This window comes from Croceivirga sp. JEA036, from assembly GCF_011882165.1.
Lineage (GTDB): Bacteria > Bacteroidota > Bacteroidia > Flavobacteriales > Flavobacteriaceae > Croceivirga.
The window spans coordinates 1-51,554 of record NZ_JAATON010000009.1 but is presented as its reverse complement, the minus strand read 5'-3'; the positions used below and the strand labels follow the sequence as shown (position 1 = coordinate 51,554).

59 protein-coding genes are annotated in these 51,554 nt (G+C 37.2%); 13 read left to right on the top strand and 46 right to left on the bottom strand.

The window, feature by feature from the left end; all coding sequences use genetic code 11:
* Together HCO57_RS16210 and HCO57_RS16205 are read left to right on the top strand one after the other, a co-directional pair.
* Positions 1-997: TraM recognition domain-containing protein (locus tag HCO57_RS16210; protein ID WP_167989891.1), on the top strand; the 997-nt coding region annotated here is incomplete at its 5' end.
* Positions 998-1,010: 13 nt separating this feature from the next.
* Positions 1,011-1,457: a helix-turn-helix domain-containing protein gene (locus tag HCO57_RS16205; RefSeq protein WP_136951919.1), complete on the top strand. Its 447-nt coding sequence runs from the start codon at positions 1,011-1,013 to the stop codon at positions 1,455-1,457.
* Positions 1,458-1,466: 9 nt separating this feature from the next.
* On the opposite strand, the gene HCO57_RS16200 is transcribed toward HCO57_RS16205, so the two are convergent.
* From HCO57_RS16200 to mobC, 3 genes are read right to left on the bottom strand one after another with little or no spacing between them, the layout of a single operon-like run.
* Entirely contained in the window at positions 1,467-1,607 is a 141-nt protein-coding gene (locus tag HCO57_RS16200) for a hypothetical protein (protein WP_167989890.1), read from the bottom strand.
* 54 nt (positions 1,608-1,661) lie between these two features.
* Positions 1,662-4,700: a relaxase/mobilization nuclease domain-containing protein gene (locus HCO57_RS16195; protein ID WP_167989889.1), complete on the bottom strand. Its 3,039-nt coding sequence runs from the start codon at positions 4,698-4,700 to the stop codon at positions 1,662-1,664.
* Positions 4,697-5,089 (bottom strand): plasmid mobilization relaxosome protein MobC, encoded by a 393-nt coding sequence (gene mobC / locus HCO57_RS16190; RefSeq protein ID WP_209066186.1) that lies wholly within the window; start codon positions 5,087-5,089, stop codon positions 4,697-4,699. The genes HCO57_RS16195 and mobC overlap by 4 nt, the downstream gene beginning before the upstream one ends.
* Positions 5,090-5,392: 303 nt before the next feature.
* Between mobC and HCO57_RS16185 the strand changes: the two genes are divergently transcribed.
* The 5 genes from HCO57_RS16185 to HCO57_RS16165 are packed head-to-tail and all read left to right on the top strand — an operon-like array spanning position 5,393 to position 7,847.
* On the top strand, positions 5,393-6,082 hold the full coding sequence (locus HCO57_RS16185; protein WP_167989887.1) for a ParA family protein: 690 nt from the start codon (positions 5,393-5,395) through the stop codon (positions 6,080-6,082).
* A 3-nt stretch (positions 6,083-6,085) separates the two neighbouring features.
* Positions 6,086-6,412 (top strand): hypothetical protein, encoded by a 327-nt coding sequence (locus HCO57_RS16180; RefSeq protein ID WP_167989886.1) that lies wholly within the window; start codon positions 6,086-6,088, stop codon positions 6,410-6,412.
* Between the two features lie 9 nt (positions 6,413-6,421).
* Complete coding sequence (locus HCO57_RS16175) at positions 6,422-6,757, top strand: hypothetical protein (protein ID WP_167989885.1); 336 nt, start codon at positions 6,422-6,424, stop codon at positions 6,755-6,757.
* Positions 6,663-7,604 carry a lytic transglycosylase domain-containing protein gene (locus HCO57_RS16170; protein ID WP_167989884.1) on the top strand — a complete coding sequence of 314 codons (942 nt, stop codon included), beginning with the start codon at positions 6,663-6,665 and terminating at the stop codon, positions 7,602-7,604. Before HCO57_RS16175 ends, HCO57_RS16170 begins: the two co-directional genes overlap by 95 nt.
* Positions 7,605-7,634: 30 nt before the next feature.
* Entirely contained in the window at positions 7,635-7,847 is a 213-nt protein-coding gene (locus HCO57_RS16165; RefSeq protein WP_136951912.1) for a helix-turn-helix domain-containing protein, read from the top strand.
* A 760-nt stretch (positions 7,848-8,607) separates the two neighbouring features.
* On the opposite strand, the gene HCO57_RS16160 is transcribed toward HCO57_RS16165, so the two are convergent.
* The 6 genes from HCO57_RS16160 to HCO57_RS16135 all read right to left on the bottom strand — a co-directional run bounded on the left by HCO57_RS16160 (position 8,608) and on the right by HCO57_RS16135 (position 12,664).
* Positions 8,608-9,933 carry a hypothetical protein gene (locus HCO57_RS16160; RefSeq protein WP_167989883.1) on the bottom strand — a complete coding sequence of 442 codons (1,326 nt, stop codon included), beginning with the start codon at positions 9,931-9,933 and terminating at the stop codon, positions 8,608-8,610.
* A 414-nt stretch (positions 9,934-10,347) separates the two neighbouring features.
* A complete protein-coding gene (locus HCO57_RS16155; RefSeq protein WP_167989882.1) occupies positions 10,348-10,587 on the bottom strand; it encodes a hypothetical protein in 240 nt (79 codons plus the stop codon).
* Positions 10,588-10,591: 4 nt separating this feature from the next.
* Positions 10,592-11,350: a ParA family protein gene (locus tag HCO57_RS16150; RefSeq protein ID WP_136951909.1), complete on the bottom strand. Its 759-nt coding sequence runs from the start codon at positions 11,348-11,350 to the stop codon at positions 10,592-10,594.
* A 239-nt stretch (positions 11,351-11,589) separates the two neighbouring features.
* Entirely contained in the window at positions 11,590-11,925 is a 336-nt protein-coding gene (locus tag HCO57_RS16145) for a single-stranded DNA-binding protein (RefSeq protein ID WP_136951908.1), read from the bottom strand.
* Positions 11,926-12,105: 180 nt separating this feature from the next.
* Entirely contained in the window at positions 12,106-12,384 is a 279-nt protein-coding gene (locus HCO57_RS16140) for a hypothetical protein (protein WP_167989881.1), read from the bottom strand.
* A gap of 10 nt (positions 12,385-12,394) precedes the next feature.
* Positions 12,395-12,664: a demethylase gene (locus HCO57_RS16135; RefSeq protein WP_167989880.1), complete on the bottom strand. Its 270-nt coding sequence runs from the start codon at positions 12,662-12,664 to the stop codon at positions 12,395-12,397.
* Between the two features lie 324 nt (positions 12,665-12,988).
* Here HCO57_RS16135 and HCO57_RS16130 point away from each other — a divergent pair, with 324 nt between their 5' ends.
* A complete protein-coding gene (locus tag HCO57_RS16130; protein ID WP_167989879.1) occupies positions 12,989-13,270 on the top strand; it encodes a PH domain-containing protein in 282 nt (93 codons plus the stop codon).
* Positions 13,271-13,382: 112 nt separating this feature from the next.
* Here HCO57_RS16130 and HCO57_RS16125 read toward each other — a convergent pair whose 3' ends face one another.
* From HCO57_RS16125 to HCO57_RS16110, 4 genes are all read right to left on the bottom strand, one after another.
* Positions 13,383-14,486: an HNH endonuclease family protein gene (locus tag HCO57_RS16125; RefSeq protein ID WP_167989878.1), complete on the bottom strand. Its 1,104-nt coding sequence runs from the start codon at positions 14,484-14,486 to the stop codon at positions 13,383-13,385.
* 3 nt (positions 14,487-14,489) lie between these two features.
* Entirely contained in the window at positions 14,490-15,473 is a 984-nt protein-coding gene (locus HCO57_RS16120) for an adenine-specific methyltransferase EcoRI family protein (protein ID WP_167989877.1), read from the bottom strand.
* A 222-nt stretch (positions 15,474-15,695) separates the two neighbouring features.
* The gene (locus tag HCO57_RS16115; RefSeq protein ID WP_167989876.1) at positions 15,696-16,064 is read right to left on the bottom strand and encodes a hypothetical protein; all 369 of its coding nucleotides are present in this window, start codon (positions 16,062-16,064) and stop codon (positions 15,696-15,698) included.
* 177 nt (positions 16,065-16,241) lie between these two features.
* Positions 16,242-16,832 carry a tyrosine-type recombinase/integrase gene (locus HCO57_RS16110; RefSeq protein ID WP_209066185.1) on the bottom strand — a complete coding sequence of 197 codons (591 nt, stop codon included), beginning with the start codon at positions 16,830-16,832 and terminating at the stop codon, positions 16,242-16,244.
* A 574-nt stretch (positions 16,833-17,406) separates the two neighbouring features.
* On the opposite strand from HCO57_RS16110, the gene HCO57_RS16105 reads away from it, so the two are divergent.
* The 3 genes from HCO57_RS16105 to HCO57_RS16095 are packed head-to-tail and all read left to right on the top strand — an operon-like array spanning position 17,407 to position 18,293.
* Positions 17,407-17,547: a hypothetical protein gene (locus HCO57_RS16105; protein ID WP_167989875.1), complete on the top strand. Its 141-nt coding sequence runs from the start codon at positions 17,407-17,409 to the stop codon at positions 17,545-17,547.
* Positions 17,522-17,989: a hypothetical protein gene (locus HCO57_RS16100; protein ID WP_136951957.1), complete on the top strand. Its 468-nt coding sequence runs from the start codon at positions 17,522-17,524 to the stop codon at positions 17,987-17,989. Before HCO57_RS16105 ends, HCO57_RS16100 begins: the two co-directional genes overlap by 26 nt.
* A 16-nt stretch (positions 17,990-18,005) precedes the next feature.
* Entirely contained in the window at positions 18,006-18,293 is a 288-nt protein-coding gene (locus HCO57_RS16095; RefSeq protein ID WP_167989874.1) for a hypothetical protein, read from the top strand.
* Positions 18,294-19,128: 835 nt separating this feature from the next.
* Here HCO57_RS16095 and HCO57_RS16090 read toward each other — a convergent pair.
* From HCO57_RS16090 to HCO57_RS15990, 21 genes are all read right to left on the bottom strand, one after another.
* Positions 19,129-19,428 carry a hypothetical protein gene (locus tag HCO57_RS16090; RefSeq protein WP_136951954.1) on the bottom strand — a complete coding sequence of 100 codons (300 nt, stop codon included), beginning with the start codon at positions 19,426-19,428 and terminating at the stop codon, positions 19,129-19,131.
* Positions 19,429-19,433: 5 nt separating this feature from the next.
* Positions 19,434-19,877: a hypothetical protein gene (locus tag HCO57_RS16085; protein WP_136951953.1), complete on the bottom strand. Its 444-nt coding sequence runs from the start codon at positions 19,875-19,877 to the stop codon at positions 19,434-19,436.
* 1,020 nt (positions 19,878-20,897) lie between these two features.
* A complete protein-coding gene (locus HCO57_RS16080; protein WP_167989873.1) occupies positions 20,898-21,284 on the bottom strand; it encodes a hypothetical protein in 387 nt (128 codons plus the stop codon).
* A 414-nt stretch (positions 21,285-21,698) separates the two neighbouring features.
* Positions 21,699-22,313 (bottom strand): hypothetical protein, encoded by a 615-nt coding sequence (locus HCO57_RS16075; protein ID WP_167989872.1) that lies wholly within the window; start codon positions 22,311-22,313, stop codon positions 21,699-21,701.
* Positions 22,314-22,490: 177 nt separating this feature from the next.
* A complete protein-coding gene (locus tag HCO57_RS16070) occupies positions 22,491-23,378 on the bottom strand; it encodes a phosphoribosyltransferase (RefSeq protein ID WP_167989871.1) in 888 nt (295 codons plus the stop codon).
* A gap of 15 nt (positions 23,379-23,393) precedes the next feature.
* On the bottom strand, positions 23,394-23,768 hold the full coding sequence (locus HCO57_RS16065; RefSeq protein WP_136951949.1) for a hypothetical protein: 375 nt from the start codon (positions 23,766-23,768) through the stop codon (positions 23,394-23,396).
* Positions 23,765-24,403, bottom strand: coding sequence for a DNA-processing protein DprA (locus HCO57_RS16060; protein ID WP_167989870.1), 639 nt, complete (start codon positions 24,401-24,403; stop codon positions 23,765-23,767). The genes HCO57_RS16065 and HCO57_RS16060 overlap by 4 nt, the downstream gene beginning before the upstream one ends.
* A 143-nt stretch (positions 24,404-24,546) precedes the next feature.
* Positions 24,547-24,783, bottom strand: coding sequence for a hypothetical protein (locus HCO57_RS16055; RefSeq protein ID WP_209066184.1), 237 nt, complete (start codon positions 24,781-24,783; stop codon positions 24,547-24,549).
* 107 nt (positions 24,784-24,890) lie between these two features.
* Positions 24,891-25,181, bottom strand: coding sequence for a hypothetical protein (locus HCO57_RS16050; protein WP_167989868.1), 291 nt, complete (start codon positions 25,179-25,181; stop codon positions 24,891-24,893).
* A gap of 266 nt (positions 25,182-25,447) precedes the next feature.
* On the bottom strand, positions 25,448-27,124 hold the full coding sequence (locus tag HCO57_RS16045; protein ID WP_167989867.1) for a ParB/RepB/Spo0J family partition protein: 1,677 nt from the start codon (positions 27,122-27,124) through the stop codon (positions 25,448-25,450).
* 219 nt (positions 27,125-27,343) lie between these two features.
* Entirely contained in the window at positions 27,344-27,556 is a 213-nt protein-coding gene (locus tag HCO57_RS16040; protein WP_167989866.1) for a hypothetical protein, read from the bottom strand.
* A gap of 51 nt (positions 27,557-27,607) precedes the next feature.
* Positions 27,608-27,811 carry a hypothetical protein gene (locus tag HCO57_RS16035; protein WP_136951943.1) on the bottom strand — a complete coding sequence of 68 codons (204 nt, stop codon included), beginning with the start codon at positions 27,809-27,811 and terminating at the stop codon, positions 27,608-27,610.
* A gap of 486 nt (positions 27,812-28,297) precedes the next feature.
* A complete protein-coding gene (locus HCO57_RS16030) occupies positions 28,298-28,714 on the bottom strand; it encodes an ArdC family protein (RefSeq protein ID WP_167989865.1) in 417 nt (138 codons plus the stop codon).
* Between the two features lie 144 nt (positions 28,715-28,858).
* Positions 28,859-30,574 (bottom strand): DUF4942 domain-containing protein, encoded by a 1,716-nt coding sequence (locus HCO57_RS16025; RefSeq protein WP_167989864.1) that lies wholly within the window; start codon positions 30,572-30,574, stop codon positions 28,859-28,861.
* 3 nt (positions 30,575-30,577) lie between these two features.
* Complete coding sequence (locus HCO57_RS16020) at positions 30,578-30,838, bottom strand: hypothetical protein (RefSeq protein WP_167989863.1); 261 nt, start codon at positions 30,836-30,838, stop codon at positions 30,578-30,580.
* A gap of 388 nt (positions 30,839-31,226) precedes the next feature.
* Positions 31,227-31,628 (bottom strand): DUF6876 family protein, encoded by a 402-nt coding sequence (locus HCO57_RS16015; protein ID WP_167989862.1) that lies wholly within the window; start codon positions 31,626-31,628, stop codon positions 31,227-31,229.
* Between the two features lie 663 nt (positions 31,629-32,291).
* Positions 32,292-32,489 (bottom strand): hypothetical protein, encoded by a 198-nt coding sequence (locus HCO57_RS16010; RefSeq protein ID WP_136951938.1) that lies wholly within the window; start codon positions 32,487-32,489, stop codon positions 32,292-32,294.
* Between the two features lie 94 nt (positions 32,490-32,583).
* Complete coding sequence (locus HCO57_RS16005; RefSeq protein WP_167989861.1) at positions 32,584-32,898, bottom strand: hypothetical protein; 315 nt, start codon at positions 32,896-32,898, stop codon at positions 32,584-32,586.
* Positions 32,899-33,104: 206 nt separating this feature from the next.
* Positions 33,105-33,308, bottom strand: coding sequence for a hypothetical protein (locus HCO57_RS16000; RefSeq protein ID WP_136951936.1), 204 nt, complete (start codon positions 33,306-33,308; stop codon positions 33,105-33,107).
* Positions 33,301-33,507 carry a hypothetical protein gene (locus HCO57_RS15995; RefSeq protein WP_136951935.1) on the bottom strand — a complete coding sequence of 69 codons (207 nt, stop codon included), beginning with the start codon at positions 33,505-33,507 and terminating at the stop codon, positions 33,301-33,303. Before HCO57_RS15995 ends, HCO57_RS16000 begins: the two co-directional genes overlap by 8 nt.
* Positions 33,508-33,561: 54 nt before the next feature.
* Complete coding sequence (locus HCO57_RS15990) at positions 33,562-34,038, bottom strand: RadC family protein (RefSeq protein WP_167989859.1); 477 nt, start codon at positions 34,036-34,038, stop codon at positions 33,562-33,564.
* A 359-nt stretch (positions 34,039-34,397) separates the two neighbouring features.
* Between HCO57_RS15990 and HCO57_RS15985 the strand changes: the two genes are divergently transcribed.
* The gene (locus HCO57_RS15985; protein WP_167989858.1) at positions 34,398-34,868 is read left to right on the top strand and encodes a hypothetical protein; all 471 of its coding nucleotides are present in this window, start codon (positions 34,398-34,400) and stop codon (positions 34,866-34,868) included.
* Between the two features lie 139 nt (positions 34,869-35,007).
* Here the strand turns inward: HCO57_RS15985 and HCO57_RS15980 are convergent, their stop codons facing one another.
* From HCO57_RS15980 to HCO57_RS15925, 12 genes are all read right to left on the bottom strand, one after another.
* Positions 35,008-39,501 (bottom strand): TraQ conjugal transfer family protein, encoded by a 4,494-nt coding sequence (locus tag HCO57_RS15980; protein ID WP_167989857.1) that lies wholly within the window; start codon positions 39,499-39,501, stop codon positions 35,008-35,010.
* A gap of 33 nt (positions 39,502-39,534) precedes the next feature.
* On the bottom strand, positions 39,535-40,074 hold the full coding sequence (locus HCO57_RS15975; RefSeq protein ID WP_167989856.1) for a conjugal transfer protein TraO: 540 nt from the start codon (positions 40,072-40,074) through the stop codon (positions 39,535-39,537).
* A 27-nt stretch (positions 40,075-40,101) separates the two neighbouring features.
* Positions 40,102-41,085: a DUF4138 domain-containing protein gene (locus HCO57_RS15970; RefSeq protein ID WP_167989855.1), complete on the bottom strand. Its 984-nt coding sequence runs from the start codon at positions 41,083-41,085 to the stop codon at positions 40,102-40,104.
* Between the two features lie 5 nt (positions 41,086-41,090).
* Positions 41,091-42,077 (bottom strand): conjugative transposon protein TraM, encoded by a 987-nt coding sequence (gene traM / locus HCO57_RS15965; protein WP_167989854.1) that lies wholly within the window; start codon positions 42,075-42,077, stop codon positions 41,091-41,093.
* On the bottom strand, positions 42,074-42,718 hold the full coding sequence (locus HCO57_RS15960) for a hypothetical protein (protein WP_167989853.1): 645 nt from the start codon (positions 42,716-42,718) through the stop codon (positions 42,074-42,076). The genes traM and HCO57_RS15960 overlap by 4 nt, the downstream gene beginning before the upstream one ends.
* A gap of 24 nt (positions 42,719-42,742) precedes the next feature.
* Entirely contained in the window at positions 42,743-43,621 is an 879-nt protein-coding gene (locus HCO57_RS15955; RefSeq protein WP_136951927.1) for a hypothetical protein, read from the bottom strand.
* An 8-nt stretch (positions 43,622-43,629) separates the two neighbouring features.
* Positions 43,630-44,274, bottom strand: a complete 645-nt coding sequence (locus HCO57_RS15950) for a hypothetical protein (RefSeq protein ID WP_136951926.1) — start codon at positions 44,272-44,274, stop codon at positions 43,630-43,632.
* Positions 44,275-44,293: 19 nt separating this feature from the next.
* Positions 44,294-46,792, bottom strand: coding sequence for a hypothetical protein (locus HCO57_RS15945; protein ID WP_167989852.1), 2,499 nt, complete (start codon positions 46,790-46,792; stop codon positions 44,294-44,296).
* Positions 46,764-47,084, bottom strand: a complete 321-nt coding sequence (locus HCO57_RS15940) for a hypothetical protein (RefSeq protein WP_136951924.1) — start codon at positions 47,082-47,084, stop codon at positions 46,764-46,766. The genes HCO57_RS15945 and HCO57_RS15940 overlap by 29 nt, the downstream gene beginning before the upstream one ends.
* 3 nt (positions 47,085-47,087) lie before the next feature.
* Positions 47,088-47,327, bottom strand: a complete 240-nt coding sequence (locus HCO57_RS15935; protein WP_167989851.1) for a hypothetical protein — start codon at positions 47,325-47,327, stop codon at positions 47,088-47,090.
* A gap of 100 nt (positions 47,328-47,427) precedes the next feature.
* The gene (locus HCO57_RS15930; protein ID WP_167989850.1) at positions 47,428-48,840 is read right to left on the bottom strand and encodes a toprim domain-containing protein; all 1,413 of its coding nucleotides are present in this window, start codon (positions 48,838-48,840) and stop codon (positions 47,428-47,430) included.
* A gap of 10 nt (positions 48,841-48,850) precedes the next feature.
* Positions 48,851-50,017 carry a hypothetical protein gene (locus HCO57_RS15925; protein WP_167989849.1) on the bottom strand — a complete coding sequence of 389 codons (1,167 nt, stop codon included), beginning with the start codon at positions 50,015-50,017 and terminating at the stop codon, positions 48,851-48,853.
* A gap of 74 nt (positions 50,018-50,091) precedes the next feature.
* On the opposite strand from HCO57_RS15925, the gene HCO57_RS15920 reads away from it, so the two are divergent.
* Positions 50,092-51,554, top strand: a 1,463-nt coding sequence (locus tag HCO57_RS15920) for a type IV secretory system conjugative DNA transfer family protein (RefSeq protein ID WP_167989848.1), incomplete at its 3' end; no start/stop codon positions are given.

Genomic DNA, 51,554 nt, shown 5'->3' with positions numbered 1-51,554 from the left:
TTTTGCGGCTATATTGGATGAGCTTAGTTCATTTTATTATGGTGGATTAGTAGATTATCTAGAAAGTGGTCGTGAAAACCTTTGTGCCCTAGTTGCAGGCATTCAAGGTATGGAACAATTAGAAAAAAAATACCCTAGAGCTGAAGCCAATAGTATTATTGGTATTCAAGGTACTATTATCTGCGGGATGAGTGGGGTTAAAACAGCAACCGAAGTAAGTAAACGAATTGGTCGAACCAATCAGAAAAAGACAGGCTTAAATCAAAACCTTGAAGGAGGACAAACTCTAAGCCATAGTTTTTTCATGAACGAATTAATTCCAATAGACCGCATTAGTAATTTCTCACAAGGAGAGTTCTGTGGAGTGGTAGCAGATACCTTAGAAGACCCTATTGAACAAAAACGCTTCTGGGGTAAATTTAAAAAACACCATTGCCACAATACCAAAAAACAAAAAAACATGCCATTGATTCATGATTTTTGGAACAATGAAGCACAGGAGCTCTTTAAAGAGCACTGGAAAGAAATGATGCGTACTGGATTCTTCGTAGATTTTATCGATGCACTAGATAAGGGCGATATGGTCTTTATCTCTAAGAGTGTTAACTTTTACATTCGCTTTCTAAGACTCTCTAAAGAAGACTTAAATTATTTGATTAAAAAGAATAACGCTATTCAACAACAGAATACTAAGATACAAGATAAGGAACAACATGAAAAAGGTATAAAAGGTAAACAAAGTAAAAAAGGTATAAAAGATAATTCCAAATTTGCGCAACAAAAGTTCTTGGCGGAGTATTTTTCAGACCGCTTAGAAACTGTCATTATTGAAAATGAGAAACATCAGTTTCTTTCTGCTCATTTAGAACGCATGTACAATGAGGTAGAAACTTGGATAAAAAAAGAATACAAAGAAGTAACTGGAGAATCCATCGATGGGGATTTATTCAATCTTAATGACTTCCAAGTTGATGATTTAACAGAAGTGCCTTTTTAATATCTTTGCGAGCATGTACGACCAGACAAATGAAGGTAAAGGGGCAATATTCCTAAAGCAAATGGAAAACGAAGATTTCGGATATATTCCGGAAAGGCTCAAAATGATAAGAAGAGAATTACAAAAGGAAACAAAAGAAGACCTTTACGACCAAAAAATGTTTGCGGAAGCTTTAGGCATGTCCGCCGCTGCTTTTAATTCTTTAGAAAATAATAGAGCTGGAACCTCCTTTAGGGTAGTATTTAAAATCATTCATTTTTTTACCCTAATGGGATATAATCCCTTATGGATAATTAGCAAGGACAATCTACTTATACCAAAAAAGAATCACCAATCTGAGTTTATATTAAATCGTTCCAATGTAGATAACGCATTTAATCAACTCAATCAGGATATTAAAGCCATCCAAGAAGAAACGAATACGGCTATTGAACGCTTCAAAAAACAGATAACCTCGTAAGGTTCTGGTCTAATCAAAAAGACTAAAAAACAAGAAGTATCCTAAGAAGTGAGAAAGAAAACCTTTCTTTTTCTTTTTCTGGGTAGTTGGAACCTTAACGGTTCTTAACTCGTTTCTTTTGTCCTTTGGCACTATTTCTACATTTCTCATAATACTAGAATTTAATTGTTGTTTGTTCTCACAAAAGAAAGGGACAAACAACCATTATCCGATTCTTGGGCCATGTTTTGGGCCTTTTCGCTTTCCTTTGCTTTTCTTACCAGAATAATGTCCATCACCACCAATATCATCCTTTAATAATCTAGCGGTGCTCTGGAACACATCATCCATCTTAAAGCCCTTATCACTTAATTTACTTAATTCTTCCTGTAGTTTTTTATTCGCCATAGGCTCTAATTCAGAAACAGAGGCTTTCGCTTTATTGGTCAACAATAACCATGCCGCCTCATTATAATTTCCTTTTTCCATAGCAATGACAAAACGGTATTGTTCGCTACGAGCACTACCTTGTTGAGTAAAACCATGCTCCCTCATAGTTAATACCTGACTTCCTAAGCTAGGATTATCAATTCCGTGATTCGAACTAAGCAAATATAATTTATCAGTTCCCCCTAGCTTAAATTGTACTCCCTCCTTGGTGTCAACAGCCCGGATTCCTTTACTGTTAAGATAATCAATTTTCTGTAAGGGATTCCCTGGTAATGTAGCCAGTTTCTCCACGAAATGCTCGATATAAGGTCTTTCGAAACTGACTTGGTATCGTTCCCTGTGCTTTTCGGGAATATGGTCCTTGAATAATTCGAACGCCATAAGCTTGTCGTAACCGATATCCATAAGTTCCCGTTTGTCTCCATATAAAGAATGGGTAACCTGTTGGAAGCTATTGGAATAGTATTCGAAATAGAGTTGTTTCTGCAGGTTCACCAAAAGTACCTGTTGTCTGCCCGTAAGGGTGGTATCCGCCGTATACTTTCCATGAAGGTCCATTGCCCTTCCGCTCAAATCGAAACGTATCCCTAAAAGTGCTGCCATATTCGGATTTGCAAATCCCTCGGCTAGTTTAAGGGTATTGGCAAAACGCTCCCGTTCCGAGCGTATCGACTCATTGAGTGATTCCTGTGAGGTATACCCTTTTAAAAAATCATCCACGAAGGCTTCCGGCAATACCTGTTCCTTTTCCTTAAGGTAGGCTTTGAAATCTTCCTTATCCCCGATAAGATATTCCTTTAGGTCAGAAGTATATCGATAACCGCCCTCCAACTTATATTCGTACAATAGCTTGCCAATGAGCTCCTTATTAGCCTCTTCTTGTTTAAACGGTTCGAATGCTTTATGGCCCTTGAATTCGGATAGTATCCCAGGGCTTACCATATTATCCCTAATCATGCTATAAGCCCATCCATAGGAACCGGTATCCATCGCATGGTTAAAACGAATATCGTCCATACGCTCTGGTAACTGCTGCTGCTTCAAATGCTGCTTGTCTAGAAAACTCCCCAATCCCTTTACAACATGCTCGCTACCCATATCCATCATTCTTGCTTTAATAATGTTCTTATTACCAGAGGTTTCAAGGGATAACATAAAACCTTTTTTATTGTAAGCCGCTACTAATGATTTTGGGTCTATTACCTCTCGCTTTAACTCATTGGATACTCGGGATAGATATTTACCAACAAGCTCCTTCTCCATATACTCCCGTTGTTCGGGAACAAGATTGGACAAGGATATAAACCGTTGCACATCAAATAAGGTGGTAGCCCCTACCCTGTCGTTCTTCTTTGGATTGTCCTCTCCTGAGATATGATTCAGCGTTCTTTCAATTAGGGATAATACGCTCTGTTCTGCCTTGGTGTGAACATATTGCTTATGAAAGGTATTTAGTCGAAATAAGGATAATAAATCTTGAGGGTTTAATCCATTGGATTTAGCAAAATCATGTAATAAGGCTACTTCCTTATTCTGGTAGAAATCTTCCTTGGAAATAATATCTGGCAGTTCTGATTTCAACACCCCTAAATACTCCTCAACAAAACTACGGAGTCCTTTCAGTTGTGATTCACTAAGTAAAGGTTCAAAAATCTTTAGCGTACTAGATTCCTGCAGGTGTTTTAAAAGTCCCTCCTTTGTGGCTATTTCTGATATAAATTTTGAAGTTTTAAGTGCTCTAGAGGTACTGCTTTTATATACCCGAAAAGTTTCATCCGCTATAACTTTAAACAGACCGCTTTCAACAGGATGCTTTAGTTGAGTAGTACGTTGAATTTTTTTAAAATCAACTTGCTTTAAATCACGCTCAGAAAATACGTTTTTCCCCTTGGTGTCCACTACGATAAACTTTTCCTCTCCCTGCAGCTCTTTTCCCAACGGTTCGAATATATGCTTAAAGTCAAGGCTGCTGATGGAATCGAAATAGGCTAGTTTTTCCACCAGTATGTCCTCGGTCGCCTTAAGGTTGCGGTAACGCTTAGGCGCTTCTTTAAAGTTTTTGGAAAGGGTATCCCTTATGGCCTTTCCAGAATAGGCCTTATCCAAATTGGAACCTGCAACCCCCTTGGTTCCGAACCCGTTTATATAACGCTCATGCTCATTACCTAAAGCAGCAAATCCTATTCCATTCTGCTTTGTACGGTAAATCGCTATACCATAGCGTTCACGTAGTAAAAGCTCTAAATCCTCATAACGTTTCGGCCTGAGGGAAAGCGCCTCTTTGACACTGTTCCTTAGCAGGTTTTTATAGTCCTTTTGCTCATAGACCTCTTGACGCTGAGCCGGACTATTTTTTATACTAGAAACCTGTGTAAGATTGTAATCAAGTTCAATCTTTCTTGATATGTTCTGAGAACGGTACCGCTCTCCCCAGGTAGCTATAGTCTTACCGTTATCAGTAACTTTTGTAGTTACGATATGAATGTGCGGGTGGGCTTGGTCCATATGCTTGACCATTACATAGGGTTGCTCACCATAACCTAACTCCTTAAGATAACGCTCCCCTATTTCCACATACATTTCTTGGCTTAACACACCTCTATCCCCTACAGGAAAATTAATACTAATATGAACGGTAGGACGTTCGGTTTTTGAAAAAACATTGTAGCTATTAATAGAGGCGGTAATATTGGATTTGGTACTGGTATTTACATACCGTTCTGAGATTATTTCAGCAACTCCTTCTTCTATTTTTTTAGTATGATAGGTCACAATGCCATTCGTATTTGATGTATGTGAAATTTGAGCTATCATTTGAAATTGGGATTGTTAAGCTGCAACAATTGGTTAATGGTTGAAACAGTATGGTCCAGTTTTTCTTGGGTAATATCCAGGGCTTCTTTTAAGGCTTGGTCACGCCTAAAACCCAGATTGGTTTTATGTGCAATCTGGTTGATATTGGTTCCAATTTTATTTACTTCTTTAATTAACTTATAGAGTTCTATACGGTCAAATTCAACCGGGTTATTCCGTATTCTAGAAGGACTATTTAAAGCTTGAGAGTTGTGGTCTTGACTTAATTTATGGACAATATACTTTGTGGTTTTACCTCCAAAATAAGTTTCAGAACGCTCTTTTATCTGTTCAAAAAGTTCAGGTGAACAGGTAAAGGATATGCGTTTGCATTTCTTGTTGTCGTCCATTTTTGGACGGCCAACGTTTTTTATGGTCTTGTGTTTCAAAATCGATTATCTGTGATAAATTAATAAAAGTATTACTTTTATCCACCTTGCAAACTACGCCAAGGCGTAGTCACCATTTACGAATATAAGAAAATAGTTACACATAAGAACCCTAAGAGATAAAATAGAACTTCACTACTATACCCTTAAAGAATTAATTGATACCTTAGTAACACAATAACACAACGTCACAATAGCACCATAGAACACTGTCACAAAGACACACTATAACAAAAGCACAAAGTCACAACAAAAAAGCAGGGAATGAAAACGGCAATGATATTCAACAACAAAGGGGGGGTGGGAAAAACCACAAATACCATTTTGCTTTCATCATTTTTAAATGCGTATTATGAAAAAAAAATAGCGCTTATTGATTGCGATAACCATCAATGGAGTACCTATTCTATTTATGTAAAAGAGCAAGAAAAAAATGCAATAAATAACCAGCAAGAACTTTCCCAAAAAGAAAAACCTAAATCCGATATTAAGGTCTTCAAAGCATTTTCTAAAGACGTTCCTACACTAATAGAAAAATTCAAAGCCTCGGGAAAATTTGATATTCTTTTCATTGACATTGGCCAACGTGCCTTAGATGAAGTTGGTCCCATTATAAAACACTTGGACCACATGGTGGTGCCCTACTCCAGAGATGAAGAAGAAATAAGAAAAGCGGTGGAACTTATTAAAACCATAAAAAAACGTTATCCCGAAAAAAACATTAAAACCATAACCTTCCGAGTAGAGAAACAGATACTTCATAAAATGGAAGATATACGAGAGCATCTAAAAGAAAAACACGATATCGAACATTACCAAAGTGTAATATTAAAAAGAGTTAGATATCCAGAACAAAGAAGTTTTATAACTCCATTGGACTATAAAACAGAAGAAAAAGAACACGATAGAGGCTATATAAGCTTCGCTAACGAATTTTTAAAACAATTGGCATAAGATATGGCTAAAAAAGAATTTGACTTCGACACATCAGCCGACCTGACTCAAAACGCTTTGGATAGTGTAATGTTTAACGATGAAAAACAAACCAAAAAGGAGAAACCTGAACAAAAAAGCAAAGGGAATAAAAAAATAGCAAATAAACCTAAAACTAATGCAGCTGCTGTAGAGAAAGTAAGGGAACATTTCTATGTCAGTAAAGAATCTATGGATGTGCTCAAAAGATACGTTCTGGAACAAAAATTGAAAGGAGATACCAAAATAAGCAATAGTTCGCTTGTGGATGAGTTTATAGCTAAAGGTCTTAAAAAAATGGGATTGAAATAATCGTGCATCATGAGCCAGGAAAGGATAATCATCATCATGTTAGCCTATGTAATTATGTGCATAGGGGTATACCTAGTGGTCACCAAGTATTGGATAAAAAAAAAGCCAACACAAAAAAGTGAAAGCAATTTCGATGGTAACGAAAGTAAATCCGTTTTAGAAGAATTAGAAATGGAAACTAATATTTTTGAAATGGCCGCTGCCGACAAAATAGATAATGAAATATCATCTTTCGAGATAGCATCGCCTTATGAAGAAAAAACAGAAAATGATTTTCTTGATTTTGGAGAAAATAACAATGATGATATCATCGATGACAAGATTCGAAAGCTGTTGGAGGATTAGCACTTTTTTTTTGTTGTGCTGCTTTTGTTTAAATGGCCAACAAGATAAAAATGATTTTAAGGGTTTTGATCCTGGGCAAAAAGTTTCTCAATCGGAAAAAGAATTATATTTCCAACGTTTGGAAACTATAAATTCCATAAACACCATTAAAATCCGAAAAAACCTTTCTGTAGCTAAGCAAGTCAAAAGATACCTGGGCTTTTCTTCCCTGCCCTATACTATGGGTAAAGCGGATTTTTACTTTTATTTTTTTGAGAAAAAACTACGTAAATACGGACTTCCAGAAGAGCTTAAATATTTGGCTGTAATTGAATCGGCCATGAATCCTAGGGCTAAAAGTAAGGTTGGAGCTATGGGACTTTGGCAATTCATGCCGAATACTGGCGTACAATATGGATTATACCATGCTGATAATGTTTCACTTTTTTATGACCCTATCGCTTCTACCGATGCCGCTTGTAGGTATCTCTTATATTTATATAAAAAATTCAAAGATTGGGAACTGGTACTTACCGCTTATAATTATGGAGAGGGTAGGCTTTTAAAATTAATAAAGAAAACAGGTAAAAAAACATTTTGGCAGCTGCAGGAATTTCTTCCTAAAGAAACCAAAACCTATGTTCCTTCTTTTTTAGCGGTTCAATACATTTTTAATTTTTATGAATACCACGGTATTCAACCAATGAAGCTCAAGTTAAGCCCGCAAAAAATGAGCATTCATAAAACAACACAAACAGTCCGTAAATCCATACTTCAAGAGGGAGTAAAAAAAGAAGTATTTGCATTTCTTAATCCTCACATTATCGGAGAGCAGGTGCCTTCAGGCACAATCTATTATAGTTTATAATAGTATATTTATCCCCAGCAATCAGCATAAATGGCAAAGAAGGATAATGTTTTTTCGGATGCAAGAAAAAAACTTGGATTACAACAATCCGATGTTGCGAAAAAACTAGGCGTTGATCAAGGCACTATAAGTAAGGTCGAATCGGGCAGGGTTCTGGGCACAACCTTTCTTGCCTATTTAAAGTTTTTAAGTAAAGCCGGTATCGATTTAAACGAAATTATCGATGGCTACGATTTTAAATAAAAAAAGCTGATAATAGATGTTTTCTATAGTAAGCCCCATATTTCGAAAACAAATATTTTATTTCCCTTTGTAAGGCGTGATTTTTTTGTGAAAATCATGACTTTTAAAAGACCATATAAGATGCGAGAAATTACGTAGTAATTTTAAGTTATATAAGTATAAGGTCGACACTTCGGCAGGGCGTTGCATCTAAGTATTTGTTTTTCAACATGTTAAAATGTGTTTATTTTATCCTGTGCGACACTTGAGCAGGGCGTTAACGCGAATTGCGACACTTGGGCAGGGCGTTAACACGAATTGCGACACTTGAGCAGGGCGTTAACACGAATTGCGACACTTGGGCAGGGCGTTAACCATCAAAAGCGACACTTGGGCAGGGCGTTGCGACACTTGGGCAGGGCGTTAACTGTATAATTACGACACTTGGGCAGGGCGTTATTTTGATTTGTGCTTTAAGTAATTTTTAAATTTGAAATAGCTGATTAACATATTGATATTCAATCAATATATAAACATATTTAAATAGGATATTTCATTTTATACTTAGGACTGAGACCTTTTGCGACACTTGGGCAGGGCGTTATTTTGATTTGTGCTTTAAGTAATTTTTGAATTTGAAATAGCTGATTAACATATTGATATTCAATCAATATATAAACATATTTAAATAGGATATTTCATTTTATACTTAGGACCGAGACCTTTTGCGACACTTGGGCAGGGCGTTAATCATCAAAAGCGACACTTGGGCAGGGCGTTCCTATTTCCTAATTTCTTCTATATGCTCCAACAATTGGTATAGGTGTTTAAAAGTGACCCTTTTGTCCTTTAAATACAATATAAGTCGGTCGTTCTCGAATGAGATGCAATTATATTTGGTTTGGATTTTTATAGCATATTCTACCACTTTGAAAAATTCTCTTGAATGAGCATGCATCCCCTTTGAATTTTTATAAATATCAAGATATGTATTCTCATATTTTACTTCCTTGATATCGTTATCCACATCGGAAATAAACCATTCATAGAAAAGTTGTTTTTTCCGGTCTTCGGACAACCCTGCCAATTTACCACTGTACTTGTTGAAATAGGCCTGTATAAAAGCTCGGGTCAATTCGGTATTGAATATGTTCTTAAAATTTTTTGAATCTTTTTTCCTTTTTTGTTCTTCGGAAAGCCTATCCCATGTAATCATGGCCACATTATCGACCTTTACCTTTACTCCGTGCTGTACCATTCCAATATAATCTCCGATATTATCGTTTGGATTTACCCATGTCAGTTGTAAACCTTTTACGTCTTCACCTATAACGGTACATAGCTTATCGAACTTTCTGGAAACGGCTCGTTTTTGGTCCGAAAACTTACTATATTTCTTTAATCCCAAAATAGAGGAAATCGTGTCTAACGAAAAAAGGATTGAATTAATGTTTTTAGCGTTGGCATTACCAATCCTATTGAGTAAATCCAAATAAGCATCTTCCAAATTAGGTTTTTTTAGTTGATTGTATTTTTTAATTTCTCCTAAAAGAAAATACTGCTTGAGGTTTTCCTCGTATTTTTTATTTGGCTTATAGTAATAAATTACCCTATAGGTTTTTCCTGTCTTTTCTAATTTAAAGGTAATTTCATCGAAGAAGTTGAATCGTGAGGTGGTAATAATGGTTTTTGTTTCATCCTTAAACCTGTAATCATCGACAATACTTTGGTTTGTCAATATATAAAGGGCGTTTTCCAAATATGTGCTCCAAGTTCTCCACTCCGACATTCTTCCCTTTGGGGCGTTTCTTTCCCTTTCCAACTTCTCCTGGGCTCTAGGGTCATGGGTTAAGAAATATGGGTTTGGATGTAGTCTATATAAATGAGATTCTTGCAGGAACATTGATTTTGCAAATTTCTTTGGGTCCAGTCTATAAAAACCAAAAAGGTCTTCTTCTTGATGGTTCAGGGCGGTATAAATAAGAAGAGCTTTGATAATTTTGGCATCATCCCCTAATGCCCTAAAAGAAAGAATATTGAAGGCAACATTTTTATCAATCCTTAGGGAAAAATCATCGGAATGATATGGAATCGTCGGTAAATTCATTTAAGTAATATTATATTTTAAAATGATGCTTAGGCATTTTAAATCAAATGTCTTTGGTTTTACCGTGTTGACATAAGCTATAATTGTTCTAGGCCCCATATTTAATTTCCCTTCTGGTCCAACCATCTTTCGGTAAGTTACGATATTCATCAACTTTCATAAGTCGTGCAGAATAACCAGAGGGATAAAGTATACATAAAAAGGTGCAGTGCTCGGTTGCTTGTAGAAAAAAATACTTCATGGTCAATGGCCTGTGATGTGAAAGCTTCATGTTCTCAAGTGCCGTTTCATACCTGTAGTTGCCTATCTCCAATAAGAGTTCCTTTATTTTTTTCCAATCTCTGTTCTCGAACACGATTTCTCTATCTTTCATAAAATGGAATAAATCCTAAATATAGGAATATTTCCATTTTATCAATCAACATCTATTTTATACTTTTTTGCCATCAATGTAATGGCCTCGTTCAGGATATCGTCGCTAGTGGTTTTTTTCTTCCCTTGTATCTTCAAGGTGTAGGTCACTTTTTTGATAAGGCCAGAGGTTTCATCAGAAACAAGGTAGCTCTTATAAGACTTTTCAATTTTTTGTTTCTTGGTCTTATTAGGTTTGCTAGATGGTCGTTTGCTATCTGTAAGCATATCGTTCAATCCCATGATATTATAATTTTTGATAGTTATTAATTCTTTTCATTACTTCTTGGCCAAGTTTGGCATAGTCCATCGCCCCGTGAGATTTACGGTCATATTGGAATATATCCTTACGATAATATTGTCCTTGTCTTATGGCCGTGTTGACACGGACCTTGGTCTTGAAGATATCATCGGCCCATCCCCTGTCTTCCAAGTCCTTTAAAATATGTTTAGATATACTAAGACGTTCATCGTATTGGGTGACAACGATACCTAATATGTTCAGGTCTGGATTGACCTGTTCTTTTAATAAACTACAAACGCTTATCATTCCCTCTATACCTTCCACACTAAAGGCATCAGCTATAATAGGACATATAATGTGGTCACTTGCCGTTAATGCGTTTATGGTCACCAAATTGACGTTTGGCGGACAGTCTATGAAGATATTGTCAAATTCTTCTTGATACTTTTTGAGTGCTTTTTTAAGAAAAAATTCCCTTGATATCTTATCGGCAATTTTATTCTCTATTCCTGTGAGTTCCAAACTGGAGGGTAATAAAAAAAGGTTCTTTTTAATTTCTATAGGTTCAAGATATCTACCATGGAACAATTCTTCAACAGTCTTTTCCGGTTCTTCGGACAAAAACTGTTTGGTAAGATTGGCTTGGTTATCGACATCTACCATCAAGGTTCTGTTTTTAATTGCCGATTGGGCTGCCAAGTTAATGGTAGTTGTGGTTTTTCCCACCCCACCTTTTTGGTTCATCAGGGATATAATTGGCATGATATATAATTAAATAATCCTATTAACTAATAAGTTGTCTACCTTATAAATATTTTAAACATTACACACCTTTTTTACAAGGTATAAAATGTGTAACGAATATACATTTTAATTGTTTCAAAACAAAAAAACGGGTACTAATAAAAGTATGATTAATTGGGTTGGACCGGGGGCGTCCCTACCCGTCTAGAAGCCATTAGAAAGGTATTTACTTAAAAGAAGAGCTTCTTTAATACTTTTTAGGCTTTGCCTAACATTAGTATTTCATTGGCTCGCACCTCGGTTACATACCTTTTTTCACCTTTATCATTCTCATAACTTCGGTGTGTAAGTTTACCTTCGATAGCAACTTCCTTTCCTTTGACTAGATAATTCTCTACTATCTCTGCAGTCTTTCCCCAGGCCACAATATTGTGCCACTGTGTTTCCTCTTGCTTTTCACCGTTGGCGTCTTTCCATTTCTCATTGGTAGCAATGGTAAACTTGGCCAGTTTAGAACCGCCCTCCATGTTAACAATTTCAGGGTCACCACCTAGGTTACCTATTAATTGTACCTTGTTTTTGATACTTGACATAATAAATATAATTAATTGATTACTAATACAATATAATAATAAAAAGACAATAAAACAAGGTAAACAATGTAAAAAATACTAAAAATGTAAAAAATATTAAAAAGGTATTTTACTGGCAGATTTCAATATGCTTATAGTCAAATTATCGTATGGGCGGGCAATAGCTAACAGTGGGGCGTATTATTCATAATGGGAAACAAGAAATATATCTACCCTAGGCTCATCGGAATGGTCCCTTGGGTGGAAGGTTCTTGCCGTTACCTTGAATAAATCAGTCTTGAAGTTTGATATATCATCATAAAATTCCTTGTACTCCTTGGTAGAATCCTTATTAGGTTCCCTCATCTCAAAAAGCACATCATCCCCTATACATGGAATTTCATAGAATTCAAATTCATAGCTTATACCGGAATATTCCGTATGTACATTGGATTCTATAATAACGTTAACTTTTTTCATAAGGTGGGAATCAATTTAAGGAGTGTATGTTCATTATTTGGCACATACCGTTGAAATTTCTTCTTTCAAAAGAAGCATCCTCTGGAAACCTCTCTGCCCTTTGATACCATGAATGGAAATCCTTTTCACAATAAGCATAGTTGAGTACGGCTATATAGTATCCTTCATTCATTGGTGTATTACACCCATCGCAGCGTGAAAGTCCCCCTATGGACAAAAACTCTTCCCGGGTCATTTTGATAATTAAAAAACCTTTATCGTTAGTGTGAATATTGGCCATAAGAAAACTCTCCGTTTCGAATAAAAATAATAATTCTTAGACAGAAACACCTTTTTTACTTACTTCATAGTATCTCATTAAAACTATTATTTAGGATGAAATAAATTATTAAATTGTCTACCAACAATCGTAAGAATATCACCAATGTCTTTTTCAGCACGACCAAGCTTTCTTTATGCTTTTGTAAAATGTATACCCATCTATATAGGGTCCTTCTTTTTAATGGGCTTTTTATTTAGGATAGCATCTGTAGCCAAAATACCGATACTATTTCCCTTTGCATTTGTTTGCCTTTTTAATCTATATTTTATTCTTAAAGTTTATATGGTAAGGTTTGATTTTAACGAAGATTATATCACCATTACTAAAGGCGTATTTTCCAGAGAAAGGAAAACAATCGAATTATTCAGAATAAAAGATATTAGAGAATCTAGACCCTTCTTTTTACGTCTTATTGGAGTAATGAATGTCGAATTGATTACTTCTCAAAAGTTCTCCAGATACACCACACTTAAAGGCGTAAGAAAAAATGATTTCATAGGTATCCTAAGACAAAACATCTTGGATCAACGCTATAGAAATCGGGTTCATGAAATTGATAGCTAATGCATTAAAATGGGATTTTCATTAGTGAGGTTGTGTCCGTAATAAGTGAGAATTGGCGGAAAATCCTTTTTTTGAACTTTTGATTACCTCAGTTCTATGTTGTGTACAGTCTTTATTTTCCACTTTTTCTTCTGTTACAATCTTTACAAAGCATTTGGCAATTTTCTTCGATAGTTTTTCCTCCTTCGTGCCAAGGTGTAATATGGTCGCCTTCCATAAATACAATATCAAATTCTTCTTTACATTCAACGCAAATACCGTCCTGTTTTTCGTAAACTTTTTGTTTCATAGAGTCAGAAAATGCTCTAATACCTAAATGTCTTTCGTCACGAGTCAATACGTAAGGATAAATTCCTTTCTTTTTTTGAACATCATCATCTGCAATTAATTTTGCTATTTCAGATTCTAATTTTTTTGTGTCAAATACTTCATCTTTATATTGATTGTAAAGAGTTCCCCAATCTACACCTTTCATAAACTTTGTGCGCTTTTTTGTGAAAGTCGTACTAACCCAAGATATAACATCTTGAAAGTATCTCCATAAAGCACTCGCGTTTGGGTCGTGTTGATGATTTAACATATAAACCTCTATGTTGCCCTTTGAAATCCATTTAATTGCAGTTTCTAAATAATCTTGCCTTATAGGTGAGCCATTCAAGTAATCACTACCAATTCCATAAGCTGGACAACCGCTTTTACTGAAATATCTTTTAGCATCTGTAACCCAACTGCCTGAATAAACTGCATTTCTCAATTCCTGTTCAGTTAGTTTTTCTCCTGCAATGTTTATGGTTTTAAACCATTCTAATTTTTCACTATCTGTACCACTACATACGTAAATCATTAGTTTATAATTGAGAATATTTTCCTGTTCGTCCGCTTGAAGATTGTGGAAAGCTCTATGGTTTGGTATGTCTCCAACTACCACAGAAAAATCTCCATCAACGTATTGGCAAAGTGAAATAGTTCTTTGCTGGCCATCAATTACTTCAAAATTTCCATCGTCTCTAACAGCCCAATACATAACATTCAAAGGAAAACCTTTTGTAACTGTATTTATAACTGCGTCTCTTTGTTTGTCTTTATAAATAAATTCACGTTGGTATGGTGGTCGAATGTCTAATTTTGCATCATAACCGATTACTCCATCTTCTTCATTGTCTTCATAGCCATTGGTTAATTCACGTACTGTTATTTCTTTTAGTTTTATGTCCATTGCTTATGATTGTACTTTTTTATTGCGAATTAAAATACGTGCATATATTTTTTTTCCGTTAATGTAAGGATAACCGTGATTTAATTCATCAATTTTTGTTGTTACCATCTGACCTATAAGTTCGAATTGGTCTGGGTTATATTTACTCAAAAATGTAATTGGCACACCCATTGTCTCTTCATAGTCCATTGGAATCTCTTTTGCCTTATCTACATTAATTGCATCGTAATTATCATACTTCGGATAGTAATCTTCGTTACCATAATATTTTTTATACAATATAACATCTTCGTGTCTTTTGCGTATTTCCAAATTAGTGTACCAAACGACACCTGAAACTCTAATCATTCCTTCTTTGTGGTCGGTATCTGTTGCGTAATCCTCGTAATGTGGATTTATAAAATGAGCCATATTTCGTTTGAACCCGTAACCTAACCACATTTTATTTTCTTTGATGTATTTAAATATTTCTTTATAGGTTATGGCATTTTGATGTCCTATAATTATAAATTTTTTATCATTATCGATTAACTGTCCAACATATTCTCGAAACAAAGAAAATGGTGGATTGGTGACTACAATGTCAGCCTGATTTAATAATTCAATACTTTCAAGACTTCTAAAGTCTCCATCTCCATTTAATTCTATAATTCCAATTTCTTCAGGGTCTGGAACAAAATTCCCATTTTTATCACCATTATATTCCAAGTAGATAGCTTGTTCTGATTCGTTTTGACTAAACAAGTCCATATCTTGATTCTTGTAGCAAGTAGTTATTAATTTTTTCAGCCCAAGTTTTTCGAAATTGTATGAGAAATAGTGGAAGAAATTACTAATTCTTGGGTCATCACAATTACAGTATACTATTTTACCTTTAAAATGATTTTTGTAATGCTTTAATTCACGCTCAATGTCGGATAATTGAGTATAAAACTCATCCTTTTTTCTTTTTTTGGCTTTATGTAAATCGGTGTTTTTATTTGCCATTTATTTTCTTGGTTATTCTTCTTTTTGTTTGGTTTCTCGGTTTTTTTCAAATGGTACACAACAATTGAATATCCGTCATGTGATGGATATATACTATTATTTGTGGATATCCGTAACAATGAATATCTCTTGTGTATAAAACTAATAATTTCTATATAAGTGTAATATTGTGTCGTTAGAAGTCTTTAAGATTATCTTAATATTTATAATAGATTTTATTAATCAGTAAGAATTCATGTAAATATCCCCACTTAAATCTGTCATTGCTTTTCCAAGCATTTTTGAGGCTACAGGTTTGAAGAAAGTTTGGTAATCTGAATCTGATAGAGTAATATTTTTTTTAGTTAGGTTAACGACATAAAACATTCGTTTTCTTTTGAAGTTTTCCTCGTAAATGTGCCTTACTAAATGATAGTTGTCTTCATTATTGTAAGTTGAATACTCTGCAATAAGGAATCCAGGTATTTTCATATGGAAAATATCATGGGTCTGGTATATGTTTGATTTATTGATAATTGATGAAATCTTATCTTCTTCTGAAGTACAAGAATAAAGTGAAAAAATAAATATGATTAAGAGTTTTTTTGCCATGGCGGAGTAAGATTGTTTGTTATTTAGTATGTTTTAGTTAAATTATTGAATAGAATTTCATCTAGAATATGATGAGCTTTTTTCAATATTGATAGTTTTATTAAGTTAAATCTTTGTCAGTAAAGGTGTCGTTATTTTGTATGTCTACAAGCATTCTTTTAAGTATTTCATTTTCTTTCATTTGGTCCACATTTTTTGCGCCATCAATGCTTCTTCTTTTCCGATGGCATTGGCATATATTTCTGTTGTTGAAATATGGGCATGGCCCATCCATTTTTTGAGCATCGACAGGGATATATCTTTGGTAACTGCGTTTACACCAAAAGCATGCCTCAATCCTTTGGGGCTTCTGTTTTTACCTGGGGGAATTCCTGATTCTACCATTAATCCCTTGATAAGCTCATAGGCATGTTGGCGTGACCAGTCCCATAAAGGTAGGTTTTTTTTGTTCTTTTGTTTTTGTCTTTGTTGTATATCATGTGCTACGACCATAATCTCCATGTATTCCCTTGGAACGGGAAGGATACGATAATGGTCGGTTTTTCGTTTTTTTAAACTGTTGATTACAACTTGGTTGTCATTAAAAAGTATGTTCTCAGGGGTTATGGCAAGGGCCTCTGATAGTCTACAACCGGTATAGGTCAGGGTTTCTGCCAAAGTTCGGATTTTGGCGTTTTTTTGTTTTGCCGTTTTAAGGAACTGTTGGATTTCTTTTTGATTAAGGTATAACCTATTTCCCTCTTGGTCGAATATGCGCATTTTATCCATAATCTTACATTATGTTGGAATATTGTCAGATTTTAGGTCAATTTAACGCTTTATAGCTTATTTTTTGGAAGATTGGGAGCAAAATCTGCTGACACTATTACTAATAGTGTAAACCAAGGCTATTAAAAAACATCTACTTGCCAATAATTTTAAAATGTTGTGCCAAAAAAAAGGTTATAAAAACATCTATAAGGTAAACTACCAAAATGTATGGAAATAGTATACTAAATGTGATTAAGAATCTGGTTCTGCTATCAAAGTTCCAAAAAAGGGTGGTTTATGTGTACTCTAGTTTTTATCTTATTAATAAAATGGGAAACTGTTTATCCTATATAGTTATAAAAATAGCATTTGTTATGATGGATTAACGTTTTTGTATATATTGTAGAGCATATTCGTAGTGTCCCCCGATTTAATCCCGTTACCTAACTGCTTTAGTATTGTAACGGGATTGTCATTTCTGCTTCATTTTAAGGTTTCTTTGTTAATTAAAACTTTACAACTATATAGGATAAGGCCTACAACAGGCTGGTACGATGTATAATTTTAAGGGAAACATTAAAATCCAAGTAAAATGAAAATTCGTATTTTAACAGTTCTCATGTTCCTTGCAGTTGTAAGTGTGGCATGCGAAAAAGAAGACCTAACTGAGTATGACAACCAAACAGAACAGCAATCCATCCGAAAGGATGAATGGAAAGAGAGAGATACCTAAAAAGAAGGATTTCCTAAAATGGGTGGGCATTATTATGATGGCTACCCTTCCTTTTTTACATGATTTGATAACCAGTTCTGGAGAAGGCACGAACAGCTGGGTACCAGATTTAGGTATTGAAAAATTTTTAACCGATGAGGAAGGATATATTGTCGGGTATTCTTCTTATCGGATATTCTTGTACAACCTATTATTACATCTATCGATACATTTAAGTTTTCTAGGGTGGTTTTTGGATGCACATGGTAAATCTTATAGAGCAGCGTTACTTGTTCCAGTAGGGGTGTCGTTTTATCAGCTCATTATGATTTTGACCAATGCTCGTTTCACCGAATATAATTCTCTGACAAGCAAATTTTTAGTAGTTTTGGTCTTGTCTCTATTATTAGGCGTGAATTACTTTTTTTACGGTAGAGACAAAAGACAGAAAGGAATAACTTAAGACCACTACCAAGCATATGAAAAAGCAATTTTTCAATGTGATTACTAAAGTAAGGATAGCTATAGATATAGCTTTACTCTGGATAATTCGATTAACGGACCGAATTAACTATACTAGAGAATACACCTTAAATTGGAAGGAAATTATCAGTGAGCACGAAAAGAGTGACATGAGTGCTTATGACTTTGCTGTTTATTTTACGTTCAATTATCATGACCAAAGAAAGCTGCATCATGATTTCAATAGTAAACTCTTTATGCAAAGAGATATTTATGAAGGGTTAGTGGCTAGAAAGAAGTTCTAGAAACTCCTGGTTATTGTTTTGGTATTTATCGAGTTCAAAACCATTGCTAAATACTTTACGGCCTATGTACAAATGATTATCACTTCGGGTTGCTTCTTCGATAAAGAAGTTATGAAGTGCTCTTAACTCGAAAACAACTCCATTCTTTTCTATTTTAACCAGGCTCTTAGAAAACTTGTACATAATAACATCCTGTCGGAAATTATCCATCAACATGAAATCGAACATATTCATGTTCTTTTTCATTTGTTTCTTTTTCGATTCAGATGTGAGTTTATAAATAATTCTTAGACCCATAATAGAAATAGAGGTGGAATATACCAATAAAATGGATACTCACCATTAATATACTTTACAATAAATTCTTCAAAGCTTATCATCGTCGGATTTTAAATACTCACTAAAGAGGTATGTCAAGCAAAATTACGCTATAAATAATAGCTCAACTTCATCGAAACCCCTGTAAACACTAGGCTTATGGAATTGTCCTTTTAAATGATTATTACGTTTTATTACTTAGAGGTAATAAATTTAGTGAAATGGTATTGTTGATTAAAATAACGGAAAAAGTGATAGTTACGGTAGTACTTTTTTTAGTACTTATACTCTATATTTTTTTCCCTTGGAAAGATGGTTTAAAAAGGTCTAATGGGGAGATGATAAAACTAATAGAATCTCTTAAAGTTTTGATTGGTAGGAATGATTAAGGTAAGGATGATTTTTCTTTGGCGTGTGTTTTTGGTTATTCAAAAACCATGACAAAAAGGATTGGCATATATTTTCTGTTATTTAGAATTACAGTTCTTGACTTCCCAACTGAAAAGCGTTAGTAGTATTATAGAAGTTTTTCTTTTGCATAATCCATATCTACATAGTTTGTGAAACCTTGAATATGGATTTGTAGGGCTGCTTCCTCTAGGGATATTTTCTTATTATCAAAATCGGACTTAATACTTTCCATTGCGTTGGGTATATCGAATACCCTTTGATTAGTATCGACTACGTTAAGAATGACCATTTCTTCGCCCCAGTTGACCTTGAATCTCAAAATTGCCCTTTCCTTATTGAAGGCTTCTACTTGAACCTGTCGAACGCTTTTATCCGTGTGTCTGAATGTTACTTTAAATGCTTTCATAGTATTTAATTAAAGATTAATGAAGTTTGTGGTGTGTGTTTAAAATCGGGATAGGCCTCAGGGAAAGTTTTTCGGAGCTTGTTGCGAATGATTTCCCTAAGCATAAGGGGAACATGGTTCTCGTCGGAAATATAGTTGTATTCAAGGGCAAGTTCCACGTCACCATGATAAGGTTTCTCTTCAATCAGATAGGAATATTTAGTGAACATACGGTTGGTATATAAGGAATCGGTGGATTCGGCATAGGTTTGTTTACGCGTGTGTACCAGGTGCATGCGGCGTTCGATAAAGCGTTGGTTCTGCATGGGGTTATGGTTGGCGTTCTCAAAAAATACGGCTAGCTCAGGTTTGCGCATCACTTTGGGTGTAAGCTTGGACCATCCATAGTAGACTTTAAGCCCCCTTTTAGGCAGGGAAGGTCTACTGTTAAAATCAAAATTTAATTCCATTTTTAAGGTTTAGACATTTTCATAATGCCGGGGCACGGTGCTATATCAGGAACAAAACCATAAGTGAGCGCCATGCTGTGTTCCTGCAGCACCGTTTTTTTGCTATATGAAAATAGCTGTAAAACCGAAAAATGGTTTATCGCATTTTATCTTAGACAAAGGTGTTTAGTTAAAAACCAGGGGGAACATGGTATTATCTAGAATGTATCCTTTTTGTAGTTGAAAACTATTGGAAACGTAACGGTAAAAAACAAATTAATTACTGTAGTATCGAACTAAATTTGTAGGTATAGATTGAGCTGCAGGCTCAGGAGTTATATTGGATATGGTATAATCTAGTTAACATGCAAAATAAAAGTATGACCACAAATATTAAGCCTATAAAAAAACGAAAATCTTTTGTTTAACTTAGGCTTTAAGCAATTGGAAATAAGGTTGTTTGTATTAACTATGTTGTTAATAAGTAATAAGTAGTACAAATGATTAATCTATAAACAATAAATAGTTTTTATAATAACTTTGTATACGAGAAAACTAGTACACTATTGTATGTTCTGTGTTATAGTATAAAAGAAAGATGGATTGTAGATAAATTGGGATGGGGTTAATAATGAAACTTGTCCTAATGAATATAAATTATTGATTTATAAAGCTATCGTAATTGACCTGGTATGCTGGAAGTTTTAAAACTTGGATTGGTCCCCAAAAAAAAAAAACCAGAGGGTTCAGCTCTGGTGTTTTAGTTAAATTAAATATCCTATAAGATGGAAACATTTAATATAACATTAATTCTTTTGATACTACTCCTTAAGGAGTAGTAAGGAGGTAGGTAAGTGGCTACAAGGTAGTGGCTTACCACATTTTAAACTTAGACTTAAGTTTAAAATTTTAAACAAATGTACCTTAATTATATATAATTAGGGTAGCATTTCATCGAATTTTAACCTATTTTTTATAGGTTTTGTGTAAAAAAGGGCGTATCCGAATTGGAACGCCCTTTCTTATTTCTAAAGGTTAGTTTCAACTTACCTTGTCAAGGGTTACGTTGTTCTTGATTACCCTTTTTCGCCATTCCCTGCAGAAATTGCTCTTAGGTTCTGGAAGTAGCTTTAAAAAGGAAACAGGGCATTTGTCCTCTATAGGGCCAAAATCACTTGGAACCTCCTTGAAAAAGATTTCTTGGTCTTTGATATCGACCAGTATCACCATTAGGAAATTATAGCCGTCTGGATGTTGGAATACTACGTAAAGTACGTTATGGTCGTGTTGGGTGTTTGCTTTCTGCAGATGGAACACGGGGATTTTATATCCGTTATTCTCGAATTCATTTTGTAGAAAGGATTTAGCTTGGCTTTCAGACCAATTGGTGTGTGTGGTTTCGTTGTAGTGAAATGATGTCCATCCCATAATAGTAATTGTTTTTAAGATTAAAAATTGCACTCACCGCTGGATGGTGTGATTTTTAATCTTATGCACTATGTAGGGAATTCACCAACAGGGAATCGCGCCTAGAAGAGGGCAAGGGCAAGGGTAACGGCTTGGTTCTTTCAAGGCAGCTTTCGGGCATGATTCAAAATCAAAGGGGGATGAGGAAAGGAAAATTTTGGGCTATACATCGGAATGGGCCTTGGAAGCGTTCAAGCGGTTACGGAGCGAGCGAGGTGTTTGGCAAGTGGTGAGCGGACCGGCTACGCATGTCCGTGAGACAGTTTCCAATTACCGCAGCGGGATAGATAGGATAAGGGGCTATGAAACAAAAAAGTGTACACATGGTAAACATGGTACACCTTTTATATAGGGTATATGTTGTATAGAGCGTTGTTAGCGGCCCCAGGATTTATAATGTTCACTATCGGGTTCTATGATACGTAGGGTCGATAGGGAAGTTTTTATTCCAAAACCGGTAATAATGTGTATTTCCTCTTGGGATATGAATTTATCCTTTACGGGTCTTACCCTGCAGGAATCGAATTGTCTGCTATCGGGGACTTCTTCCTCGGCGATACGGGCGATACCGACCTTGAACTGTGAGAACTTCTTCGTTATTTGGTAGAAGTCCACATTGGTTTGGTCATAGCCCCAAGAGCCTTTTAGAAGGGTTCCGGGAGCCATCCTTTTGGCAAGTTCGGAGCGTTTCTTTTGTTTGCCCTCGCGTTGTTCCTCCTTTAGTTGTTGTTCGTTGGCCAAGTTGTCGAAAAAGCGTTCAATGGCTATTTTTCGGTCCTCTGGGGACTTGTAGAAACAATGCCATTTCGGTTTGATTGCCTTGCCTTTGTATGCGATTGCCAGGAACCGGTTATCCATTTCGTAGGTATAGGCGATTGCCGCTATACCGTCACGGACGTGTTCCCTAACGGTGCATTTAGATTCGATAAGTTGTAGTTTACGGTTCTGTTTTTGTGCCCGTTGTTTTTCGATTGGGTTCTTGATAGCCATGTTTTATCGTTTTGAAATTACGGGCTTAGGATAAAATCCAAGGCACTTTAAGGCGACACCTCATGAGCTTTGCGAGCGTGCCAAAGGTGTGGTGTCGTGCCGCTAAGTGCGGATTTTAGATTTGCCCGCTTATTTCGCTTCAAAACGATATGGCTGCCCTATTGTAAGGTAGGGGTATCAATGGCGGCGGTGTTTATAAGTGGTACTGGTTTCTTTTAATTGATTTATGCCATTTGCCCGTTTATTGGCGACAGGTTCCGATATGGATGTGCCAAGCCCGTTCTGTATCTTGGATATATCTTTTTTGATATCGTAGTACTTCATTATGGCAGTCGCCAGGTCCTTGATGCCTATTTCGAAACGCATGGCTTTCTTCCGGGTAAAGCTACCTAGTGCCAAATGCACGTCCTCCCGTATCCTATTGGGGTCAATTTTTGGCAAATGGGCATTAAGTTTCTCGGTGATGCGCATGATGTCCCTAGGGGTGGGTCCCGAGTTGTTGACAACGGCAAGGGCATGAGCCCCTTGTATTTCTATATTGGGTACGGTCTCTTTTAGGAACGTTGCCATCACAACAGAGGTTTCCCCCGTTGTGATTACATCGTCTACCAATAAGATTTTCTTATTGGAAAGCTTGTCCAAGAGTTCCTGCTTCGTATCGGTATCGTTGAAGGATATCCTGAACGGGTTATCGGCTCGTTCGCCGGCAGAGTAAGAACCTCTGGCGGACCTTTCCTGTATTACCCGAAGGTAATCGCTAAGGTCGATATGCGGTATGTTGTGGATATCGGAAAGCAGTTTGGTATATTTTATTGGAAGTACATTGGGGGCTAGCTTGCCCTCCTTTCTGGGCATGCAGACCAATATCGTATCCTTTGTGAGCGTCCTTTGCACGCGTTCCAATAGTTTGGGTACCATCCTTTCCTTGATGAAATCGGTGGTGTCGGGTTCAGGAAACCTTTTTAGGCGTAGACGGTCCTTTGTTTTGCCGAAGGTTTTGTCATAACTTCCCTGCAGGGAACTTTTATAATCAATATGGGCCAGTTTTATGCGTTGGATAGCCATTATGAAAGCTATGCTTTAAATGGTAATGGTAAGCTCTGTTTTTCGGCAACCTTCTTGTTCAATGACCCTTTGGATATAGGAATACTTTTCCTGAAAACTTTCAAAGGGATTGGGGAGGTAACCCGCATCCTTGGTTAGACTGCCGTTTCCGAATTTGACTTGGGAGCGTAAATAATTTTTCGAACCCCCTGATTTTTTGATGTCTTCCCGTAGTTTTTTATGGAATTGATTTTCAGCCAAAACAGCAAGTTCTTGCTCTTGACCCTCTTCTAGTCGATTGACGGATAAAACCCCTAGTTGTGGGCAGTCAATACAGAGCTCGCCTTCTTCAGCCCAATAAAATAGTATGACCTTAAAACTGTTTTTTGGAGGTTTTTGGGTTATAGTCATGGTTTCAATTTAGATATCATATCAAAGGTTAGTTTTTTTGCACCCTTCTCTAATAGTTTCAAAGCCCAAGGTACTTCCGCATCGATAATATGTTCCATGATGTAAACGGATTTATGATGTTTTAGAGCTTCTAAGGCTTGGTGCCTTGTGCCGCTTTTCGCAGTAGCATCGCAAATAAAGGTAGCAAGGCAAAGATAAGCCAAAGTTTTATTGCGTTGGGGGAAGTTGGATGGTCTAACGGGTGTCCCTAAAGGAAACTGTGAAAGGATAAGTCCTTTATCGGCTATAGTTTGAGATAGTGCTGCATTTTGTTTTGGGTAAACCTTATCTATTGGTGTACCTATAACCGCTATGGTATTGCCTTGATTATCAAGAGTAATCGTATGGGCTATGGTATCAATTCCTTCAGCGAGACCACTAACGATAACACAGTTATTTTGAATCATGGTAAGGGCAATTTCTTTGGCTGCCTTTTCACCCTTAGCAGTAGGTTTTCTTGACCCAATAATGGCAATTTTTTTAGGGTGCTGCAGGAGTTCTTTATTCCCCTTAAAGTCGAGACCTTTTGAGAGGTAGCTTGGAACTTCTCTTTTGGGCTGAATATGTCCTTGTGGTATGTTCATTTGCGGTATCATGAGTAGTTTTTTTCGGGCGAATACAAGCTACGAAAAACTGCAATACGCTTTGCAGTGTCGTAGTACATTTGCCAAGAAAAAAAGTTGATAGGGTCTTATGAATCAGCTGGCAAGATATAAAAAAAGACGGATAAACGTACATCTTATAAATTGGTAAGGTCTGTTGCAAAAGCATCCAATAGCGGTCCTGCTATAAAAGCTGTGATATGCTCAATGGTATTGGTGTTTTGGTTGTAGGAGACTTGTACCCAAAATTGATGTAAAGAATAGATAGCATATCGGTAATGGTTTTCTATGCGCACATCAACGAAAGTACCTTGACTAAAGAGTGTTTGGTACTGGTCATGTTTATTTAGGAGTTGAAATTCGTAAATACCCATATTGATATAGTTAACCTTTGGCGTGTGTTTTTGGTTATTCAAAAACCATGACAAAAATATTGACTGATTAAAGATTAAAAGGGTAATCAAAAAAAATAGCCCAACGGCTATTTTAATTGAGTATAGATATTTACTATTGTAATAGCGGCTAGTAGGAAAGATATCATATACAACAGTACGTTATATTTTTGGTCTGTTGTTTTTTTATTTTCATCAATCTTCACCGCTAACTCGGCAAATTTTGAATCCATTTTAGTCTGCATAATTTCAATTGCATTAAGTACCTTTTCCATATCAGAATCCACCTTTAAGTCTATTAATTCGGCTACTTCTAAGGTAGGAAAATTTTCTTTTTCTTGCAATTTGCTAATAACATTAGCCATTCTTTTTGATTCCATAAAATTGTTATTTGGATTAAAAATTATTTGGCATAATATCAAGTGAAGTAAAATTTTCAGCTCAAAAGGAAACGGAATTAATAAGAGCGTGAGCCTGGTTCATCCGTAGTCTTTTGATGGGAATATTTTGCGAACTTAACTTGCACAAATAATGGATTAATCCCTTGAAGATTCGCCGGTGGCGAATCTAGTACCGTCAACTTAAGCATATAAAAAAAGTCCGTAAGCCTTTTGAGCCTACGGACCATCTTAAAACCAAAAGTGAATCAATCTTTCAGCTGGTCGATTCGTTCCTTAGTACGTTCCAGGCGAAGTTTTTTCCTATCGGCGTATTCGCTTTCTATGGTTTGGAACGTTTCTTTATGGAAGGGCATAACGGCCTTGTAGAAACTATGGTTGGTCATGTTATTGTCGTGGTTGTTCTCACCAAAATGCAGATTGGATTGGATAAGTATTCTTGCCATCTGGTGGAATTTCTTCTTATCGAAGCCTTCTTGAAATTTGGCGGTGAGTTGCTCTGGGCTTGTATTTTTCATCTTCGGATAAAAGTTTTTTAGAAGTTTTTTCTTGTGCCATGATATAAAGTTCTCGTATAGGGTGATGCAAAAGGCGGTCATTTCTTCTTTGGAAAGGGCTTTGGTCTGAGTGGCGTAATCCCCGTCCTTGACAGCATCGTAAAGTTCAACGAACTCTTTGTTGCGCTCAATTTGTTCTTTACGCTCGGCACGCTGCTCTATTTTTAGGATTTTCTCAGCGTCTGTGCACTCGTCCATTTTCTTCTTGGAAACATCCTCTGTATTATCGGTCGTACCGGTTTTCTTTTCACGCAGGGCGACCAGCACGGATTTGTATTTAAAGGTATTGGTATCCATTAAAATTGCGGTCCTGCAGCCTTCCTCGATGGCGGCCTCGTATCTTGCAAGGTCTTCACTATATTGTTCCAGAAGCTTGTTTAGGTCGCTTTCCGCCTCGCCCTCTTCCCATTCGTAGTTAGGATATTCCGCTAAAAGTTTTTCCATGGTGGGTTGCTCTGGTTTACGGATTATCCGTACCGAGTCCATGTGGTAGTATTCGTTTAGGCCTTGGGACTGCAGTAAGGAGCGAAAATGTACGTTATCCTCCCAATCCTTTGCGTAATCGGAGTGTTCAGCCACTACTAAGATGTTTTCCTTCTTGCAATCCTCAAGGATGCGTTTTAAGAACAGTTCCGATTTCGCTCTAAAACAGGGATTCTTGGTACAGATATGTTTGTCATCCCCGAATAGGTTCCCGGTATTGGCACTGTTGAAGGGACAAGTAGTACAAGCTCCAGCGCTGGGATAGAGTTCTTTATCGGACGGGTCGAATGGGGCGTTTGCCAAGTCTTGTGACTGGTTCTTCAAAAAGGATTCCACATGCCACTTGTCGAAGCGTCCCCCCAAGAGTTCGTGGAGTTGTTCCTGTTCGTCCAAAGGCATCGTTGCCAGTTGTACGGCCGTGATAAGTGGCATATCGCCGTTCTTCACGAAGGGTTTGAAGTGTTCTGACAATTGGGCTAGTTTCAATCGGCTGTGTACAAACTTTGGGGTTCTACCAATACGTTTGCCGATTTCTACGGGAGAATATTTGCCAGCTAAAAACAATATCGCCTCAGCCTCTTCCAAGGGTTCAACATCTTCACGTTGTAAATTCTCTACGATTTGCACCTCGCTTTTGGTATCCTTGTCGAACTCGCGAACGATACAAGGAATCGTCTGCAGCTTGGCCATTTTGGATGCTCTGAAACGTCTTTCGCCCATCACGATAACGTGCCCCTTCTCGCTGGGCATGACGGTTATGGGCTGCAGCACACCCATTTCGGCAATGTTCTCACTGAGCAGCTGCAGGCGTTTTTCGCAAAAGCTCTTTCTTGGTTGGGTTGGGTCTAACTGAATTTCGGATAATGGGATTTGTTGTACTTCCATGATTCTTTGGATTTTAAGATTAATACTGGCGGACTTACCAACGGAAGTGAAAATTTTGGAGTGTAAAGGAAACGGAATAAATAGCTTGCGGTTTTATGCCGTCCCTTTTCCGACAAACATTTACCGAGTTGACCTTTGCCAAGTATTGATGCTAAAAAAAAGTAAAAAAAATCCCGAACGGCTTATCGTTCGGGATTGGGTGGGTTTTTAATCAGATAATCAAGAACGTGTGCGCAATTCGCAGCAATCTTTTAATTTATTCAATAGAATTTTGATGCGCTCACCCCTGGAAACGGTGGAATAATATCCTTGACGCTCGAATTTTTTTTTCCACTCTTCGAACTCGTTCCATGCTTGGTTAGGGGTCTCGTGGTCGATTTCTTCATCTATCGGAAATCCTTCAGGGGTCAATATGTAGTATCTTGTTTCCATGTTTTGAGATTTAAAAAGGTAAAGCCCCTTAAAGGGGCCTTACCGGGATTATTATTTTTTGTCGATTGGGTAAAGGTTTATCCAGACTTCACCTTTTTCGTTGGGTAAGGGTAGAGCGGTAAGTTTAATGCTCTCGTAACCTTTCTCGTTTTCGAATACCGTTCCAAGGTCTTGGTATTGTGTTTTTTCCTCGCCTTTTGAGTTTGTGTACTTTCCTACGGTTTGAACTACTCTTTTTGTTGCTGTAAAAGCCATGATGTTTGTATTTAAATTAAACTTATTTACACGCTGTAATTGGAATGCAGAAAGGCAAAAGGATCCAGGAAGAGAAGTTTACGACCACGCAAAAAAAATTATGGGCCAAGGGCATCTAAATTTTTTTTGTCTTCCTGATAAAGATGCTTTTGACAGCATTTAAAATTTGTGTTTAAATAAGTATGGAATGATTTGAATACACCACAGGGCACAGCAACCGAGTAGTTCACATGGAAAGTAGACCAAAAAGGCGATGGCCTATCACCAAGTTTGAACACCTATTCGAATTAAAGGTTGATGTTAAATATTCCCGTTTTTACGCTATCAAAAAAGTGGGGTCGGTATACCCCACCAACACGATTTGGTAATTCCAAGGTGCCTTTAAGGGGCTTTACCTATTGAAATAAGTACTCCCGTGACCCTAAGTATTGTATAAAAAAAGGGATTCCCGAGAGGGAACCCCTGTGATAATTCGTGTCGTATGCTTTATTCGGTGCTTTCATCGATGGGTTCCACCTGGGCATTGGAGAACAGATGTGCGATACCGTACATTTTGTATTGCTTTTCTTGCGACTCGTCTTCTTTGGCATCTTCTTGTTTTTTAGTCACTTTCCTTGGCTGTGACCAGATAAAGAAGGCTTTGGAACCTTTCTTTACCTTAAAGCCTAGTTCCTTCCATCCTTTGAAGGTATGGAACTCGGTATGCTCATCACCTTTGTACATGTGTTCAAGAATCACGTCGTTTACCCGTACTTCGTCCACATGTGGGCTAAACTCCATCAATGCTTTGGCTGTGGCGCTAAGTTCCTTTAGAATGTCACGTTTTTCTTCCATGCCGGAAGCAGAAAAGATTTTTTGATAAAAATCGGATTTGGTAATCTTGTTCGCTGAGATTGTTTCCATGATGTTATTGTTTTAAGGGTGGGATTGGCCCCACAGGCGGTATCTAAGGGGCGGGATTATTGGGGTGAATACGCCAAATCTTGCATTTGGCATTTCACGGTACCGCCCCAATTTTCGCCGTGGGGGTATTCCCTTGAAAGGGCATCAGCAATCCGGAAGGAAGAGTTCCAATAGTTGGTTTTGAAATTCAGAGGGTTGCTTCTTGGTTTGCTTGGCCTTTACGGCTTTCTTTTTGGGTTTTGCAACGCTAGTGTTTTCAACAAGTTGTGCTGTGGTAGTATGGGATTTGGTATTGGTATCGTTTTCTCGAGCTGCCTTTTGTTTGGCTTCCCATTGGGTGCGTTCGTTATCGGGTAACCAGTTCTTATCGTTACAGGCGCGCATATTGAATTCCTGCCATAGGCGTTTGTCGCGAAAAGTCAGGTGTACGGTGCCTTTCTTATGAAACTTGATATCGAAAAAGGTGCTCTTGCAGGTGTTGTCGAATTTTTCCCCGGTACGTACATATCCAAGGATATCGAACTTGTTTTCCAGTGCGCGCTGGATGGTGATGATTTGTTCGTATGGTTTACCGCTGATGTAGCACAGCATCTTATCGATATCGGTGTATTGGTCACGACCACTGTAGGACATGCTAAAACGGGAACCGGTTTCCTTGAGGTAGTGGGCACTGGTATATTCGCCATAGGTCACGTAACAGGGGGCTATGACCTTTCGGTTGACCTTATAGCGGTCGTTGGTCTTCCAGCCTTCCACGTACATACGGTTCTCGCTGTAGTAATTGGCCGTTAGCATATCGAATACCTCGGTGATACATTGTTCCAAGATGGTATTACTGTTAAGCATTAGCATATCGAACAGTGCCTTGACGTTCTCTCGGTCAAAGGCCATGTGGCTCTGCTGTTGTACGAACTTTTGGAAGTTCTGTCGGATACTAGAGGTCATATAGCGTTCTAGCTGTAGTTCGGTAATAACATCTCTCCAAAGGTTCGCCTTGATGCGGTTGTTGAAATTATTGTAGCGTTTGATGGGTGACAGGGATTTTTTGTCCACGTCATCAGGCTTTTGGTGTTGAGATAATAAGGGTTTGGAAACATGGTGCCACTTGGCTTCCGCCTCGATGTATTCCTTGTATGCAGCTTTGGAGCGTTCTAGCTGCAGCATCATGTTCCCGATTAGGTCTTTTCGTGCGATTTCATCCTTGATGAAGCTCTCATCGAATGCTATCGTATGGGGTTCATAGCCTGTAAAGTCAAAATCAAAGCTTTTGGATTCATCCTTGACATGTAGACGGACCAGGGCAACGTTCACATCGGTTTTGCGTTCGGCGGTACTGAACACGGGACCAAGGATTTCATAGCTGCCATATTGCTCAATTTTCTGCAGTAGTAGCTTACGCCTATCGGTATGTGGATTCAACAGCGTCTCGGCGTTTAGTAAGCATACGATATCGGTGTCGTGTGCAATTTCGATGGCTTTAAGTAGATGCGCATCACCATTTTTAAAAGGTGGATTCATTACAATCACATCGAAATAGATATCGTTTTGGTAGGTCAAAAAGTCGCTACCTATAACGCTGATATCGTTGTCCTTTAGGATGCTGGCTAGACTGGGGTCGAGTTCTATGGCATAGATATCTTCATTCTGTTGTCTAGCATGGTCGTACAGATTCTTTTTGATGTAGTTGATGATATCGCCTTTCCCTGCAGATGGGTCCAGAATGGTCTTATCGTGTAGGTCGCCACAGGGGCAATCGGCATAACGTCCGTTGATTCCGCCTTTCCAGTGTTTTCCGGAATAGGGTTCGAGCATGATTTTGATAACGTGCTCTGGTGTTGGGTAGAATTGTTCTCCAAACATAGCTTATAGATTAGGGATTTGTTGGACCATTGCTAGGATATCGGGATTGCCGTTGATAGCTTCCGCTAGGGTATTCTTTTCGATGGTATCCATAAAAAAGTTGTGGAACTTATGTTCCCTGGTCTTTTTAGAGCCATCGAAGAATAGTTTCAGGTTGGCTTTGATGTGGTCGAAAACTTGTATTTCGTTTTCAGATTCAAAGGTTAATAATGGTGTAGCACCGTTGTGGGATTTCCATTGGTCGCAACTCAACAGTACGTTCATGTAGCGCTGTGGTTTTAAAGTGGAAGTTGAATGAGTATTCTCCATATCGTATAAATTAAGGTTGAACATGAAGCGGGGACGGCAAGTTGTGGGATGGATTAAGCAGATAAAATCTCAGAGGGTCCACACCAACGGGGTGGAAACTGTGATTTTATTGGGCGTATCCATCGGCTTGCCTCCTTTGCGAAATGGTCCAACCTTGATTCGATAAAAGGGGACTACCATCTTTGCATAAAAACGATAATGCCTATGGTTAAAAACTACAAAATGCGACTGCCCGACTGCTATTTACCTCCCTTGGAAGGGTGGCTTCGTTTTACTGTATTTGACTCGTATCTTGCTTAGTTGTTTCGGTTCTTGACTTCCCAACCGAAAAGCGTAAAAAGTTTTAATGCTCACTTGGTAGGTACAATACCCGTGATGCATAGTAGAGCTTCAGTGCCGGATAGTGGTTTCCGTTCTGGGTGTAGTCGTTGAGCGGAAAATCGGTGTAGGTATACTCTTGTTTATGGAGTTCGTTGCCATCGTGCCCATGGTAGGTGACGTAACAACTGTCCTCACCTTTGTTCTTGTGTAGGTGTATGGTAATGAACTCATGGTCGAGATAACATAATTTGATTATGGCAAGTATATCGATTACCAGCCACAGGCTCTCACATTTTTGGTAAAGGTCTCTAATGCCGTCGGTGTAGTTGATGGCTTTAAATAAGGGATGGTGGTAGTACCCTGTCGTGCCGGTGTTCATTCTAAGTTGTTCGCGGATTTGGGATTCTGTCAATGTAGTTTCCATAAGGATGCTTTTAAGGTTAAAAATTCGTTCTCAACCCTAGGACGGAATGAATTTTTAATCGGCATCCATGGAAACTGACAAATCCCTATCCGTATGCCTATGAATTGGTTTTTTTTGCATCAGGGGGCAAGCGGAAATCCTCCCGTTGGCAAGCTTAGCGCATTTCGAAAAGGAGGCGGTAGCCCCCTGGTTCGAATAGATAAGGTTAGTTTGCCATCGGGATATTGGAGCTAAGTCCGCCGTCTCGGATGCCCAAGACCAAAAAATAAAAAGCATTAACCATAAGATAGCTATCCGACAGAGAATTAAAGAAAAAGCTATACTGCTAAAGCAAAGGGTAAAAAAATAAAGCTTACTGTTACTTAAAATATTTGGAGTAAACCCATAGAAATAAAGAGCATGGACTAGGCAATCATTACAAACCTAAAACACCTTTTTTACAATGTAAATATTTTATATAACGTAAACAATGTATAACATATAAATAGGGAGTCAATACATAACCATAAAAGGGCAAAAAAAACAATAGAAATCATTAGTGAGGGTGTATCCGTAATAAGTGAGAATTTAACATATTTAGATACATATATGTTTAAAGTGACAAATTTGTATACATATAAGTTTAATTAATTAGTGAGGTTGTATCCGTAAAAGGATATGTAATTATTGAATAAAAGTATTCACGCTAAAGGTCATATGACAGTGTTCAAAGAGGTATTCTTTAAATTTTTTAGCTTGGTTTTGGTCTTTAAAGACAGCAGCTTCAGAGATATGGTCTGTAATTACGAGTTCCCCTAGTAGGTATTCAACGAAATAGGTATTGAATTCGGAGAGCAGCACGTAGGATTCTTGGTTGTCCAAGGTGTTGTATGTTAGTGTTTTCGGGTGGGCAATATAGCACAAAAAAACCGCTCGACCTTTAGGTGGAGCGGTAAAAAACAAATTCAACCAAACATCAAAAAGCCCACTCTGGGGCAATAGTTTTATTGATACGTGCTCGTATAAATTTTTCATTGGCACCATAGATTCGCATAATGTATTTACCTTTTGGTAGAAAGTGAATATCTACGATGCCGTTTTGATTGACATCAACTTGATAGGTAACGCCTTTAGTTGTAAATGTTGCGGTGTAGTAATCATTAGAATCAGCGATGAAAATAGTTTGGTATTGTTCATTGTATTCATATTGTTTTGGTTTCTGGTCGAAGGAAAAAGCCAAGATTAAAATAGCTAGAAGGACAAAGGAAAAAATCATTAGGTAACGGTTCATAGTAAATGTTTTAGTTGAACTTAAATTTCATGCTAATGAAAAGGTCAAATAGACTTTTATATGGTAGTTCCACATAAGCTTGCGCGCGTGCCCGTAGGGTGTGGGACTGAACCAATTAAAAGCTTGACCTAGATTTGCAATGAAATTTGTTCACTATAAGCTATGACCGTAACTAAATTTTGTGATTATGCTATTTAGTATATGGTTTAAAACAGACCATCATTAGGAAACAATGAGCTGTTATTCATAGTAAAGCGTTCTAAGACGGATTTGGTTCGCAAAAGGCCATCAAGGTCATCGTTTTTGGTATAGTAGCAAAACACGTCTTTAAGACAGGTAAAAAGGTCTTGCATCTGGTCTTCATCAAAACTTAGATAAAGTTGAATAGTATTAGGTTGTTTATCACTCATCATCCATGGGTATATAGCCGTAATGGGATACAACTTCAATTATGGACTTAAAGTGTTTTTGGGGTAGGGATTCGCGATGTTCTTTTACGAAAAGGCGTATGGTGTCTTTAGGCACATTAGCGAGTTTTTCTACGCACTGCAGGGAGATACATGGATGTTCTACAAACCATGTTCTAAGGTGATGATTTTTATAGCTCATAACACAAATGTACGCTTAAGCGTACATTTAAACAAATAGAATAAAAATAAGGAATCAGGGCATGATTCCTTCATCGGCAAAACTGTAGTACCCTTCTCGTGTAAGTATGATATGGTCTAGAACTTTCATATCCATTAAAGCTGCAGCATCGGCTATTTTTTTAGTTACTTGTTTATCAGCCAAAGAAGGTTTTAGTTTAGAACTTGGATGGTTGTGAAAACACAAAAAAGCCTTACTACTGGTCATTAATGCATTACGTATTATCCTTCGAATACTTACAAGTGTTCCAACTTCTGTACCGACTGAAATGTGGTCAACGTGAACGACTTTATTCGCATTGTTTAGGTGCAATATTTTAAATTCTTCATGGTCATCCATACAGGTATCGAAATGATACCTCATGTAATCTGCTGCATCTTTACTGCAGGTGATATTGGTGGTTAGTTCTTTGGTTCTTCTATAGGTTACAGTTAGTTCACCTACGTAATCTTTAAAGGTTCTAATTCTAGTGAATTTGTTTTGTGTGCTCATAATGTACGGTTTTAACATGGCGCATCAAATGGTCCGAAAGGGAGCAATAAAGCAATGAGCTTGCGATATTGCGTATTGATTCAGGACCAAATTTGCCTAGTTAAAACCTTATGAGCGTAAGGCAAATGGATACAGGTATGAATAGTATTGAATATTAGGGTAGGTAATTGAGCTAAAACAAGCATAGTATTGAACCGATTAGCATAGGAAAGATAAGTGTTTGGAAACAGCTTGATTAAATTGGAATTTGTATGAAATATGCGTATATTGCATATATTAAAAATATACGCGGTATTCCGTATATTGGCAAAAGAATTATACTACTGAAATTAAAACATTAACTCAAAACAACTAAAATTATGAAAATTAAAAAGTATCTGATAGTAGCATTTATTGGATTGGTGGCATTTTCTTGTTCTGATAACACAGATACAGGTGGAGATATTCTGGAAGATGAAGGTAAAGGAGTGGAAAGATTTATTGTTTCATCAGTAACTCAGGTAGTTGCCAATGAATCAAATAGTGGCATTGTAGTTGGTAATATAGAACAAAATAATATTTTAAACATACAGGGATACGTAATGCCGGAATATACAAGTTCTGTTACTGTTACCGCAAGGGTTGCAGCAGATTCAGATGTAGAGTTCAGTTATAATGGAATATCGATTGAAGAGGGTGAAGAATTTTTAATTGAAGAATGGTTTACTGATGGTTCATTTTTTAATCTAATATATGAACCTAAAACATCGGGAGACCTAAATTTAAACATTACTTTCACTAATAGTTTGGGTACTACTTTAACCCTTACACAATATATAAGTGTTGAATAATTAGTATTATAACAAAAAAAGGATGGTAATATTAACCATCCTTTTATAAATAGATATGGTTTTAATTTAAAAAACATATTGAAAATAAAAAGAGACTATATAGTCTCTTTTTATTTGCTATTAAGTTGGGGTTACTATATTAAAAGGTACAACCAAACCCGTATGAAGTATTACATTTATTTCCATTTAAATAGGTTTCTACAGTTACCACATTTCCAACAACATCTACACCTGAACCAGAAGATGGATAAGACAAACCATAACTATTTGGTAGACCAATTTGTATAGTGTTACTTAACCTTCCGTCACTTAATTCAACTTGAAAACTTAGGGTTTGACCAGAGCCTTTTTTATATAAGGTAACATTATCATCATTTACAGTATGCCTTTGTCTATCGTAATAAGCTTCTGTACTATTATAATATGAATTAAACCTATCGTAAATATAACCTAATTCTGGACCGTCTTTTAAAGTATAAGTACCTGTTTGCCATTGATATCTTATACCATTTATAATAATAAACCTTACTAACGCCTCATCCTCTCTATCTCTCATTCTAAAAGGACCTCCATCTAAAGTGAGCAGAACATCATGATGTTTAACACGTTCAACTTCATCGCCATTCGTCCATTCTGGGGATGTCGCGGTATTACTAATTGTCCTTTCAGTAGTAACATAATCAAGGCTAGCAAATTCAATATATGCATCCCTTACAGTAAAAAGAGTAGTGAAATTATCTGATTTTGTATTTCCACTAGTGGAAACAACAGTAAAAGTCAACGTTTGGTCACCGGTACCTGTTGTAGGTGGTTCATTGTAAGTTGCCACAAAACCGCCTGTAGGAACTATAAAAGTCTCGCCTTGATTATAAGTGTTTCCATTATAGGTTAAAACTCCATTTCCAGTAGTGGAAAAAGACATTTCATAGACATAGGCTCCACCACCAAGTTGATTGATGTCAAAATTTACAGTCATATCTGAGCCATAGGAAAAATTATTTGGACCATCAGCGCTAAAGGTGAAATCACTATTATCAAAGTCTATCTGAACGTTATCACTAGCGCTATCAGAGTTCGAACTAGTAACTACAAATTCTATTCTATGATTACCACTAGTTGCTGCAGTATACTCAGCCGTTGTATTTCCTGCAGAAATAACAAAGCTATTACCAGGCTGTATTGTTTGACCATTATAAACCAGTGTTCCTGTTTCGCTTGTATTGTAAATCATTGTGTATGTATCAATTCCAGGAACGGATTCGTTGATATTAAAATTAATATCAATTGGATCTCCTAATAAAGCATTTGTACTTGTACTAGCGGCTGTAAAGGTAAAATCGTTACTATTGAAGTTTATTCTAGCGGTATCGGTCTTCTGTGTACCACTAGAGGATAATACGGTAACCTCTATGTTATGTGCCCCTCCTGAGGTCCCATTATAAATTGCGGATGAAGTTCCTGCAGGAATGGTAAAGGTAGAACCCGGCGTTATAGTGTTTCCGTTATAGGACAAAGTACCCGTTCCAGAAGTACTATAGACAGCGGTATATGTATCGATACCGGAAACGGTCTCTTGAATATTAAAGGTTATACCTACATCCTGACCAACATTAGCGGTGCCCTGTGCCTCTGTAGCCGTAAAGTTATAATCCCTAGAAACCACATTTACCTGAACGGTCTGTGTTCTTTCTAGTCCATTGGCATTTATAACGGTAAAAGTTATGTTGACCGTTCCGACCTCTTGCCCGGTCAAGGTCCAACTAAAGTTGCCCACGCTTGCAGGGTAAAGGTTCCCTGGACTTCGCTGTGCCCCGTTCTGTGCCATGGAGGCATTTTGTCCGGATAAGGCGTACCTTATTTGATAGGTTGAATTACCTACGGATTCACTTATATTGAAATTGACCAGGGTAGTTTCTCCAACGGTTATCGAAGGGTTCTGGGCAGCTGCCGTAAAGGTATACTCCAAGGAATTAAAGTTAATCGATGTGTTCGCCGTTTTCGTTGGTCCATAGCTTGCCGTAGCGGTAACGGTAAGGTTATGCGCTCCCTCGCTTTCACCAATATAGGTAAAGCTTGAAGACCCTCCGTTTACTGTAAAAGGTTCTCCTGCAGTATAGGAATTTCCATTATAACTTATACGACCATTCCCAGTTGTAGCTACTATAATATCATAAGTACCCCCATTTCCACCGATTTCATCAATGTTCAAGTTCACAGGAACACCCTGTCCAATGTTTGAATTATTTCCGGTAGCAACTGCAGAGAAATTAAAGTCCCTACCAGCTACGGTAACAATAACGGTTTCATCTTTTACCGTTCCCCCATTATCGCGTACCACGATGGTTATAGCATGTGAACCCTCTGTGGATGGTGTATATACCCAACTCGATGAACCTGTCCCGATAGGTGTAAACACACCTGGTTGCAATTGTCCGTTCGGACCGCTTAGAAGACCTGACCCTCCTTGTACCGAGTAACTCATTTCATAACTGGCTGATGGGTTGGGTACCACTTGGCTCACATCGATATTGATAGTGCTAGAAGCATCTGCATTTATCTGGCTAGGACTTGCCGCTGCATTCACTACAAAATCAGAATTGCTAACACTAAAATTAGAACTATCGGTACGTACTACGCCATTAGAATCCTGAACGGTAAAGTCCAAAGTATAATCCCCTGTCCTTGTCGGGTTATATATTCCTTGGAAAGAACCCTCGGACACGGTTATGGTCTGCCCCGGTCCATAGGGAACCCCGTTGATACTCAATGTTCCATTTCCACTACTGTCATAGGTCATGGTATAGGATGTTCCGTTATTGGTAGTTCCCGGAACGATATTAAAGTTGATATTGTTGTTCTGTCCCAAGCCTACTTCTGCATTGGCCTCATTGGCGGTAAACTGGAAATTGGTATTGCTGACCACGAAGCTCACTGGAGCTTCTAGTATTTGACCATTACTGTCCCTTAGCATAAAGGTAACTGTATAGTTACCAGGCAGGTCAGGAGTAAAACTAAAGGTTCTACTTCCTGGTGTTGTTTCAAAATAGGTGGACGGCGATATGGAATCTCCATTTTCATATAACGTGCCTGTTCCCCCTGTAACAAAATAATTCATTTCATAGCTCAATCCCCCGGTATTTCCCTGTTCTCCAAGGTTTACGCTTATGGTATTGCTATTGCCCATTATGATTTCGCCATTGGTGGCCGCTGCGGTAAAACTAAGTTGGGCATTAGTTGCCATAATATCTATCTCACTGGTAATACTCTGTCCATAGCTATCGGTGGCAACAAAGGTCAGGATATGCTCCCCTAGGGTATAAGGAGTATATACCAACTTAAATACTCCAGGGGTTACATCATAAGCTGTATTAGGTGGTATTATCTGGTCATCAAGGTCTTTTAATTGGCCGTTACCTTCGTTTTGTTCAAAGCTGATGTTATAATCTATAGAGCTGCCCTCTGGTGCATTGGTAGAGAGGGAAAGATTTATCTCTAAGGGTTGGTTAATCCCACTAGAAGGTGCCGAGGGTTGGCCACTAAAGGAAAATGGAATACTTGTCACGTTGACAAGAATACTATCCCTTTTTACTTGATTATTACTATCGGAGACATCAAAATAAAGCTTCTTTTGACCCAATACGTTAGAGGTAAAAGAATAGGTATAATTTCCTGGTTCTATTTCTCTAGGTTGTCCTGCGGTTTGTGGATTTCCGTTTTCATCCATTAGTGTGCCCACACCTTCAGAATCTGTGGCATAGAAAAATGCAAGGTCATAATCGATTTCATCGCTACTATCAGAGGACTGTAGAGATATACTAACATCAATAGTTTCACCTATTGGCAAGGTATTAGAAGGTGTATTTGCCAATATAAAAAACTGAACATTCTCAACGAGTACAACAATTTGTTGTTCTCTAATAGCACCATCTGGTGCTGTAGCAATAAGGGTAATTACGTGTTCCCCCACCGTGCTTGGAATATAATCAAACTCTAATGTTCCTTCCCCTATGCTTACGTTCTGCCCAGGGTCATAACTTTCACCATTTATAATAAATGTCCCTGTTCCTCCTTCTACTGTAAAACTTAACGTATAGGAAGTGTCTACATCTTCAATGCTTAAGGTTTCATATAACTCGGTATTAGTTTCAGAGACCACCGTAAGATTCAAATCATTTTCTTGATTTACAATAAAACTATTTGCGCCTTTATTAAATAAGGTAGTAAAAGGTGCATAATCTACTTGATAGACAATAACTTCCGTTTTTTCGTTGTCTTTTTGGTCCTTTGCTTTAACCGTTATCCGATGGGTGCCTGTGGTGGTTGGAATATAATTCAAATCCCATAAAAGTTCATCTAATTCTAAGTCCTCGTGTTGTTCTAGGACTTTGCCATTAGGGTCTTGAAAAAAGCCGTCACCTTCCTCTATGACATAATTAAACATGAACTTTGTGGTGGTTATGGTTCGCTCAGGAACAACCCTAAAATCAGTTTTACTTCCTTCGTATATAAAGCCATTATCTTCACTTATAACAGTGAAGTTAAACTCGAAACTATCAAGGATAACATCATCAAAATCCTTGGTACAAGCAAGTAATAACAGTAGGATTCCTATGGTATAGTAGATTTTTTTCATTTTGCTATGGTATTAGTGTTCTATAGAGGTGGATTAATAAAGATAATAGCGAATACTTCCCCCAATAAAGGGGTACATCTTTCCGATGTCAGAATTCACATGATAGTGCTGCTGTCCCTTTATAGCCAAGGATAGGTTTTCTTTAAGTTGAAATTCTATTTCCCCACCTGCAAAACCTCCATAAATGAATTGACTTCTTGCGGTTATTAAGGCTCCAGAAGGAAGCTCGCTCTTCCCGTTATTTATGATTTCGTAGCCGCCAATAGCACCTCCCCCAAGATAAAAGCTAATCGGATTCCGGGTATTAAGTACTGCTATCCTACGGTAATATCCTGGTTGAAATGCAAACACATTATAGGGTATTTCGCTACCTGCATATTCCTCGTTTGAAAAACTAGCAAATATCCCTATTTGGATATAAGAGTAGCGGTTCATATGGAAGTTAAAGGTTGCATTTCCTCCAAAACCATCCTCCACATACCCCCCGGATAGTCCTACGGATGAAGCATAATTCTGTCCTTGGACACTAAGGCCCAACAATAGAATAGTGGTTAATATAAATAGTGTTCTCATGATGTGATATAGTGTCTTGTAGTGGATTTAAAATTTCTTAGGTCTGTTGATTTGATTTCTATCAATTTCCAAAGTGATGTTTCGGTTACCATTGATTTCATCTAGCTGTACCACTAGATTCTTGTTTTTATCTAGGGTAAACTTATCATAGACTAGAAAAAAATGATTGGAAGTATTCCCCTTAACACGTTTAGGTATTTTATACCGATGGTCTGCGGGAAACGGTGTTTTTTGATTGCTGCTACTCTTTCGGTAATTCGTTCCAATACTAGTACGTATAAGTTTTACGTCGTAATCTATGGTTTCCTCATTATCCAATCGAAAAAGAAGGTATAGTTCATCATGGTCATAGTACACCTCCTTTAGCCATAAAAAGATGTTATCCTTCCTTGAAAAGTAACGAACTATCGAACCTTTGTTAAACTGATTGTAATAGCATTTTCTTCTGATGTATTCTTCTTTATCGGACTCATAGAGTTCTTGTGTCAAAGGTTGCTGGTCACCTTGGTAGGTTTGCACATCGCTATCCTCTTTTTTTGGGGAGTGTTCCTTGTAGTAATGCTTTGGGGGTAGAATCGAGTCGTTTTGCTCTGCCATCTCAATGGCTTGTTGCAAATTGGTTCGTTTACCAGGGTTTCCATTTATACTCATAGTCCCCATTTCTGGACGTATGCGAATGGTGGAATTATCCGCACTTGGATCCAGGAAAAGTTGAAAGTCATAAATGGTTCCTTCCTCGGTAATCACCGAATAATTGGTAGATGCTGATTGCTCATTAGAACTCAAACTAAATTGAAGTCCAATAATTAAGTTGCCATATTTACTTCCTTTTTTATCAAAAGGAACTTCCACAAAATTATAAGGGTCTCCTAGAACGGTAAAATCAATCTCACTAGGGAATACTAATAATTTAGTACCATTTTTAGCCAGTCCTATTTTAGTGGATTGAGCAATAACTAAAACGGGTAATAATAGCGCCAACAAAGTGATTTGTATGTAGTGCGTTTTCATAGCAGTTATTTAATATTGGTCAAGACAACTTGATGGTCATTTACTAATAATATCTTATCCTTTTGTTTGTAGTTCTTTCTTCGAAATAATTGGGAGATACTACGGCCGATACTTCTACCTATACGTCCTGTTTCCCTTGTTGCTTCAATGGAAACATCCCGCATTACATCTTCTTGAACATCATTAGAGGCCTCTGCCCATAATTCACCTGCCCGTTTGCTTCGTATGCCCTCCAAACCATCGGTGATGTCTTTAGCTTTTAAAGCGATAGAGACATGGTTGATATTATTAATTTGCAACAGTACTCTGTTTTGATTTATGGAAGCTATAGCGTAAACAATAGTGTTTTTAGGTACTAGCTTCCCTTTATAATTGAAATCTTCAGTAATGATAAGTTCCACTTGGTCACCGGGAAGAATAAATTGGTCACGGTAGACCGCTGCTTTTACGGATAACGCCATGGGCTGTGACATTTGATTATCACCTCCTCCAAGGTAAAGTTCTCTTTGTTTTTTATTAGCCTCTAATATCTGAGCTCGCCGTTCGGCCTCCGTAAGGGCAGTTTCTCCAGAGGTAGAGAGTTTAAGATTATTACTGTTTTGTTCCTTCCCCATATCCCATAAACTTTCATCAGTAGAAATGCGAACTGTATTTTTTTTGACGGGTTGCTTTTTTTCTTCTTCTTCCAAAAGCTTAGTCATATCAAGGATACGCTGGGCTTTGCTTTCTTCCTTATCGGTATTAAAAGGGTCAGAAACAATCAGGGTATCGCGCTTGCGTTCTTTTTCGTAAAAGGCTTTTCTATCCGTTTTATTTAAAGTATCTAGGGTAATGGTAAAATCTCTTGCTTTATCCTGGATAGCTTCCTCTTTGGTGTTTTCTTGGATATCATTACCCTTAAAAGATTGCAACCATAATAAGAGTCCCCCTCCTAATACGGTCATAGCTATAACTAGATATAGTTTCTTTTGGTGTTCGGTAAGATTTTTCATAGTTCCTTGTATTTTATCGTCTCCACTTCGCTGAATTCCAACACCTCTAAATCCCTGACGTAAAACCCAGTAAAGTTGCTAAATTCATAACTTTTCTGCATAATTTTTCCGACAGTAACCACCTTTTTTACGATGATATCATTTGTTCTAAGGGTTTTTAAAGTTCCCGATAGTTTGAATGTTGGAACCTCCTTAGTATAGTCTATGGTGATATGTTCTTCTTCTACCTCAAAAATAACAGAATAATCTCCAGCTATTAAATTGGAATAGTAGCCTTTAGATTCTAAAAGTCGAAACAAAACATCTACTGAGGCATCCCCCATTTCTCTTGCCATCTTTTTATTACGCTCTATAAAGCGAATATTAGGTTCCATACTCCATAAATAGTTATGAAAAAGCTCTAGAAAACCCTTGTGAGCAACCTCCAGAGGTCTTTGAAAATCATCTTCAAGCTGCGCCTTTATAATCGAACCATTTACGGCTACATATATTTCTTGTCGTTTCTTATCATTAGACTCCTTTAGTGCCGAGCGGTAAATAAACATGGCAGCTACCGATACGATAATGCACACCGTGGCGGACACCATAGCTCCTATGGTAAATAATTTTTCTTTGGTTGCTATATTGTTTAATATCAACATGATAATATTTTTTTAGTATGATTATTAACCTAGTCCTTTAGTCATTATTTTTCTGGCCGCCATAGCTGCAGCTGCAGCTGCTTTTTTAGAACCACCAACACCGCTATTAGCCTTAGCTATTCCCCATTTAACCATAGAGGGAACAAACAGATAAGAAACCCCTAACAAGGCAAAAAAGAATATCCCTAGCCACATCTGAAAATTTTGGTCGCCAATGGTAAGTATTTCACCGGGTACAATAGGTTTAAATGCTTTATCTAATACTTGTAATCCTAAATAATCAATGAGCATTAACATGGGAATAAACATGGCTGTTTCCAACAGTTTTAAAACCCAATCGAGCCATTGAAATTCATTGCCTGGAAGAAAGCTTATACTAATACTCAACGGACCAAAAAACACCAGTACTACAAAACGCAACATCGCTTTAATCTTTAAAAAAATATAGATAAGCATGGAAACCATCGATACAATATTCATCAACTGACTTGTAATTAATACTTCCAATTGATTACGCATTATTTGATTCATATAAGCTACAGTGATATTAAAAAAACCGATGTCTGATTCATCTGGAATATCTGGGGTTTTAAATATTTTCAGATACATTTTATGATTGGAAGCATAGGAAACTGATTGGTCGGCACTAGCGGAAAGCTCCACAAAGAACTTTACAATCATTTCGTATTCAAACAAAAGAAGGGTTAAAGGCAGCCAAGACACATAACCCCACCAATCCGAAGGGTTTTGATATAAATTTCTAGCTATTTTAGCCAGAACTAGTATAAAGGCCACATATTTAAAAGTTTCCATTACAGGCCCTGCAACTTCAATAGCAAGTTTTATTTGTTCCCAAATAAAACTGTTGAAATAATCCTTTATAGTTAAAATGAAACTCTCCATACCAATCCTTAGTTTTCCCCGAAGAAACGATTCGCTGTTTTTCTGTTATCGTTCAACATTTTCAGTTGTTCTTGGTAGCTTCTTATTTTGGAAATGTTGGAAGATATATTCTCTATAGTCAATTTAAGGAGTTCTTGACGCTCTCCAGCTGGGATTATCTTATCATTAGAGGCTAATAATTGCTTGGTTTGTTTCCAAGCGCTAACGGTGTTCTCAACTATTCCCACCACCCTGTCATTGTATACCTCATAATCACTAGGTTTTAAATGCTCTACAGCACCAAGAAAATCTACAAAATCCCTAGCGGCTTGTATCATGTTTTCCTTTACCTGTTCTAAATCACGCAATTGATAATCTACTATAACACTTGCAGGAGCTTTTTTATACGTTTCAATTTCCTCTGTTTTGAGTTGGTCTGTATGTGCTAATATTTTGTTCTGCTGGCGAATCAAATCAAGCAATACCTGTTGATTTTTCACCATTTGGGTTAGTAACTTATTATGAGCCATGAGTTGAGAATTCACTTTAACCAGTTGAATATTGGCTTTGACTAATTGCGCATTAGCTGTTGCATCTACTACAGCAAACTGTGCATGTGCTAGTACTGGAAGAACCAATAAGCTTACAAGGGATATGAGTCGTATTTGTTTCATATGATAGTATTAGAATGAATTAATTACCGGCGAAGGCTTTAGCAGTTTGTTTCATACTGTGATAGTTAGCATCAATCTGAGCTAAGCGTTCTTTTTCTGTAGGACTACTTTCATAAATAGCAGCTTCTTCCCTAGAGGTTTCTATGCCAAAGGTGTGCAAGTGTTCTTTTGCGTATATCACAGCTATTTCCTTAGCTTTAATACCTTGTGGCATGTTTCGATGTAATCCGAATATCCGATTGGCTTGGGAATCGGTTATACCAAGGATATCCCTTACGTACTCAGCCTTTCCCTTATAGGTGCTTAAATCCGATATCAATCCAATTTCGGAGTTGTTGATAACGGTATTTTTTATAATCGGTGATTTAAAGAAATCCTCTATGTCCTGCGAGGTGAATATCGTTGAACCATTTTGGGAGCGTACCGTTTTAATGGTGTCTAGAATAAAATTAGCCAGTACAGGCTTATCCATAGCGGTCCAAGATTCATCATAGTGAAGGAACTTAATCCATTTCAAAAGTTCTGGATTGTATAACTTTTCTTTATACAGATTGGTTAATAAAAACGTAGTATTGGTGAAGAGTTTTGGGTCATCCTTCAATTCCTTTATCTGAAAGGTAATGTAACGTTGGTGCATGAGCTCCGCTAGGCGCTCATCTCTGTTATTCAAAAGGTAATCGTAAACACCACCTTTATAGTACTCTCTTAAAAGAAATATGATTTCATTGAGTTTTATACTTCTCTCAATACCATTGTCTTTAACGTAGCTCGGAGCATATGCTTTAAAGAAGTCAAAAAAGCTATTAAAACAAAGGTCATGATTTACGTTTTTATAGTAAGCTGCTACCGTTGCGGAAAAGATGCCGAAGAGTATTTCCCCCGAATATTCCTCTCCGGCACTTTCCAAAAGATTACATAAGAAATAGGCTAGAAAAACCCGTTTCGAATTGATTTCTTCTTCATTTCCACTTGATAAAAGGAAAGGATTAAAACCTATTTTCTCATACATGGAGACTTTAAAGAAAACCCCATTATGGTATTTGGTCGCACGTTCAAAAGAACTGGAACCATCTATATTGAAAATATGATGTCCCATTTCGTATTGATGATTCAGTATACTATTCCAACTATAAGATTTACCCGAACCTGACTTTCCGACCCCCCAAGCATTTAAATTGGTAATGGTTTTGTTCTTGTAAGGGGTGGTAAAAAAATCCCAATATATGGGATTACCACTAGCCACATCGATAACCCTTTGACCAAAGGGTGCGTTTCCCTTGGAGTAATCTTCAAAATAAGCAAGGGAAACGGCAGCCCCACTAGTTAATGGCATGTATAAATCATTAGGCAACCCTATAGCGTTACCTGGGCAGCTTGCAAAGTATAAATCGTGCAGGTCAACTGTATTTTCCCGTAAATCAAGCTTAAAATTATCAGGACGGGTATAGGTCCCATCAAGCAACCCTATATTGACATGAGAAAAAATAAATTTCTGACCTTTTTCAATAACCTCGGAAACAAATTCCGAGGTATCATTCATAAAGATATCATTACCTGTGGTTTCTAAATTCTTAGGTTTTTTAACCTCCTCATCCCCTGCTATGGCTTTAATGGGATTAAATCGGTGGGTGTAGTTAAATATGCGATTTAACTTTTTCTGCATTTCTTCCAAGGCCCTTTCTTGGTCGGGAACGAAAAAGTATTGGTTAAGTACATGGTCCTTATCATATTCAAGACCAAGGGGGCTTATAAGACTTTTAGCAATTGGCTTTCCGTTTACTTCTTTCTCTGGAGAATTAGAGCTAGACTGCAGTACATCTGTCAGTTGTTCATTATTCTGTAAGGTATAAAAACGAAGCTCACGTCCCCCTATAAGAATACTATTGTCTTTAAATATTTTATCTCTCCCCTTGGTTGTTGGGTCGAAATCTTTAAACATACCTAAAAGGCCGTTTACGTCTTGTTCTTTTCCAATATAATCCTCTGCTTTAAGTTCTTTTGCATTAAAATGTTTGTTTTGCAGCATACGAGTAATGGTATCACGCTTACTCATAAAAACATCCAATTCCTTTTTAGTTATATAGTCTTTTTCAATAGCTTTTCCTGTTTTTTTCCGGTATAGGAAAGCATTGGTATTGGATGCGGAATAGGCTATATAATTGGATGGAACCTTGGTAATAAATAGATATGAAAATTGCTTTCGTACCTTTCTACCTGTAAAATGAATGCGATTATAACGCTGCATAGCGCTTTCATTAACTAAAGGTTCAGGATTGTAATTATCTTGATTAAAAAACCAATCTTGCTTGTGTATCAAATAGTCTTTTTCCAAAACAGAAAAAATACTTTCCAATACCTCAGACATTTGTTCAATAACTCCAATATCTTTCTGGTATATAGCAGGATAAGAAACCTTAAACCCATAAGATAAACATCCTTTTTCCTTAGATATTAGAACATCCGATTCAATGCCATGGATAGGCAAAGTTTCATCCTTTATCAATAATGCTTTGTTCATTTGGGATGATTTTTAATGAATGGTATTTAACCGTTGATGGCTTTTTTTTATTGATGCTGGTTTTTTTAAAATTACGTACCCGATTCCTTCTATCGCGCAATTTGAAAATGAACAGGAATAAAGGAAAGGACATAAAAATCAATAAGACCGTTAGGGTATTTGCTCCAAATAAAAAGAAGGAAAGAGCGATAAATCCTCCTTGACTGGCCATGTATTGCATCGCAATGGTACGCTCCATTCCAAAAAGCTTCGCATTGCGTTGTAAAGTCTTATAAATTTTATAAGTCTTCATAGGTTATGCTATTCCAAAAACCTCTTTAGCTAATGCTATAGAAACCCCTGCTATAAATACGATAAGCGCCCATCTTCCTGCATTAAAACCAATATTATCACCTCGACGTTCTGTGATTAACATGGTTACAGCTAGGATTAGAGCGGAAAAGAAAAGTAAGTATTCGATAATACTAACAAAGCTTTGTGCGATAGAGCCGAGACCCGATTCCATTTCGCTGAAAAAATTCTGAAGTTCTTGCATTATAATTTTTATAAATGGTTACAGGCCAAATATAAAAATTAAAATCAATAAAAAACTAGAATACTATAAATTTTATATAAAATAAAGTATTCTTTATATATTATACTTTTTTGCTTCTAGCTTGTTTTTTGCCTTCCGACTTTTGTTTTAGGGTGTTTTTTTGCACTACTTCATTCCAATCCTTAAAACCCTTTCCTTTAAAATTTGCCTTTTCTATTTTAATATTAGAATTGGATAGAATTGGAATATTGCGCACTAGAGAGCTAGAAAGTCGCATGGTAACATCCTTCATTTTACCTACAGATGGGAAGACTAAATTTAAACGGTTATTGGAGTTATGAATGTGAATCATACCATTCTCCCTCTTGGCCAATGCGTTTTCATTAAAGTGGTCTTGGATATTAAAAAACCACTGCTGAACGGCTTGATTTGTGGTTTGGTTAGTACAATGAAAACGAAGACAGGGTTTTCCATCAATATTATCTAAGGTAAAGAACTCCTGTACGCCGACCGATGTAGAGGGATGCCTATCCTCTAAAACTTTATTTATCATGGACAGGTCGTATTGAAAGCCTTGATGGTCTCTGTCAAAAGCCAGAACAAGGGAATATTCCTCAGGATGGAGCCCTTCAGCTGAAATACATTGGTATAACCAACCTTGACGGGAAGGATAGAAATTGCCGTTAGTAGAAAAGTACCAAGTATTTTGATTGTCCTTTGGGTTGAGCTGAAAATGGGAAAGCGCATCTATAGCGGATTCACAAACCACAATTTTATTTACTGTCTCAGGTTTATTGGAATGCCAAAGCATTTCGTCTCTGCCAAGGCAAAGGTTGTTATTGGTACGGGCTGCAGTCTTGACTTCTGCTCCTTTTATTTCATTGGTTTGAATATCGAACTTAGGAAACAAGGTATTGGTAAAAACAATAGGCCCTGTTTCTGTTTCTACGGTATGCTCATAGAGCATTATAGTCTCAACAAACAAAGGGGACATGATAACGTCATTTTCAATCTTTCGATGGGTTTCCAAATAATGTTCTGCTTCGGCTAGTATCGTCTGGCTTATATCTCTTAAGTTATGGAGCTCATCCAATTGAAGAGGCATACTTTTCGAACCATTTCTGTTTTTAGTTGTAATGGCAAAATCTTCATGCTTTTTCCATTCTTCCACTTGACTTCTATAGTGATAGCGGTTTAAAAAAGATATGGCATCATGCGTTTTTTTGCTCTTCAAACGGTTAGCGATGAATTGGATAACATCTCCCGAGTCGTTGGTATAGGTACGGTTATCGTACCTGAAATATCCATAACTCTTTCCTTCCTTATCAGTATCATAAAGCAATATGCGCTGTCTCCCCCTTGTTTGTTCTTCAATATGCAGCTGTATGGAGTTGGAACCTTTTCCTTTGTCTAGTTCTACCTTGGTTATACCTAATGCTTCCCGTATAGGATTTCTAGTTTGCAATAGGGTCTTTATATCAAATAATTCGTTGATTCTAGTATAAACAGACATAAATAGAAGGTTAATTGTATTGATAAACTTTTCCTATGGTATCGTAGATGTTGAGTTTGAATTCTTTTCCTGCGTTTTTAATATTTGCTCTATCCTCAGACCAATGAACCCCTTTTGGCTTTATAATGCGGAAATTACGTTCGGATAATAGGTGTTTAGAGGCTAGAACCAAAAGCCCCTTTAGTACATTAGCAATTAGGGCTACCTCAATGATAAAGACGGGTACTCCCGTTAAATCCTTACCTGCCTTGATAAGGATTAGGTTTTTTATACTGTTTTGGTCAAGGTCCTTTTCGATGCTTGTCTTTAGGTCTTTCAATCGGCTTATAAATAGCTCACTATCCTTGCTCTGTGGAACGCTTAATTTTAAATAGCCTGTTTTCTTCTTTAAATCTACATTGGCATGAACGCTTAGATATTCTATATCGCGCTGATATCCGTCCAAATGGTCCGGGAAAGCCAGAAAGGTTTGTACAATTGACTTGGCACCACAAATTAAGGAAATCGTTTTAGCCTTATTGGTATTAAATTCTCCTTTAAAAACAAGGTAAAAATAGTCCGTCTTCATTCGCGATTTAAAGGCTATCATCTCCCTAAAAGAATCAAAAACAACAGCTTCTGTGGTTGAAATCGAAGGATTGGAAAAATAGATGCTTCGACCAAGGTCAGAAAAACTAATAGTTTGTTCAGTTTGCTTGGCCTTGTCATAACTTACTACCCCTAATATGTTATGTTGCCTACCAGGAGTCACATCTTCATCCATAAAGAAAAAATACAAATGGGAATCGGATTCAAGAGCATTATTTAGGGTAAGGTCTTTACAAGAACCATACTCCTGCAATAGAATGCGATAAAGATTAAAATGTTGTACTGGAGAAAGTTCTACATCAAAATGAAGCTGGGATAAATCAATATTATTTTCCCTTAAAAATAGGGCTATTCTGTCTCCTTCGTTGAACTCGCTAGAATTTTCAGCATTATAGTAAAAGGTAATCACATCAATCAGATTACCGTCCCATTCTGCCGATGGGGAACAAAACCGCAAAGCGTTGCTTCCCATAGGCTGGTATAGGAATAAATGATTATCCCCATTTTTATGGAAATGCATAAAAAAACGAGATTGTAAGGTCTCCCCCTCCTTAAAGCCCAAAAGAGCCATTATATCTTTAACAATCATAAACTAAAGAATACTTTATCTTTTTAAAAAATTATATTATTCTATATTTACACAAATATACTAAAACATTTGGCATGAAAAACGATAGGATTCAGTTCGTCATTACCTTACTGGCTGCGGCAACCTTAGCAATGTCCTTGTATTTTAGAGTCGCTTTCGATAGCGGGATAACACAATGGATTCAAGAACCCCCACTTCTTAAAACAATAGTGACCTATCTCATTTCAAAGGGCATGGGTGAAAAAAATCTAAAACTGGTCATTATTGTAGCCCCTGTATTGGCCGCCTATCTTTATCGTTTCTATTCCGATAGAAAGATAAACGTAAAAAAAACACTGGCCTTTACTATAATTGGATTATTAATTATACTCTATCCCTTCAAAAATTTAGTACATCTACCTGTCCTTGTTGGTATGCCCCTTATCATAGTTGGGTTTCTCTTATATATAAGGTCATTGATGCGCCTCTCAATTTGGTTTTTTAGTAAACGATTAGAACAGGATCAATTCAATCAAAAAAACCAGAGCTTTCCACAAACCACACGTAAGTATGAAGGGAAGTATAATTTTGCTTTGGAATACGATTTCTATCTAAATGGTAAAAAAAGAACAGGTCAACTCAACTTTGTAAATATATTTCGTTCGGTTTTTGTTTGGGGTATTATGGGATCTGGTAAAACCTTCTCATTTATCAGTCCAATCATCTATGAGTTGATACAAAAGGATTTCTCCATGATGGTATACGACCTTAAATTTCCGTCCTTATCCTCTAAGGTCTATGGGTACTATCAAACAGCAGCACCTAAAGAGCTTGATTTTTATCAGATTTGCACAACCGATATGCGTTATAGTCATCGCTGTAATCCTATTGCACCCAGATATATTCCTAGTATCACGGAAATTGAAAAAATATGCGATAATGTGATGACCAATCTTAAAAGACCAGATGAAAGTGAAAGTGCTTTTTTTAAAGGAACTGCTATGGGGCTATTTGTTGGATTGGTCGCCCTTTCCAAAGAAATGGAAGAAAAACACGGATTAGAGGTCTGTTCCCTTCCTCATGTGAGCATATTAGCCTCCGTTAAAGCTAAATACCTATTGCCTTTACTATTAGCCAAAAAAGACATTATTATGAAGGTATCATCCCTTAGGGATGCTTTTGAAGGAGGGGCTGCAATGGAGCAACTTGTAGGTATCACAGCTTCCTTACAAGAAAAACTATCAAGGTTGTATCAACTCGACGCCTTTTATATATTTTCAGGTAGTGGTGACTTTTCGTTGGACCTAAACCAACCCGACCAAAAAAAAGTAGTTACCGTAGGCTGTGACAAGGATAAAGCGGAAGTAATGGCTCCGTATCTATCTATGATTGTAGAGACCGTAGGAAAGGAAGCCAACAAACCAAATAAAGCCCCTTTTGCGGCTATATTGGATGAGCTTAGTTCATTTTATTATGGTGGATTAGTAGATTATCTAGAAAGTGGTCGTGAAAACCTTTGTGCCCTAGTTGCAGGCATTCAAGGTATGGAACAATTAGA

Excerpts from the sequence above, each read along its gene's own strand:
- HCO57_RS16205 (WP_136951919.1), top strand. The coding sequence starts at position 1,011 with ATGTACGACCAGACAAATGAAGGTAAAGGGGCAATATTCCTAAAGCAA.
- HCO57_RS16200 (WP_167989890.1), bottom strand. The coding sequence starts at position 1,607 with ATGAGAAATGTAGAAATAGTGCCAAAGGACAAAAGAAACGAGTTAAGA.
- HCO57_RS16195 (WP_167989889.1), bottom strand. The coding sequence starts at position 4,700 with ATGATAGCTCAAATTTCACATACATCAAATACGAATGGCATTGTGACC.
- mobC (WP_209066186.1), bottom strand. The coding sequence starts at position 5,089 with ATGGACGACAACAAGAAATGCAAACGCATATCCTTTACCTGTTCACCT.
- HCO57_RS16185 (WP_167989887.1), top strand. The coding sequence starts at position 5,393 with ATGAAAACGGCAATGATATTCAACAACAAAGGGGGGGTGGGAAAAACC.
- HCO57_RS16180 (WP_167989886.1), top strand. The coding sequence starts at position 6,086 with ATGGCTAAAAAAGAATTTGACTTCGACACATCAGCCGACCTGACTCAA.
- HCO57_RS16175 (WP_167989885.1), top strand. The coding sequence starts at position 6,422 with ATGAGCCAGGAAAGGATAATCATCATCATGTTAGCCTATGTAATTATG.
- HCO57_RS16170 (WP_167989884.1), top strand. The coding sequence starts at position 6,663 with ATGAAGAAAAAACAGAAAATGATTTTCTTGATTTTGGAGAAAATAACA.
- HCO57_RS16165 (WP_136951912.1), top strand. The coding sequence starts at position 7,635 with ATGGCAAAGAAGGATAATGTTTTTTCGGATGCAAGAAAAAAACTTGGA.
- HCO57_RS16160 (WP_167989883.1), bottom strand. The coding sequence starts at position 9,933 with ATGAATTTACCGACGATTCCATATCATTCCGATGATTTTTCCCTAAGG.
- HCO57_RS16155 (WP_167989882.1), bottom strand. The coding sequence starts at position 10,587 with ATGGGATTGAACGATATGCTTACAGATAGCAAACGACCATCTAGCAAA.
- HCO57_RS16150 (WP_136951909.1), bottom strand. The coding sequence starts at position 11,350 with ATGCCAATTATATCCCTGATGAACCAAAAAGGTGGGGTGGGAAAAACC.
- HCO57_RS16145 (WP_136951908.1), bottom strand. The coding sequence starts at position 11,925 with ATGTCAAGTATCAAAAACAAGGTACAATTAATAGGTAACCTAGGTGGT.
- HCO57_RS16140 (WP_167989881.1), bottom strand. The coding sequence starts at position 12,384 with ATGAAAAAAGTTAACGTTATTATAGAATCCAATGTACATACGGAATAT.
- HCO57_RS16135 (WP_167989880.1), bottom strand. The coding sequence starts at position 12,664 with ATGGCCAATATTCACACTAACGATAAAGGTTTTTTAATTATCAAAATG.
- HCO57_RS16130 (WP_167989879.1), top strand. The coding sequence starts at position 12,989 with ATGGTAAGGTTTGATTTTAACGAAGATTATATCACCATTACTAAAGGC.
- HCO57_RS16125 (WP_167989878.1), bottom strand. The coding sequence starts at position 14,486 with ATGGACATAAAACTAAAAGAAATAACAGTACGTGAATTAACCAATGGC.
- HCO57_RS16120 (WP_167989877.1), bottom strand. The coding sequence starts at position 15,473 with ATGGCAAATAAAAACACCGATTTACATAAAGCCAAAAAAAGAAAAAAG.
- HCO57_RS16115 (WP_167989876.1), bottom strand. The coding sequence starts at position 16,064 with ATGGCAAAAAAACTCTTAATCATATTTATTTTTTCACTTTATTCTTGT.
- HCO57_RS16110 (WP_209066185.1), bottom strand. The coding sequence starts at position 16,832 with ATGGATAAAATGCGCATATTCGACCAAGAGGGAAATAGGTTATACCTT.
- HCO57_RS16105 (WP_167989875.1), top strand. The coding sequence starts at position 17,407 with ATGAAAATTCGTATTTTAACAGTTCTCATGTTCCTTGCAGTTGTAAGT.
- HCO57_RS16100 (WP_136951957.1), top strand. The coding sequence starts at position 17,522 with ATGAATGGAAAGAGAGAGATACCTAAAAAGAAGGATTTCCTAAAATGG.
- HCO57_RS16095 (WP_167989874.1), top strand. The coding sequence starts at position 18,006 with ATGAAAAAGCAATTTTTCAATGTGATTACTAAAGTAAGGATAGCTATA.
- HCO57_RS16090 (WP_136951954.1), bottom strand. The coding sequence starts at position 19,428 with ATGAAAGCATTTAAAGTAACATTCAGACACACGGATAAAAGCGTTCGA.
- HCO57_RS16085 (WP_136951953.1), bottom strand. The coding sequence starts at position 19,877 with ATGGAATTAAATTTTGATTTTAACAGTAGACCTTCCCTGCCTAAAAGG.
- HCO57_RS16080 (WP_167989873.1), bottom strand. The coding sequence starts at position 21,284 with ATGGGATGGACATCATTTCACTACAACGAAACCACACACACCAATTGG.
- HCO57_RS16075 (WP_167989872.1), bottom strand. The coding sequence starts at position 22,313 with ATGGCTATCAAGAACCCAATCGAAAAACAACGGGCACAAAAACAGAAC.
- HCO57_RS16070 (WP_167989871.1), bottom strand. The coding sequence starts at position 23,378 with ATGGCTATCCAACGCATAAAACTGGCCCATATTGATTATAAAAGTTCC.
- HCO57_RS16065 (WP_136951949.1), bottom strand. The coding sequence starts at position 23,768 with ATGACTATAACCCAAAAACCTCCAAAAAACAGTTTTAAGGTCATACTA.
- HCO57_RS16060 (WP_167989870.1), bottom strand. The coding sequence starts at position 24,403 with ATGATACCGCAAATGAACATACCACAAGGACATATTCAGCCCAAAAGA.
- HCO57_RS16055 (WP_209066184.1), bottom strand. The coding sequence starts at position 24,783 with ATGGGTATTTACGAATTTCAACTCCTAAATAAACATGACCAGTACCAA.
- HCO57_RS16050 (WP_167989868.1), bottom strand. The coding sequence starts at position 25,181 with ATGGAATCAAAAAGAATGGCTAATGTTATTAGCAAATTGCAAGAAAAA.
- HCO57_RS16045 (WP_167989867.1), bottom strand. The coding sequence starts at position 27,124 with ATGGAAGTACAACAAATCCCATTATCCGAAATTCAGTTAGACCCAACC.
- HCO57_RS16040 (WP_167989866.1), bottom strand. The coding sequence starts at position 27,556 with ATGGAAACAAGATACTACATATTGACCCCTGAAGGATTTCCGATAGAT.
- HCO57_RS16035 (WP_136951943.1), bottom strand. The coding sequence starts at position 27,811 with ATGGCTTTTACAGCAACAAAAAGAGTAGTTCAAACCGTAGGAAAGTAC.
- HCO57_RS16030 (WP_167989865.1), bottom strand. The coding sequence starts at position 28,714 with ATGGAAACAATCTCAGCGAACAAGATTACCAAATCCGATTTTTATCAA.
- HCO57_RS16025 (WP_167989864.1), bottom strand. The coding sequence starts at position 30,574 with ATGTTTGGAGAACAATTCTACCCAACACCAGAGCACGTTATCAAAATC.
- HCO57_RS16020 (WP_167989863.1), bottom strand. The coding sequence starts at position 30,838 with ATGAACGTACTGTTGAGTTGCGACCAATGGAAATCCCACAACGGTGCT.
- HCO57_RS16015 (WP_167989862.1), bottom strand. The coding sequence starts at position 31,628 with ATGGAAACTACATTGACAGAATCCCAAATCCGCGAACAACTTAGAATG.
- HCO57_RS16005 (WP_167989861.1), bottom strand. The coding sequence starts at position 32,898 with ATGAACCGTTACCTAATGATTTTTTCCTTTGTCCTTCTAGCTATTTTA.
- HCO57_RS16000 (WP_136951936.1), bottom strand. The coding sequence starts at position 33,308 with ATGAGTGATAAACAACCTAATACTATTCAACTTTATCTAAGTTTTGAT.
- HCO57_RS15995 (WP_136951935.1), bottom strand. The coding sequence starts at position 33,507 with ATGAGCTATAAAAATCATCACCTTAGAACATGGTTTGTAGAACATCCA.
- HCO57_RS15990 (WP_167989859.1), bottom strand. The coding sequence starts at position 34,038 with ATGAGCACACAAAACAAATTCACTAGAATTAGAACCTTTAAAGATTAC.
- HCO57_RS15985 (WP_167989858.1), top strand. The coding sequence starts at position 34,398 with ATGAAAATTAAAAAGTATCTGATAGTAGCATTTATTGGATTGGTGGCA.
- HCO57_RS15980 (WP_167989857.1), bottom strand. The coding sequence starts at position 39,501 with ATGAAAAAAATCTACTATACCATAGGAATCCTACTGTTATTACTTGCT.
- HCO57_RS15975 (WP_167989856.1), bottom strand. The coding sequence starts at position 40,074 with ATGAGAACACTATTTATATTAACCACTATTCTATTGTTGGGCCTTAGT.
- HCO57_RS15970 (WP_167989855.1), bottom strand. The coding sequence starts at position 41,085 with ATGAAAACGCACTACATACAAATCACTTTGTTGGCGCTATTATTACCC.
- traM (WP_167989854.1), bottom strand. The coding sequence starts at position 42,077 with ATGAAAAATCTTACCGAACACCAAAAGAAACTATATCTAGTTATAGCT.
- HCO57_RS15960 (WP_167989853.1), bottom strand. The coding sequence starts at position 42,718 with ATGTTGATATTAAACAATATAGCAACCAAAGAAAAATTATTTACCATA.
- HCO57_RS15955 (WP_136951927.1), bottom strand. The coding sequence starts at position 43,621 with ATGGAGAGTTTCATTTTAACTATAAAGGATTATTTCAACAGTTTTATT.
- HCO57_RS15950 (WP_136951926.1), bottom strand. The coding sequence starts at position 44,274 with ATGAAACAAATACGACTCATATCCCTTGTAAGCTTATTGGTTCTTCCA.
- HCO57_RS15945 (WP_167989852.1), bottom strand. The coding sequence starts at position 46,792 with ATGAACAAAGCATTATTGATAAAGGATGAAACTTTGCCTATCCATGGC.
- HCO57_RS15940 (WP_136951924.1), bottom strand. The coding sequence starts at position 47,084 with ATGAAGACTTATAAAATTTATAAGACTTTACAACGCAATGCGAAGCTT.
- HCO57_RS15935 (WP_167989851.1), bottom strand. The coding sequence starts at position 47,327 with ATGCAAGAACTTCAGAATTTTTTCAGCGAAATGGAATCGGGTCTCGGC.
- HCO57_RS15930 (WP_167989850.1), bottom strand. The coding sequence starts at position 48,840 with ATGTCTGTTTATACTAGAATCAACGAATTATTTGATATAAAGACCCTA.
- HCO57_RS15925 (WP_167989849.1), bottom strand. The coding sequence starts at position 50,017 with ATGATTGTTAAAGATATAATGGCTCTTTTGGGCTTTAAGGAGGGGGAG.